Origin of the sequence: Pseudomonas sp. COW5 (genome assembly GCF_026240005.1) — a bacterium.
Classification (GTDB): domain Bacteria; phylum Pseudomonadota; class Gammaproteobacteria; order Pseudomonadales; family Pseudomonadaceae; genus Aquipseudomonas; species Aquipseudomonas kribbensis.
Map to the genome: position 1 here is coordinate 3,372,744 of NZ_JAPHVP010000001.1, position 54,955 is coordinate 3,427,698.

The following is a 54,955-nucleotide window of genomic DNA, read 5'->3' on the forward strand; positions in this document are numbered from 1 at the left end:
CGGGGTGAGTACTTCGCCCGTGAAACGGCCGGTCACCTGGGCAAGGTCGGGCGAGCCGTGGCGGTCTGGGTGCTGCTGGATTTCCTCTGCGAGCCGATGCTCAGCCTGTGGGTCACCCAGAGTGCGCCGGTCGGTGAGCGCTTGTTCACGCTGAGCATCACCGCTCCTTCGTTCGTCGCGTTGTTCCTGGCCGCGTGTATCGCGGTGATTGCGCGGATCCTGTCGCAAGCGAGCGAAGTGGATCTGGAAAACCGAACGTTTATATGAGGTCGACATGCCAATCGTGATTCAACTGGATGTGATGCTCGCGCTACGCAAGGTCAAATCCAAAGACCTTGCAGCGGCCATCGGCATTACCGAGGCCAACCTGTCGCTGCTAAAACAGGGCAAGGTCAAAGGGTTGCGACTGGCGACGCTGGATGCCATTTGCGAGTACCTCAACTGTCAGCCCGGGGATCTGCTGGTTCGGGTGGCGGATGAGGAGGGCGACGTCTGAGGGTTTCAGTTGTCGCTGAAATGGATTCATGGACATACAAAAAAGGCTTACCTCTCGGTAAGCCTTTTTCAGTTGGCTGGGAAATTCAGGGTAGGCAATACATGTTGAGGTGCCTGCATGGCTGTTTTTTCATCAGACTGATTTCATGGGCTTGATCAGGCTTTCCGCCGGAATACCGAACAACTCGTGAAGTTTCCAGATCATGGGAAGCGTCAGGGCGCGTTTGCCATTCAGCACCTCATAAACGCGATTTGTCCGGCCAATTGCAGGGGCGAGATCGGCTGCCGACAGCCCGGACTGCTCCATCCGAAACCTTATGGCATCAATCGGGTTGGGCAGGTCGAGCGGGAAGTGCCTTGCCTCATAGGCCTCGATAAGGGTGATCATGATGTCGAAGTAATCACCTTCAGGCGTGCCGGGTTCTGGCTCATTCTCGAAAAGAGCGGACACGTCTTTGAGTGCCGCACGGTAGTCTTCTTCGGTATGAATCGGACGTATGTTCATGGGTTACTCCATTTCGACGGTATCAGCGTCGATTGAGTCGTACTGTTTGTGAGAGCTCCGCAAGCACTCTATCTCGGACAGCATTTTTCCGATGTAGGAAAAGGCAATGTGATTTAGCCGAATCGGATTCAGGGACATACAAAAAAGGCTTACCTCTCGGTAAGCCTTTTTCAGTTGGCGGAAGGGGTTTCAGTCCCCCAACGCTACTCCTTCACGCCGAGGATCCGCCCCACCGGCCAACGTTGCCTTCCCCTGCGTATCCTTGACCCGCACGATGGCCTGGGTGCCGCTGGTCATGTCGATTTCGCTCACCGCATGGCCCTTGTCCTTGAGTGCCTGGATCAGAGCCGGAGTGAACTGACCCTGTTCCAGCTCCGTCGGGCCGTTGCGGCTGCCGAAGTTGGGCAGGCTGATGGCACTTTGCGGGTCGAGGTTCCAGTCGAGCAGGCCGACGGTGGTTTTGGCCACGTATTCGATGATCTGCGAGCCGCCCGGAGACCCGACGGTGGCGACGAACTCACCGCTGTTGCGATCGAAGATCAGGGTCGGTGCCATTGACGAGCGCGGGCGTTTGCCGGGCTCGACGCGGTTGGCGACTTTCTGTCCGTTTTCTTCGGGGATGAACGAGAAGTCGGTCATCTGGTTGTTGAGCAAAAAGCCCTGAACCATCAGGTGCGAGCCGAATGCCGCTTCGATGGTGGTGGTCATCGACACCGCGCCACCGAAGTCATCCACCGCCACCACCTGTGAAGTGGAGATGCGCAGCGGCGAGCGGTCCGGCGCGTAGGCAACCTGCACCCCCGGTGGTGTGCCCGGTTTGGCGGTGCCCATGCTGCGTTCGCCGATCAGGCTGGCGCGGCTGGCCAGATAACCCGGGTCGACCAGGCCTTTGACCGGCACCGGTACGACGTCGGTATCGGCCACGTATTGCGCGCGGTCGGCGTAGGCCAGGCGTTCGGCTTCGGCGATCAGGTGCACGGCTTGTGGCGCCGGTTCGAGGCCCGCCGGTTTATCGGTCTTCACGGGTTTGAGCGGTGTCAGGGACAGGCGTGGGTCGCGGGTTTCCAGCGCCTGCAAGGTGCCGAGAATCTGCGCCACCGCAATCCCGCCCGATGACGGCGGCGGCATCCCGCAAACCTGCCAGCGCTTGTAGTCGGTGCACAGTGGCGCGCGTTCCCTGGCCTGATAGTGCTGAAGGTCGTTCAGCGACAGGCTGCCGGGGTTGGCGTGACCCTGGACCTTGGCCACGATCTCTTCGGCGATCGGGCCTTTGTACAGCGCGTCTGCACCTTCGTTGGCGATGCGTTTGAGCACGGCGGCCAACGCCGGGTTTTGCAGGCGCGTACCAATGGCTTTGACGCTGCCGTCGCTGTTGAGGAAATACCTGGCCATGTCTGGTGAGCGGCGCACCACAGGGTCGGACTCCAGCAGTGAATGCAGTCGAGGCGAGATCGCAAAGCCCTGTTCGGCGAGTTTGATTGCCGGCTCGAACAACGTCGCCCACGGCAAGCGGCCGTGTTGTTTGTGCGCCAGTTCCAGCGCACGCATCACCCCCGGTGTGCCGACAGAGCGTCCGCCGATCTGCGCCTGCGGGAACGGCATCGGTTTTCCATCAGCCTGGAGGAACAGCTTCTCGGTGGCACCGGCCGGTGCTGTTTCACGACCGTCATAGGTACGCACCTGCTTGCCGTCCCACAGCACGATCATCGCGCCGCCGCCGATCCCTGAGGATTGCGGTTCGACCAGGGTCAGCACGGCTTGCATCGCAATGGCTGCATCGATGGCCGATCCACCTTTACGCAACATCTCGCGACCGGCTTCGGCAGCCAGTGGATTTGCGGCAGCAGCCATGTGTTTATCGGCGTGGCTGGCTTGCAGGCCTGTGCGGTAACCGGAGGCGGCTTCCGGTGCCAGCGGCAGGGTCGAGGAGGGCGGGGCGCTGCAGGCGGCGAGGGTGATGGCGCTGACGATCAACGTCAGGGCCGGCAGGCGAAAGCGTTTCAGGGGCTGGGCTGGAAACACGCGGGGCTCTCCGTCCGTGGGATAAAAGTCTGACGGACTGTATCGGCCGACCGTGCAGGACGCAAACCGTCGGTATGTTTGTCCTTCATGACTTGGCGAATTTTCTGTAGGGTCATGGGCAAACGTGAAGCCAGAACAATCAACAAGAGGCCACCATGCACAGCGAGTTTCCGACCCAGTCCAGCTACCGACAGCAGCGCGAACAGTTTCTTGCCGTCGCCACCGCCGCCGGTGCGACGCTCACCTCCTACGCCCATCCGCGTTGCGGACCGTTCGGCGAGCCGTTGAGCACCGATGTGGCGGTGCTGGGAGATCCGCAAGCCAAACGGCGTCTGGTGGCGCTCAGCGGCACCCACGGGGTGGAGGGCTATTACGGTTCGGAATGTCAGATCGACTGGCTGAAGCATTTCACGGCGGGTTCGCTGCCCAAGGACGTCGCGGTGGTGATGATTCACCTGATCAACCCGTGGGGCACGGCATGGCTGCGGCGGGTCAACGAAGACAACATTGACCTCAACCGCAATCATCTGGATTTCAACCAGCCTCTCCCGGACAACCAGGCCTACGCCGCGCTGCACGAAATCTACGCCTGCGCCGATTTGAACGGCCCCGAGCGCCAGCGTGCCGATGCCTCGCTCGATGCGCAAATCGCCGAGCACGGCTGGCCGGCGGTGATGTCGATTGTCGAGGGCGGTCAGCACAGCCATCCCGACGGACTGTTTTTCGGAGGCTTTGCCCCGAGCTGGTCGAATCGCACGCTGCATCAGATCATTGAGAATCATCTGGCCGGTGCTGAAACCGTGATGTGTTTCGACCTGCACACCGGCGCCGGCGAGTACGGCCATCCGATGCTGCTGACGATTACTCAGGCACCGTATCCGGCACTGGCCCAGGCGCAATCGATCTATGGCCCGTGGCTCTACACCTTGCACACGGGTGCCGAAACCCTGAGTGAAACCGGTGTCGCGGCGACGGCTACCGGTTACACCTCGCAGGCGCTGCTCAACGCGCTGCCGAAAGTGCAATTGATGCCGTTCGTGATCGAGTGCGGGACTTACCCAGGGCCGGACGTACATCGTTATCTGCGCGACGATCACTGGCTGCATCTGCACGGCGATCCGCTGGATGCGACAGGGCGGGCGATCAAGTTGAATCTGCTGGAGCAGTTCTATCCGGCGGATCCGGACTGGCGGGCGATGGTCGGTTTACGTACGCGGCAGATCTGGGCGAAAGGGCTCAGGGCTTTAGCGGGCGAGGGATAAACAAACGGCATACCTTTCGGTAAGCCGTTTTGACTGCCTGGTGATGCGCAGCGGTTTTGACTATGGGTGCCGGAGGGTTATTGCTTGAATCCTGGCAGCCCGTTTGCTTCACGCCATGTCGCGACTGTACGGACTATGCCAGAGGATGACGTGTCAGCACCTGGCTCAGGGTAGTAGATAAGGTCCATCTTGCTCGGATGCCCGACGATCTCGTTGAAGTGCAGCAATAGAATATCTGCACGGTCATCTGTCGGTGCTTTGTCTTCCTTTCTGATCTCGTCAATGAACTCGACGAAGTCTTGTTCGGTGTAATCAGAAAAGTTGTTTTTGATGAAAGGGTCGCTCATGCAGTTACCTCAATCCTGGTGTGCTTCGACGTGATTTTTTTGGGGGGGGACTCTGAGGTTGTCACCTGCGTCCATAAAATCGAGACAGGGAAGCTTTTCGATCAAGGTGCGCGGCGATCAAATCGACTTACCGGGATCCAGGTGCTTACTCGGACGAAAAACCCTCTTTGTATGCCTTTCGCATCCTGTTCGTACGGAGTCGGGTAGGGCCATCGAGTGAGGCCACTTTTCTTGATGCATAAAAAGGGCTGCCTTTCGATATGCCGTTTTCAATGCTTGGTGATCGACAGTCGTTTCGGTTATTGACTATGAATCTTCACTTCACTGCTCTTCCTTTCTGACCTCATCAATGACACGGCGTTGAGTCATTACTGGCCTTTGAACCCAGGCAGACCCTGTGCAGCTCGCCATTCTTTCACAATCTGCGTGACCCCCCGAGGGGAGCTATCCGCGCCTGTCTCCGGGTAATAGATCAGATCGGATCCGGCCGGGTGTTCGCTGATTTTCTCGAAGTGCAGCAGTAACAAATCAGCCCGACCATCGTCTTCGGCTTCTTCATCTTCTTTAACGAGTTCTTCCAACAACGCAACGAACTCGGTCTCTGTGTACTCCGAAATGCTGCTTTTCAGTAGATTGTCTTTCATGACTGGCCTATTCGTTCCGGTGGATATCGATGTGGTTTCGAGGTGTATTTACTCGTAGATTATCAACGTCGTAGACGTCGCCACCCTCGGATACTTTTTCGAGATGATGAAGCTCGTAAGATCTTCTGCCGCCGACACTATCGGCTTTGCGCACCCTGGGTGCTTTACCTTTACGCATACGGCCAACACTTTGTTTTATGAACTGATCCGCCACGGCAGACTCCGAAACGGCTTTCCAAAAAGCTCTTCGGAACGAATCGAAGCTTTGGAATTCGAGTCCCCTGAGTGAGTCTGCCACGTCTGTTGGAATTGGAACTCCCACCCCCGAGTTTGCTCCGGCGAGCCATATGCCCGACGAATCCTCTCCAACCCCCATCACCACCCCCGGCATCAACCTGGCCGGTTTCGAAAACACCACATACAACGACTTCAGCCCGGTCTCTGCCGGAAACACCAGAATGCAGTCTTCGGCGGTGATGTCTTCGCCGGGCAGGATTTCTATCTGGCTGTCGGTGTTCGCGGCGATCGGGTGGACGAGGATCGTGCTCAGTGGTTCGCCGTATTCCGGATAAACCAGCGGCGGCATCGCTCCCAGCGGCCCGCGTTGTGGCGTCCACAGAATGGTGATGCCGTTGAGTTTGGCCTCCATGGCGGTCTTGTCGCTGTTCCACCGGACTTTTACGGTACGTACCGAGTCGTCGCCCGAGACGCCGGTGTGGATACCGTAGACCTGCATGACGCCCTCGGCATCGCGTCGGAACTGAAAGCGCACGCGAGTGGTTGCGCGAGACAAGGTGCGTAGCTGATCGTCGGTGTAGAGCGTGCCGTCGCCCATTCGGGTCGGCAGCATCCCGAGGATGAACACACTGGCCGGGCCGCCGGCGCCGCGTATTGCCCAGTTGAGGCGTTGCTGCAGGATTCCGCCGCCAGCCATGCGACCCAGGGCCAGATCGGCGCCGATGGCCTTGGCTACGGCGGTACTGGCAGCGGGAAAGCGCATGGCGCCCGCGACCATGACTTTGCCGAAACTAGAGACGGGTTCGGGGGCTGTGCCGGCCTCCGTTCGGCACCAGTTATCCGGTGTGCAGGATTTGGCAAATACCAGATCGTCGCGGGGTTTCGGGGTCGGCCATTCGTCTGTCCGGATATAAACGGGTTCTGGTGGCGGGGGCGGAATCCATCCGCTCCATATAGCGTTTTCGCTCGGGCGTTCTCGACGCCACTCATCGTCGAATAGGAATTTGTTCAGGTCCATGAGCACTCCCTGTCTGTCCTGCAATCGAGACAGGGGAGCGTGTCGGTCAATCGGGATGGCGATCAAATCGACTGGCGCAGATGCAGGTGCCTGAGCGAACGAAAAATCCTCTTCGTACGCCTTTCGCACCCGGTTCCTACAGATTCATACCGATCCAGCGGGGAGGGCAATTTTCTCGAGGCATAAAAAAACGGCCTACCTTTCGGTAAGCCGTTTTTAGTACTTGGTGGCTACACAGGGACTTGAACCCCGGACCCCAGCATTATGAATGCTATGCTCTAACCAACTGAGCTATGTAGCCAAGTGGCGCGCATTATTCCCCTGAAATGGAAAAGCGTCAAGCGTAAATTTCAAAATTTTTTCTACGCTTTCAACCGTTTATCAAAATCAGGCGTTCAACAGTGGCGAAGGGCAGCGCTGGAACCAGCGACTGGCCTGCTCATATGCGTGCGCCAGTTGCAGAACGGCGAAGTCTGCCTGATGCCGGCCGATGATCTGCAACCCCATCGGCAACCCCCGTGCATTGAAGCCGGCCTGGACGTTCGCCACCGGGCAACCGGATAACGTGCCGGGAATCACCACCTCCATCCAGCGATGATAAGTGTCCATGTTCACGCCCTCGATCGCGGTCGGCCACGGTTGCATCTTGTCGAACGGGAAGACCTGCGCGCTGGGCAGCAGCAGATAGTCGTACTGTTCGAACAAGCGTGAGATCGCCCGGTACCAGTCACTGCGCACCACCGAGGCGGCGAACACTTCGCTGGCCGAGAGCTTCAGACCGTTTTCCACTTCCCAGCAGGCTTCCGGTTTCAGCAGCGCCCGTTTCTGCGGATCGGCGTAAGCTGCGCCCAGGGAGCCGGCGACCATCCAGTGGCGCAAGGTACGCCAGCTGCTCCACAGTTTCTCGGGGGCAAATTCCGGACGCACCGGCTCGATATGGCAACCCAGGCTTTCAAAGTCGGCAAAGGTCTTTTCACACAACGCGAGGATGCCGTTTTCCATGGGCAGATACCCGTTGAAGTCGCCGAGCCAGCCGATCCGGGTGCCGGTGAAGTCGCGCTCCAGCGGTGCGGTAAAGGCCTCTCCGGATTCACGGATCGACAACGGCGCCCGGGCATCGCCGCCGGCCTGCACCGACAGCAGCATCGCGGCATCACGCACACTGCGCGCCATGGGCCCTTCATAGCCGAGTTGATCGAAGAACAGATCGGCACTGTCGTCGAACGGTACGCGTCCCTGAGACGGGCGGAAGCCGAAGATGTTGTTGAACGCTGCCGGGTTGCGCAGCGAGCCCATCATGTCGCTGCCATCGGCCACCGGCACCAGATGCATCGCCAGCGCCGCCGCCGCGCCGCCACTGCTGCCGCCCGCGGTTTTGCTCGGGTCAAAGGCGCAGCCGGTGGCCCCGAACAACGGGTTGTAGCTCTGCGAACCGAGGCCGAATTCCGGGGTGTTGGTCTTGCCGATGATGATCGCGCCGGCAGCCTTGATCCGCTCGACCATGATGCCGTCACGCTCGGGAATGAAATTCTTGAACAGCGGTGAGCCCAACGTGGTGCGGATGCCGCAGGTCAGCGACAGATCCTTGATGGCGTGGGGCAGGCCGTGCATCCAGCCCCGGTATTGGCCCCGGCTCAGTTCGGCGTCCCGTGTGTCGGCCTGGGCCAGCAGATCTTCCGGCGCTTGCAGGCTGATGAGTGCGTTGACTGCCGGGTTGAACCGGTCGATGTGGGCAAGATAGGTCTGCATCACTTCGCGGCAGGAAACCTGGCGCAGGCGGATGCGTTCGGCGAGCTCGATGGCCGGCAACAGGACCAGTTCGCTGATGTTATTGGAGTTCATGACGACGGCGCCCTTCAGACGGCTGGAAAAACGCCCCGGCCTCGTGCCGGGGCGGTAGAAATCAACGCATCAGGTTGGTCCAAAGACGATCGGCCAGACGGATCGCGCCTTCACCGCAGGTCTTGCTGAACACCACGTGGGTGCCCTCGGGAATATGCAGTTCCGGTGCATCCTTGAGGTTTGCGTCGAGGAACGGTTCGACGCCTTTGATCGGGCTCTGATGCTTGAGGAAGTTCTGGGTCATCGCCGAGTTTTCCGGCTGGCTGAGAAATGCGATGAACGCCTTGGCATTCGCCGGGTTCTTGCTGCCGGCGGGGATGACCATGTTGTCGACCCAGGCCAGCACCCCTTCTTTCGGGTACAGGTATTTCAGGCTCGGTTTCATCTCGCGGGCGCGCATTGACGAACCGCCCCAGAACATCGACATATCGATTTCGCCCGAGGCGAGGTTCTCGCGGATCGAGCCGGCCTTGGAGCTGTAGGTTTTGACGAATGGCTTCTGCGCCTTGAGCAGCGTGAGGATTTGCTGCATCTGTTTCGGGTCCTCGCTGCACAGCGGGATGTTCAGGTACAGGCTGGCCATGTCGACCATATCGCTGACCGAATCGAACATGTTGATCCGCCCCTGCAACTCGGCCGGCGGCTCATAAAGCACCTTGTAGCTGTCGGCCGGGCCTTTGTAGCGGCCACTGTCGAGCACCACGCTGGTGGTGCCCCAGATGAACGGCACCGAATAGGCGCCTTCCGGATCCCAGCTCGGTTTCTTCAGGTTGTCGACCACGCTGGCGTAGTAGGGCTCCTTGACCGGATCGAAGCGCTCCAGCAGGTTTTCCTTGATCAGGATCGGAATGAACTGGTGCGAGGGAATCGCCACGTCGTAACCGGCGCCACCCTGTTTCAGTTTGGCCAGCAGCGTCTCGTTGGAGTCGTAGGAGTCAACGGTGACTTCGATGCCGGTCTGCTTCTGGAATTTGGCGAGAATCTCCGGTGAAAAGTAACCGCTCCAGCTCACCACGTTGAGTTTTTCGGCGGCCTGAACACTCCCGGCCATGACCAGCGGCACAGTCAGAAACAACGAAGTACCGACGCTTTTTATCCACTTGCTCATGCTATTTCCCCACGGTTCTTGGAAGGTTCAGGCGTTCTTTTTGCCCAGCAGGTAAGAGAGGCTGACAAACAGCACCGAGACGCCCAGGATCAGGGTCGACACGGCGTTGACGTCGGGTGTCACGCCCATGCGCAACAGGCCGAAGATGAAGATCGGTAGCGTTGTGGTGCCGGCCTGGGAGACCATCATCGAGATCACGAAGTTATCCAGCGAGACGATGAACGCCAGCATCAGTCCGGAGAAAATCCCCGGCATCAGCAACGGCAGGGTTACTTTGCGGAAGGTCCGCCACGGCCCGGCATACAGGTCGGCCGAGGCTTGTTCCAGCGACAGGTCCATGTCGTTCAGCCGGGCCCGGATCGGCAGATAGGCAAACGGAATGCAGAACACCGTATGGGCGATGATCAGATTGCCGTAGCCGAGCGACAGGCCGATGGTGGAGAACAGCGCGAGCGTGGCGACGCCAACGACGATTTCCGGCAGCACCAGCGGCAGCATGATCGCGCCCATCGACAGTTGCAGGCCCTTGAACTTCGCGCCCCGTGAGGTGCCGAGGGCCGCGAGGGTGGCAATCGCCGTGGCGACCATGCTGGCGCACACCGCGATCAGCAGACTGTTGCCGGCCGCCTGGCGCAGCGCCTGATTGGCGAACGCGGCGCGATACCAGTCGAGGCTGAAGCCGGTCCATACCGTGGCCGACTGGTTGGCGTTGAACGAGAACACCACCAGCACCACGATCGGCGCGTAGAGGTACAGGTAGAACAGGAAACTGAAACCGCCGAATCCGGGGAAATCCTGGACGCCCAGCCCCTTGCGTTTGAGCAGACCGATCATCACGCACCTCCTTTGGCGATGCGCTGACGTTCGGCGCGCAGGGCATAGACCGTCAGCACCAGCATCACCGCCGCCATCAGCACCAGCGACAACGCTGCGCCGAACGGCCAGTTACGGGCATCGCTGAACTGCCGGAAGATCAGGTTGCCGAGCATCATCCGCGTACCGCCGCCGAGCAGTTCCGGGGCGATCATCGCGCCCAGGCACGGCACGAAGGTGAGAATGGCGCCGGCGAGAATTCCCGGTCTGGCGATCGGCAGTACTACTTTGCGCAAGGTGCGCAGGCGTCCGGCATACAGGTCCTGAGCGGCCTCAAGCAGACGGATATCCATTTTTTCCAGCGTGGCGTAGATCGGCAGAACCACGAAGGGCGCATAGGTATAAACCAGCCCCAGCAGCACGGCACCGTCGGTGTACAGCAACTGCAGCGGCTCATGGATAACGCCCAGGCCCATCAGACTGTTATTGATCACCCCGGTGTTACGCAGCAACAGAATCCACGCGTAGGTGCGGATCAGCAGGTTGGCCCAGAACGGCACGGTGATCAGGAAGATCAGCAGCCCACGCCGATGCGCGGGCTGCATGGCCAGCCACACCGCCACCGGAAAGCCGATCAGCAGCGTGATGACGGTGGTCAGGCCGGCAATTCCGACCGAGCGCAGGGCGATGATCAGGTAGGAGTCGGCGAAGGCCAGGCTGTCGTCCATTTGCCGTTCGAACAGCAGGGAGGTGTAGGCGTCGCTGCTGAACACCTTGTTGACCCCGCCATAGGGGTTGGCTTCCATCAGCGAATAACCGATGACGATCAGGATCGGCACCACCAGAAACAGGGCGATGGCGATCAGCGCCGGGCTGACACCGAGGAAGCTCTGGAACGCCCTTCGGCGTTCAAGCGTGTTGGTTATCGGTAAGGCGTGCATGGCAACTCCTCGGACTCAATCGTGCAGGACGCTGGCGCTTCCCCGGTCGAACAGCAGACCGGCCTGACTGCCCACGGCAAAACGCAGGCTCTGATCGACGCAGTTGGGCGTGCGCACGGTGAGGCGCGAACCGTCGCCGAGGCTGACCTGGTATTGCAGGTCGGTGCCCAGATAAATTTGTGCTTCGACCCGGCACGGCAGCGCCGCCTCCGTGTTGACCTGCACCAGGTGCAGGCGCTCGGGGCGAACAGACAGGGTCACGCTGGCACCCGGTTGCACGTCGTTGCACGGTTGCGCCGGCAACGGATGTCCGGCCGGCCCGGCGAACCACGCCATGCCGTCCTCGACCCGAGTGACGCTGGCCTGAATGAAGTTGGTTTCGCCGATGAAGTCGGCCACGAAGCGATTGCGCGGCCGTTCGTAGATGTCCTCCGGGCGACCGACTTGCTGCACTTCGCCTTCGGACAGCACGGCGATGCGGTCGGACATGGTCAGCGCTTCTTCCTGGTCGTGGGTGACGAAGATGAAGGTGATGCCGGTCCTGGCCTGGATGCTTTTCAGCTCTTCGCGCATGGCCTGGCGTAGCTTGAGATCAAGTGCCGACAGCGGCTCGTCAAGCAACAGCACCTTGGGATGCGGCGCCAGAGCGCGGGCGAGGGCGACGCGCTGCTGCTGGCCACCGGAGAGCTGCGCCGGTTTGCGATGGGCGAAGCGTTCCATCTGCACCAGCGCGAGCATCTCGCGGACGCGCTCGGCGATCTGCGCCTTGTTCAGGACCTTGCCCATCGGGTGCGATTCAAGGCCGAAGGCCAGGTTTTCGGCGATGGTCATGTGCGGGAACAGTGCGTAGTGCTGGAACACCGTGTTGACCGGGCGCTGGAACGGCGGGCGCTCGGCGATGTTTTCGCCGTAGAGCAGGATCTCGCCCTGGGTCGGAAATTCGAACCCGGCAATCATCCGCAGCAGCGTGGTCTTGCCGCAGCCGGAGGGTCCGAGAAGGGTGAAGAATTCGTTGTCGCGGATATCCAGATCGATGTTTTTCAACACCACCGGACCGGTGGACGGATCGCCGTAGACCTTGCGCACCGAGCGGATCGACACCGCCAGCGTTTGCAGCGAATGCAGGGCATTCATGCGTTACCTCCGATTCCCCCATCGCCTGCGATTGCGCTGTCGGTCAGCGAATCTGTCGGGCCATGGATATTATTTTTCTGGGCAGGATCGAGATTGCGTACGGGGTGAAACCAGCTGTTTTGTTGTTCTGCTGTGGCTCGATTATCGGCGAGGGGTTGCGCGGGGCGAAACTTCAATTTAAACATGGCAGGTGTTAGTTAATTTAATACCGACAGGTGCCAGAAACATGCCCGACCACCGTTTGCCGCCACTCAATGCAGTGCGTGCGTTCGATGCCGCTGCCCGCCTGGGCAGCTATGTCGAGGCGTCGAAAGCCTTGCACGTGACTCAGCCGGCGATTGGCCGGCATGTGAAGCTGCTGGAGGACTGGCTGGGCATTCAGCTGTTCGAACGCACGTCGCGCGGCGTCAACCTGACGCCTGCCGGTGAGAAGTACCACCGCAAGATCGCGACTGCCCTGCAATTGATCATCGAGGCCGGCAAGGAGGCACGTCCCAAAGAGGCCGAGCGCTGGCTGCGGATCATGGTGGTGCCGGGTTTTGCCAAGCGCTGGCTGATGCCGCGCATCGAGGCCATGCGTCACCTGCGTCCGGGGTTGAAGTTTGCCATCGAACCGAACTCGACCTTCACCGAAGTGGATGGCAAAAGCGCCGATCTCGGTATCGTCTACGGCCTCGACGGGCAGTACGCGGACTCCCGTGAAGCGTTGATCTGCCCCCGTGTGTTTCCGATCTGCACCCCTCAATACCTGGCAAGCATCGAGCCGCTCGGCGGTCCGGCCGATCTGGTCCGGCACGAGTTGATCCACGTCGATGACGGCGAGTGGTGGAACCTGTGGTTCGCCGCCCATGACCTGGATATTCACCTCAATTCCGACATGCTCTACGTCAACAACGATCACGCGTTATCGGTGGCCGAGAGCGGGCAGGGCATCGCGTTGGCCAACGAGGTGCTGGTCCGCGAAGAACTCAGGTCCGGCAAACTGGTGCGCGCAGTGGACGCTCAGGTGAAGCTGGAAAGCTATCGGGTGCTGACGCCGTCCGCCGAGCTGTCGGCGGATGCGGCGTGGTTCATTCAATGGCTCAAGTCCGAACTGGAAAAGGACTTCCCCGAAGCGCTGATCAACTGAGCCGGAAGCGTGCGGTGTTGTCGCTCAAGGCCTTGCTGCCCTGGCTCAAGGTGTCTGCCGCCAGGTTGACGGCCCGCGCGCCGTCGAGCAGGCGAACCGCTGCCTGATCGACCTGCTGGATATTGCCGCTGACCTCATCGGCGGTGCTGGCCTGTTCTTCCACCGCCGTAGCGATCTGGGCGAGGGTGTCGGTGACACTCTGCACGGCGCTGGCAATTTCCCCCAGACGTTCGCCGAGCCCGGTGACGGCTTCGGCATCCGATTGCGCCTGACCGCAGGCCGCCTCCATCAGGCTCACCGCTTCATTGACCGTGTTGCGCAGGCTGTCGACCGTCCCGGCAATCTGCGCGGTGGAAGATTGCGTACGCTGCGAGAGGCTGCGCACCTCGTCGGCCACCACGGCAAAACCGCGACCCTGTTCACCGGCGCGAGCGGCTTCGATGGCGGCGTTCAGCGCCAGCAGGTTGGTCTGTTCGGCGACGCCGCGAATGGTGTCGACCACCAGTTGAATCTGCTGCCCTTGCTCGCTGACCCGGCCCAGCGCTGCCGCCGTTTCGTTCAGGCGCTGATTGAGCTGCTGAATGCTCGCCGTGGTGCGTTGACTGTCGCGGCTGCTGTCGGTGGCGATGCGCCGGGTCTGCTGGGCGCTGCCGGAGGCCTGTTCGCAACTCTGCGCCACACCCTGGGACGTGGCCGCCAATTGCGTGGCGGCGGCAGCGATCTGGCTGATCTGCAATTGCTGGGCTTCGACCTCGCTGAGAGCGCCGCTGGAGTGATCGTTGAGGCTGCGCACCGCGTGGCTCAGTTGCGAGGTTTCGTGGTCGACACCCAGCAAACTGGTGCGCAATTGCACCACGGCCACGTTGAGCGCGGTGCTGATCGAGGCCAGTTCATCGCGACCCACGACAGGCACTTGCAGGCTCAGATTACCGTCGCGCAACGCTTCGGCGAGCACCGTGATGCCGCTGGCGCTGCGACGGATCGAAGCCTGCAGGCAGACGAACAGGTATAGCGCCGCGAGCAACAGGCAACCGAACACCGCCGCGACCACGATGAACTGACGGATCGCCGAACCGTGGTAATCGTCCAGTCGCTGATCCAGCGCCACCAGTGATTGCTGACGCAGCGTGGCGAGATTGCCGAGCAGGGCATCGAGGCTGCGTTCGAAGTCTTCCGGTTTGAGATTGATGCTGCCGCCGAACACGCCGTCATCCAGCACCTTCAAACCGGTATCCAGTTGTTTGAGGCTGTCGTGGTACTGCCCGGCCCAGCCTTGCAGGTCGTTCGGCAGCCGCGCTTCCAGAAGGCTTGCCGTTTTAACAAGCTGCTCGCGGGCATCACCGATGCGGCTGCGCAGGTCCCGCAGTTGCAGGCGACTTTGCAGGGTGAACTGACCGGAGACTACGGATGCTTGCCCGACCGCCGCGAGTCGGCCGACCCGTTCGATCAGGTCCGGTGCGTGCTGGGTGGAAATCTGCGTCAGCAGATAGGTTTCCAGCCACGGCGCGAGGATCAGCCGATTGTCCATCGCAATTTGCTCACGCAATGCTTGCAGGGCGCTGAGGGCGTTGGTGAAGCGATCGTAACCGTCCGGCCACCAGCCGACGCCGGCCAGGCTCTTGGAGTCCAGACCGCCGAGCGCGGTTTGCAGGGCTTGATAACGGGCCAGGGTTTCACCTTCTGCAGCTTCGGCTTGCAAGGCATTGCCCAGATCCACTGTGGCCTGTGCGACGGCAGGTTGCACACCATCGAATGCAGCCATGGCGGCGAGGGTGGCGGGCGTCGGCTGGCGGTTGGTTTCCGTGGCACGCCAGCGAGCCGCACGGTCGCGCTGAGCAGCGAGCAGGTTGTCGAGCGCATCGAGGGCGAGCAACTGCCGCACGCCGGCACGTTCGCCGGAAATCAGGTTGAGCTTGACGCGATAGTCCTGGCCGATCATCAACAGGCTGCCGGCCAGCGGCAGGATGAACAGCAGAAACAACAACTGGAATTTACGCGCGAAGCCAAACCGCCCCAGCAATTTGATCCCCGGTAACAAGAAAGCCTGCATGCCCCATGACTCCTCTGGACACCACGCACCATTGGCGTGCGTCGCGCTCTTTGCGAGCGCGATCCGTGCCCTGCTAAAAGGCTTCGAAAGTCCACTCTCGCCCGCTCTGTAGGCAGGCTCTGTAGCAGAACTTCCCATTCTCGATCCCCTTTGTAAGGGGGCCGCGTTCAAGCCAAGAAGCAAGGCAAGAATCAGACCATGGCTTTGCGCTATCACTTTTGCTGCGATGAATGAATAGTTCGTTAGCTGGCTAAGGGGATGGCGCTGGCGCACCGAAAAATGGCACATTGACGCACCTGCCTGCGTGCACCCATCTGCTGTACGGAAACTCCCATGGCTATCAGCAACGTTCAGACCGCCGCTGCGACGGCGTCCGCTCCTCCCCAAAACAGTCCACTGGTGATGCGCATCATCGGCGCGGTGGCGCTGGCGCATTTGATCAACGACCTGATCCAGTCAGTGCTGCCGTCGATCTATCCGATGCTCAAGGCCAACTACGGCTTGAGCTTCACTCAGGTCGGCCTGATTACCCTGACCTTTCAATTGACCGCTTCGCTGTTACAGCCGTGGGTCGGTTATCACACTGACCGGCATCCGAAACCGTGGCTGTTGCCGGCCGGGTCCGTGTGCACGCTGGTTGGCATTGTGATGATGTCGATGGTCGGCAGTTTTCCGCTGATTCTGCTGGCGGCAGCGCTGATCGGTATCGGTTCTTCGACCTTTCACCCGGAAGCTTCTCGTATCGCCCGACTGGCGTCAGGCGGGCGCTTCGGTCTGGCGCAATCGACCTTCCAGGTCGGCGGTAACGCCGGTTCGGCATTCGGCCCGTTACTGGCGGCAGCGATCATCATTCCCTTCGGGCAGGGCAATGTGGCGTGGTTCGGGCTGTTCGCGGTGTTTGCGCTGTTCGTGCTGTATCGCATTAGTCGCTGGTACGCCCATCACCTGAACCTGTTCAAGCTCAAGGCCGGGCAAGCCGCCACTCATGGACTGTCGAAGGGCAGGGTGGTCAGCGCGCTGGTGGTGCTCGGGTTGCTGGTGTTCTCCAAGTATTTCTACATGGCCAGCCTGACCAGTTACTTCACCTTCTACCTGATCGAGAAATTCGACCTGTCGGTGGCCAGTTCCCAGTTGCACCTGTTCCTGTTCCTAGGCGCTGTGGCGGCGGGCACGTTCTTCGGCGGGCCGATTGGCGACAAGATCGGCCGTAAGGCAGTGATCTGGTTCTCGATCCTCGGGGTGGCGCCGTTCACCTTGCTGATGCCGCATGTCGACCTGTTCTGGACCAGCGTCCTGAGTGTGGTGATCGGCTTCATTCTGGCCTCGGCGTTCTCGGCCATCGTGGTGTACGCGCAGGAACTGGTGCCGGGCAATGTCGGGATGATTGCCGGGGTGTTCTTCGGGCTGATGTTCGGCTTTGGCGGGATTGGCGCGGCGTTGCTCGGGCATCTGGCGGACATTCACGGTATCGAATACGTGTACTTCCTGTGCTCGTTCCTGCCGTTGTTCGGGGTGTTGGCGATCTTTCTGCCAAAAACCAAAAAGGCCTGACGGGCTGAATTTCAGGCACAAAAAAGCCGCGTATCAAACGCGGCTTTTTCTTGGGGGCAGCTTTTACACGTTGAAGCGGAAGTGCATCACGTCGCCGTCCTTGACGATGTAATCCTTGCCTTCCAGACGCCATTTACCGGCTTCCTTGGTACCGGCTTCGCCCTTGTACTGGATGAAGTCGTTGTAGGCGATCACTTCGGCGCGGATGAAGCCTTTCTCGAAGTCGGTGTGGATCACGCCAGCGGCTTGTGGTGCGGTAGCACCGACGCGGACGGTCCAGGCGCGGACTTCTTCGACACCGGCGGTGAAGTAGGTCTGCAGGTGCAGCATTTCGTAGCCGGCGCGGATCACGCGGTTCAGACCAGGCTCTTCCAGGCCCAGGGCCTCGAGGAACATGTCTTTCTCTTCACCGTCGTCCAGCTCGGCGATTTCCGCTTCGATCTTGTTGCAGACCGGAACGACCATGGCGCCTTCTTCTTCGGCGATGGCCTTGACCACGTCCAGGTGCGGGTTGTTCTCGAAACCGTCTTCAGCGACGTTGGCGATGTACATGACCGGCTTGGTGGTCAGCAGGTGGAAGCCCTTGATGATCGCCTTCTCGTCGGCGCTCATGTTCTTCATCAGGCTGCGCGCAGGCTTGCCTTCGGTGAAGTGCGGGATCAATTGCTCCAGCAGGGCCTTCTGGGCCACTGCGTCCTTGTCACCGCCCTTGGCGTTGCGCGCGACTTTCTGCAGTTGCTTCTCGCAGCTGTCGAGGTCGGCGAAGATCAGTTCCAGGTCGATGATTTCGATGTCGCGCTTCGGGTCGACGCTGTTGGAAACGTGGATCACGTTCTCGTCTTCGAAGCAGCGCACGACGTGAGCGATGGCGTCGGTTTCGCGGATGTTGGCCAGGAACTTGTTGCCCAGGCCTTCACCTTTCGATGCGCCGGCAACGAGGCCTGCGATGTCGACGAATTCCATGGTGGTCGGCAGGATGCGCTTCGGATTGACGATTTCCGCCAGAGCATTCAGGCGTGGATCAGGCATCGGCACGATGCCGCTGTTCGGCTCGATGGTGCAGAAGGGGAAGTTCTCGGCCGCGATCCCGGATTTGGTCAGGGCGTTGAACAGGGTGGACTTGCCGACGTTAGGCAGGCCGACGATGCCGCAATTGAATCCCATGGTGTTTCCCCTCGGATTAGAGTCAGGCCTTCTGGCTGTGCAGGTTTTTCATCGCGCGGTTCCATTCACCGGCGAGGATATCCGGCAGCACGCCGAGGGCAAAGTCGATGCTGGCATCGAGTTTTTCCTGTTCGGCGCGTGGCGCACGACCCAGGACGAAATTTGAAACCATACTGGCGACGCCCGGGTGGCCGATGCCAAGCCGCAGGCGGTGGAACGTATTCTGATTACCCAATTGCGCAATGATGTCGCGCAACCCGTTGTGACCGCCATGGCCGCCGCCCACCTTGAGCTTGGCGACGCCCGGAGGCAGATCGAGTTCGTCGTGCGCCACCAGGATTTCTTCGGGCTTGATGCGGAAGAAACCGGCGAGTGCCGCCACGGCCTGGCCGCTGCGGTTCATGTAGGTGGTGGGAATCAGCAGACGAACGTCCTGACCCTGATGCGAAAAACGCCCGGTCAGGCCGAAATACTTGCGATCGGCCACGAGATTCACATTCTGTGCGTGGGCGATGCGCTCAACAAAAAGGGCCCCTGCGTTATGCCGGGTCTGTTCGTATTCGGCACCTGGATTTCCCAGGCCAACGATCAGTTTGATGGCAGTCACGATAGGGGCCCTTCCTTGGAGTGGTGGATAACATCGCCGCGATCGGGGAAGGCGGCGAAAGTGGACGAAAAATGCTCATTTACCATGGATGTAAACTCCGCGTTCCCGCCCGCTTTCTCGCTACGTTCCAGTCCGCGATGTTACCTGTTCACTCCGGCTTTACAGAGTGATTACTCTGCAGCGCCTTCGGCAGCTTCTGGAGCAACACGTGGAGCGTGGACGTTGGCAACAGCCTTGTCATCGCCGTGTGCCAGAGCAACGAACTCAACACCTTTAGGAGCTTTCAGGTCCGACAGGTGAATGATGGTGCCGATTTCGGCTTTGGCCAGGTCGACTTCGATGAACTCAGGCAGGTCTTTGGCTTCGCAGGAAACTTCGATTTCTGCAACAACGTGCGAGATCTCGCCGCCTTTCTTGACCGGAGCTTCTTCGTTGATGAAGTGCACTGGAACAACAGCAGTCAGTTTCTTGCCGGCAACAACGCGTACGAAGTCGGCGTGCATGATGAACTGCTTGGCCGGGTGACGCTGCATGGCTTTAACAACCACGTCTTGCTTGACGCCGCCGATGTTCAGTTGGATGACGTGGCTGAAAGCAGCCTCGTCTTCGAACAGCTTGGCTACTTCTTTAGCCAGCATCATGATGGACTCAGGAGCCTTGTCACCACCGTAGACAACGGCAGGAACCTGGCTGGCGAGACGACGCAGGCGGCGGCTCGCACCTTTCCCCAGGTCGGTACGCGCTTCGGCGTTCAGGATGAAATCAGTCATTTTGTATCTCCAAAATAGCCATGTCCGGGCGACGTCTGCGACCGACGTCAAAGCGGCATGGGCAAAAAAGCCCCGCCCCAACATGAGTGTTGGGGCGGGGCGCTTTTCGTCAACGAGACATTTCGAGAAGGGCAGGGCCCTTAGCGGAACATCGCGCTGATCGATTCTTCATTGCTGATGCGGCGAACCGCTTCGGCAACAACCGGTGCGATATCCAGTTGACGGATACGTGCACAGGCTTGTGCTGCTGCGGACAGCGGGATGGTGTTAGTGACCACCAGCTCGTCCAGCACGGAATTTTCGATATTCTCGATGGCCCGACCCGACAACACAGGGTGTGTGCAGTAGGCAAAGACCTTGGCTGCGCCATGCTCTTTCAGGGCCTTGGCCGCGTGGCACAGAGTGCCGGCGGTATCGACCATGTCATCGACCAGGATGCAGGTACGCCCTTCGACATCACCGATGATATGCATCACTTCAGAGTGATTGGCTTTCTCACGGCGTTTGTCGATGATCCCGAGATCCACGCCCAGGGATTTGGCAACGGCACGTGCACGCACGACGCCACCAATGTCCGGGGACACGATCATCAGGTTCTCGAAGCGCTGATCTTCGATGTCATCCACCAGAACCGGGGAGCCGTAGATGTTATCTACCGGAATATCGAAGAAACCCTGAATCTGGTCAGCATGCAGATCAACCGTGAGAACACGGTCGATGCCGACTACGGTAAGCATGTCAGCAACGACTTTCGCGCTGATAGCCACACGTGCGGAACGCGGACGGCGATCCTGACGGGCATAACCAAAATAAGGAATAACAGCAGTGATACGAGTAGCCGAGGAGCGGCGGAAGGCGTCAGCCATCACTACCAGTTCCATCAGGTTATCGTTGGTCGGAGCGCAAGTCGGCTGAATAATGAAAACGTCTTTACCGCGAACGTTTTCATTGATCTCGGCTGTAATTTCGCCGTCGGAGAATTTACCGACAGAGATGTCACCGAGAGGGATATGCAGCTGACGTACGACACGCCGAGCCAGATCGGGGTTAGCGTTCCCCGTAAAGACCATCATCTTGGACACGCGCAGTACCTAGAGGCTGAGGGTAACCTGGATGAGTATAGAAAATGGCAGGGGCGGCTGGATTCGAACCAACGCATGGCAGGATCAAAACCTGCTGCCTTACCGCTTGGCGACGCCCCTGTATCTGTTGCTTGCAAGTGCCGGGCACTTGGTTCCTTTAGAGCAGACTTTGCAGCTTGCGATGCAACATCGAAACGTTGCTTCCTTTTGCTACAAACCCTGTAAGGGTCTCTGTCAGAAGGGCCGAGACTTTATCAGCTTCAGCTTTGCTTGGGAAGCCCCCAAACACACAACTTCCAGTTCCGGTGAGTTTTGCTTCGGTAAAATTACCTAACAAATTCAATGCGTTACGTACTTCTGAATAACGCCTTGCTACCACCGGCAAGCAGTCATTTCGACTGTTTCCCTCGGGAACGGGGCGCACTTTAATGGGCGGCGTGTTACGTGTCAACAATGGATCTGAAAAAATTTCTGCCGTACTAACAGAGACTTGCGGTACGAGCACGACATACCACGGTTCGGCGGGCTCGACCGGGGTCAGTTTCTCGCCGACACCTTCGGCGAAAGCCGCGTGGCCACGGACGAACACCGGCACGTCGGCGCCCAGGCTCAGGCCCAGTGTTGCCAGCCAATCTTCATCCCAGCCCAACTGCCAAAGATGATTGAGTCCGAGCAGGGTGGTCGCCGCATTCGAGCTGCCGCCACCGATGCCGCCGCCCATCGGCAGGATCTTGTCGATCCAGATATCGATGCCGAGGGCGCAGCCGGATTGTTCCTGAAGTTTTTTCGCCGCACGCACGATCAGGTTGCTGTCGTGGGGCACGCCGTCGAATTCGGTGTGCAGGCGAATCACGCCATCGTCACGGACGGCGAAGGTGATTTCGTCGCCGTAGTCGAGGAACTGAAAAATCGTCTGCAACTCGTGATAGCCGTCTTCACGACGACCGAGAATGTGCAGCATCAGGTTGAGTTTGGCCGGAGAAGGCAACGTCAGGCGTGGAGCGGTCATGCTTATTGCCCCAGTTTGCGCGGTTGCCAGGTCTTGATGACCAGCGTCACGTCCAGATCGGTGCCGTGCAGTTTGATCCGCTCGGGCAGCCAGTAACCATTCTGTTCGGCATAACCGAGGTATTCGACCTGCCAGCCGTCCTGTTCCAGATTGGCCAGGCGACTGTCGGCATCGAGGGTCAGGCGGCTCTTGCTGGCCGGAGCCGGCAGACCACGCACCCACCAGGACAGATTCGACACCGGCAGTTTCCAGCCCAGCTGTTCTTCCAGCAGGACTTCCGGGGATTGCGCGTCATAGCGGCCCTGGTTGGCGACTTCCAGCGAAACCTTGCCCGGGCGACCGGTCAATCGCGCCGCGCCGCGACCCAGCGGGCCGGACAGGCGGATGTCGTAATAATCCTGGCGCTGCAGCCAGAACAGCGTGCCGCTGCCCGAGTCTTTCGGGGCGCGGATGCCGATCTTGCCGTCGATCTGCCAGCCGTCGAGGCCGGTCAGTTGCTGTTTGTTCGCGGCCCATTGTGCCGGGCTGCCATGGCCCTCGACGGATTCGCGGGCGCCAAAACCCGCGCAACCGGCGAGCAGGGCGATGAAACTGAAAACAATGACGTGGCGCAAAAACATGAGTTAAAGAGTCTCGGATCCGGTCAAGCGCTTGATGGTGCTGCGCAGGATGGTGCTGTCGGGCTGATCCTTGAGGAACTTGCCCCAGATTTGTTTGGCTTCGCGCTGGTTACCCTTGGTCCACAGGACTTCGCCCAGGTGAGCGGCGACTTCGTGATCGGGGAAGCGTTCCAGCGCCTGACGCAGATACTTCTCGGCGTCATCCAGGTTGCCCATGCGGAAATTCACCCAGCCGAGGCTGTCGAGAACCGCCGGGTCTTCCGGATTGATCTGGTGCGCCTGCTCGATCAGCGCCTTGGCTTCGGCGTAGCGCGTGGTGCGGTCGGACAGGGTGTAGCCGAGGGCATTGAGCGCCATGGCGTTGTCCGGGTCGCGCTTGATGATCAGGCGCAGGTCTTTTTCCATCTGCGCCAGGTCATTGCGTTTTTCCGCCTGCATGGCCCGGGTGTAGAGCAGGTTCAGGTCATCCGGGTATTGCAGCAACGCCTGTTGCAGGGTTTTCCAGGCCTTGTCGCCCTGATTGTTGGCGGACAGGGTCTCGGCCTCGATCAGGTACAGCTGGATCGCGTAATCCGGCTGCGCGTCACGTTCGGCGGCCAGTTTGCTCTGGGCTTCGGCGGTCTTGCCGTTGTTCATCAGGATGTCGGCCTGACGCAATTGCGCCGGCAGATAGTCGTTGCCCGGCCCGACCTGGGCGTACTCTATCAGCGCGCCTTGCGGGTCGTTGCGTTCTTCGGCGATGCGCCCCAGGTTCAGATGCGCGGAATCGACATGGCTTTCCCGGGCGATCAGGTCTTCCAGGTAACCCTTGGCCTCGTCCCAGGCCTTGGCTTCCAGGCACACCAGCGCCAGCGAATACCGCAGTTCGTCGTCTTCCGGATATTGCTGGACCAGCGTGGAGAACTCGACCTTGGCATCGTCCATCCGGTCCTGTTCCACCAGCATCCGCGCGTAAGTCAGGCGCAGGCGCTTGTCGTCCGGGTACTTCTTGATGTTCTTCTGCAGCAGGGGCAGGGCTTCGTCGCCACGGTTCAGCCCTTGCAGCAGGCGGGCACGCAGCAGGATCGGGGCGATTTCGCCATCGTCCGGCGGATTGTCTTCAAGCAGGGTCAGCGCACCTTTGGTGTCGCCGTCCTGCTGCATCAGCAGGGCCTTGCCGAAAATCAGCTGATTGTTGTGCGGGTGACGCTGCAGCAGACGGTCGAAACTCTTCATCAGACCGTTGCGGGTTTCCTGATCGGTGTCGGCGGCCGACAGCGCGAGGAAATCGAAATGGGTGTCGCCCTTGCCCTGCAGGACTTTCTCCATGTAGACCATCGAGTCGTCATAACGCCCGGCGCGTGCCAGCTGCACAGCGGCGGCGCGTTGCGCTTCGAGGTCATCCGGGGCGTTTTTCGCCCAGATCAGTGCGGTATCCAGCGCCGGTTGATCCGCGCCCAGGTACTCGGCGATACGGAACGCCCGCTCGGAAACACCCGGATCCTGGGTGTTGATGGCCTGGGTCACGTAGTTGTCCAGGGCAATGTCGAAACGATTGCGCTGGCCGGCGAGTTCGGCGCTCAGCAGGCTGAACACCGTTTCCTGGCTGAACGAGCTGTAAACCTTGGGCTTTTCAGGGGCTGGCGTGGTGTCTTCGACCGATGAGGCGCCATCGTGCGAAACGGGGGCCAAGGCCTGGCAGCCGCTGAGGAAGACAAAAGCAAGGAGCAACGCGGAAGATCTATTCATATAGGAAGAGGACGACTAACCTGCGGTCGGATCATCATGACACAAGCCTTCGGCCAAACATAACCGAGTCTCGATTGTGGCCATTATAGGGGCCGACAATTGGGACAATAGTCAGCGGTAGTTGTTCTGAATCTGACGAAGTAGGACAATTGCCGGCTTCACGTCACCATCAGCGACCTTGAATGGCCTTCCTTGCACTCGGTATCAACCACAAGACTGCTTCAGTAGACGTCCGCGAGCGCGTGGCCTTTACCCCTGAGCAGCTGGTGGAGGCCTTGCAGCAGCTCTGCCGACTCACCGACAGCCGCGAAGCTGCGATCCTTTCCACCTGCAATCGCAGTGAACTGTATATAGAACAGGATCAGCTTTCGGCCGATATTGTGCTGCGCTGGCTGGCCGACTATCACCATTTAAGCCTCGATGAGCTGCGCGCGAGTGCTTATGTGCATGAAGATGATGCGGCAGTTCGTCACATGATGCGCGTCGCCTCCGGGCTCGACTCGCTGGTGCTGGGCGAACCGCAGATCCTCGGCCAGATGAAATCGGCCTACGCCGTGGCCCGCGAGGCCGGCACCATCGGGCCGCTGCTGGGCCGCTTGTTTCAGGCGACTTTCAACGCCGCCAAGCAAGTGCGCACCGATACCGCCATTGGCGAGAACCCGGTGTCCGTGGCGTTTGCCGCGGTCAGCCTGGCCAAACAGATTTTCAGCGACCTGCAACGCAGCCAGGCCCTGCTGATCGGCGCCGGCGAGACCATCACCCTGGTCGCCCGCCATCTGCATGATCTGGGGGTCAAGCGTATCGTGGTGGCCAACCGCACGCTGGAGCGCGCCAGCCTGCTGGCCGAACAGTTCGGCGCCCACGCGGTATTGCTGTCGGACATTCCGGCCGAACTGGTGCGCAGCGACATCGTCATCAGTTCGACCGCCAGTCAGTTGCCGATCCTCGGCAAGGGCGCCGTTGAAAGCGCCTTGAAGCTGCGCAAGCACAAGCCGATCTTCATGGTCGACATCGCCGTTCCCCGGGATATCGAACCGGAAGTCGGCGAACTCGACGACGTTTACCTCTATAGCGTCGACGATCTGCACGAAGTGGTCGCCGAAAACCTCAAGAGCCGTCAGGGCGCAGCGCAAGCCGCCGAAGAGATGGTTTCGGTCGGCGCCGACGATTTCATGGTGCGCCTGCGCGAACTGGCGGCGGTCGACGTGCTCAAAGCCTATCGTCAACAGAGCGAACGCCTGCGCGACGAAGAACTGCAAAAGGCCCTGCGCCTGCTGGCCAATGGCGGTAACGCCGAAGACGTGCTGGGCCAGTTGGCCCGTGGCCTGACCAATAAACTCCTGCACGCCCCGAGCGTTCAGTTGAAAAAGCTTTCTGCCGAAGGCCGCCTCGATGCGCTGGCCATGGCCCAGGAACTCTTTGCCCTCGAGGGCTCACCGGATAGCTTTTCGGATAAAAAACCGCAATGAAAGCGTCACTGCTCAATAAGCTGGATATCCTCCAGGACCGTTTCGAGGAACTGACGGCGCTGCTCGGCGACGCCGAGGTCATTTCCGACCAGACCAAATTCCGCGCCTATTCCAAGGAGTACGCCGAAGTCGAACCGGTCGTCGAAGCCTATAAACAGCTGCTCAAGGCCCAGGCCGATCTGGAAGGCGCCCAGGCGCTGCTCAAGGACGGCGACCCGGACATGCGCGAAATGGCCGTGGAAGAAGTCCGCGAAACCAAAGAGCAACTCATCGAGCTGGAAGCCACCTTGCAGCGCATGCTGCTGCCCAAGGATCCCAACGACGGGCGCAACGTGTTCCTCGAAATCCGCGCCGGCACCGGTGGCGACGAGGCGGCGATCTTCTCCGGCGACCTGTTCCGCATGTACTCGCGCTACGCCGAGAAGCGCGGCTGGCGGGTGGAGATCCTTTCGGAGAACGAGGGCGAGCACGGCGGTTATAAAGAAGTCATCGCCCGGGTCGAAGGCGACAATGTCTACGGCAAGCTGAAATTCGAGTCCGGCGCCCACCGCGTACAGCGCGTGCCGGCCACCGAATCCCAAGGCCGCATCCACACCTCGGCTTGCACCGTGGCTGTGTTGCCGGAGCCCGACGAGCAGGAAGCGATCGAGATCAACCCGGCGGACTTGCGCGTCGACACGTACCGTTCCTCCGGGGCCGGTGGTCAGCACGTCAACAAGACCGACTCGGCGATCCGTATCACCCACTTGCCGACCGGCATCGTGGTCGAGTGCCAGGAAGAACGTTCCCAGCACAAGAACCGGGCGCGGGCGATGGCCTGGCTGTCGGCCAAGCTCAACGACCAGCAAACCACCGCAGCGGCCAACGCCATCGCCAGCGAACGTAAATTGCTGGTGGGTTCCGGTGACCGCTCCGAGCGGATCCGTACTTACAACTTTGCCCAGGGCCGGGTCACCGACCACCGCGTCAACCTGACCCTGTATTCCCTCGACGAGATCCTCGCCGGTGGCGTCGAAGCGGTGATCGAACCGTTGCTGGCCGAATACCAGGCCGACCAACTGGCAGCGATAGGTGAATAAATGACCATCATCGCCAGCCTGTTGCGCGCCGCCGAACTGCCGGACTCGCCCACCGCACGTCTGGATGCCGAGCTGCTCCTCGCCGCGGCGCTGGGCAAGTCCCGCAGTTTTCTCCACACCTGGCCCGAACGCATCGTGCCCAGCGAAGCCGTGCTGGTCTTCACCGAATACCTGCAACGCCGCCGCAGCGGCGAGCCGGTGGCCTACATTCTCGGCCAGCAGGGTTTCTGGAAACTCGATCTGGAAGTCGCGCCGCACACGCTGATTCCGCGCCCGGACACCGAACTGCTGGTAGAGGCCGCACTGGAGTTATTGCCGGCGACCCCGTCCAAGGTTCTCGACCTCGGCACCGGCAGCGGGGCGATTGCCCTGGCCCTGGCCAGCGAGCGTCCGGAGTGGAGCGTCACCGCTGTGGATCGCGTACTGGAAGCCGTGGCCCTGGCCGAGCGCAACCGTCAGCGTCTGCACCTGAACAACGCCACGGTGCTCAGCAGTCACTGGTTCAGTGCCCTCGAAGGCAAGCGTTTCGAGCTGATCATCAGCAACCCGCCGTACATCCGGTCCGCCGATCCGCACCTGGTCGAAGGCGATGTGCGTTTCGAGCCGGAAAGCGCCTTGGTGGCCGGCATCGACGGGCTCGACGATCTGCGTCTGATCATCGCCCAGGCGCCGGCGCATCTGGAGGCCGGTGGCTGGCTGATGCTCGAACACGGCTATGATCAAGCCGAAGCCGTGCGCGATCTGTTGCTGACGCAAGGTTTCGAAGAAGTCCACAGCCGCACCGATCTGGGCGGCCATCAACGGATCAGCCTGGGGCGCCTGCCGTGCTGAATGATCAGGAATTGTTGCGCTACAGTCGGCAGATCCTCCTGCAACACATCGACATCGATGGCCAGTTGAAGCTCAAGGACAGCCGCGTGCTGATCGTCGGCCTTGGCGGTCTCGGCGCTCCGGTTGCCTTGTATCTGGCGGCGGCGGGCGTCGGCGAACTGCATCTGGCGGATTTCGACACGGTCGACCTGACCAACCTGCAGCGCCAGATCATCCACGACACCGACAGTGTCGGCATGACCAAGGTCGACTCGGCGCTCAAGCGCCTGAGCGCAATCAATCCTGAAATCCGACTGGTGCCCCATCGTCAGGCACTCGACGAGGATTCCCTCGCCGCCGCCGTGGCAGCGGTGGATCTGGTGCTCGACTGCTCGGACAATTTCTCCACCCGCGAAGCGGTCAACGCCGCGTGTGTGGCAGTCTGCAAACCGCTGGTCAGCGGCGCGGCGATCCGCCTCGAAGGACAACTGTCGGTGTTCGACCCGCGTCGCGCCGAGAGCCCTTGCTATCACTGCCTGTACGGTCACGGCAGCGAAGCCGAACTGACTTGCAGTGAAGCCGGCGTGGTCGGTCCGCTGGTGGGGCTGGTCGGCAGCCTGCAAGCGCTGGAAGCCTTGAAGTTGCTGGCGGGGTTCGGCGAGCCACTGGTGGGGCGCCTGCTGTTGATCGATGCACTGGGCTCGCGATTCCGTGAGCTGCGGGTCAAGCGGGATCCGGGATGCAGCGTCTGTGGTTCGCACCATGCGTGAAGCGCCGATCGCCGTATTCGATTCCGGCGTCGGTGGCCTGTCGGTGCTGGCGGAAATCCAGCATCTATTGCCCCATGAATCGCTGCTGTACCTCGGCGATTGCGGCCACATTCCTTATGGCGAGAAAACCCCGGAGTTCATCCGTCAGCGTTGCAGCGTGATGGCCGGTTTTTTCCGCGAGCAGGGCGCCAAGGCGCTGGTGATCGCCTGCAACACTGCGACCGTGGCCGGCGTTGCCGATCTGCGGCGTGATTTTCCCGACTGGCCGATTGTCGGCATGGAGCCGGCGGTCAAACCGGCAGCTGCGGCGACACGCAGCGGCGTGGTCGGCGTCCTCGCCACCACCGGCACCTTGCAGAGCGCGAAGTTCGCGGCCTTGCTCGACCGTTTTGCCACCGATATCCGGGTCATCACCCAGCCGTGCCCGGGGCTGGTGGAGCTGATCGAAAGCGGCGACCTGCACAGCGAAGCGCTGCGTCAGTTGCTTCACCGCTATGTCGAACCGCTACTGGGCGCGGGTTGCGACACGATCATTCTTGGCTGTACCCATTACCCGTTTCTCAAGCCGCTGCTCAAGACGATGCTCCCCGCCGACATCAGTCTGATCGACACCGGCGCCGCCGTGGCCCGGCAACTTCAGCGCCTGCTGGCCGAACGCGATCTGCTCGCCGCCGGCCCGAATCGCCCCGCCAGATTCTGGACCAGCGCCGACCCGCAGTCCTTGAAAAACATCCTGCCGCTGTTGGGACAAACACCCGGCGATGTGCAAAGCTTCGCGATGTAAGAAAGTTGTGTCATAACTGAAAAATCAGCTGAACTTCTGTTCAAGCGCCGATTTCTATAAGCGTCAAGCACACTAAAAACCATACGACCGTTAGGAAAAGGATGTTTCAAGTGAAGCGACTATTCTGCTTGGCCGCGATTGCGGCCGCACTGATGGGGCAAAGTTTTACTGCACAGGCCGCTGGCGTGGAATTCGGGGTTGGAGCCACCAGCGATTCAACGATGACTTATCGCCTGGGAATGAATTTCGACTGGGACAAGAGCTGGTTGCAAAGCGACGTCGGTCGCCTGACCGGTTACTGGAGCGGCGCCTATACCTATTGGGAAGGCGACAAGGGCTCCAGCAACAACAGCCTGTCGTTCTCGCCGGTGTTCGTTTACGAGTTTTCCGGCGAGTCGATCAAGCCTTACGTCGAGGCGGGCATTGGCGCTGCGGTGTTCTCCAACACCGACTACGAAGGCAACAAGATCGGCCAGGCCTTCCAGTTCGAAGACCGCATCGGTTTCGGTCTGCGCTTCCATGGCGGGCACGAGGTGGGGATCCGTGCGACCCACTATTCCAACGCCGGCATGTCGAGCAACAACGACGGGGTAGAAAGCTACTCGCTGCACTACACAATGCCGTTGTAACACCCATGAAAAAAGGAGCGCCAAGCGCTCCTTTTTTTGTATTCAGCGATACGCCGTGGCAATCCCCTGGCGTTCGTCGATGCATTCCGGCGCGCCCATCTCGAATTCGCGGCAGATCAGCGGGCGTTTTTCGTAGATCGTGCACATCATCGTGTCGCGATCCAGCGCCGCACACCAGCCGTCGTCCAGACGCAGCATGACTTCCCCACCCCATTCATCGGTATCGATATAACGCTCGGGTACGCCAGTGTCGGTGATCAGCATGACTTCGAGCTGACAGCAGCAGGCCGCGCAAGTCGAACAGGTGACGGCGGGCTCGTCGATTGGCTGCAGGGGAATGGTTTTCATGGGCGCAGTGTACGGCAGTGACCCGCGCGCGTGTGAAAGCCCTGACGGACGATTACTGCACCAGCCGCCGCGACAAGAGGTGCAACAACGGAAACAGCAACGCCCACAACAGGCCGATGCCGATCAAAGTCGGTAACTCGCCATAGGGAAACTGCACCCCGGCCAGTCGCCCTCCGGCGCAGTACGACAACGCGCCACCGACAGCCCCGAGCACACTCGCCAGCCACCATGGCCGGGCACTCCATTGCAGGCAATGGCGCAATGTCGTGGCCAACAGTGCCCACAACAACATCAGCCACAGCGGAATCAGCGGCGACAGGTCCTTGAATTCAAAGACCCCGACACCGCGCAGGCCGCTGTCCACGGCGGTGCCCAGAATCACCACGCCGAGAATCAGCCGGCCCTCCGCCGCCCAGTTGCTGATCCAGCGCAGATGAATCACCAATACCGCTAGCGCCACCAGCAACCACAGGCTGTTGCCGCCGAGCACGCAGGCCAGCCAGCCGACCTGGAACAGTACCGCGTTGGCGATTCGCTCAAGCATCGAAGCGTCCGAGCAGTGGCGCCGGCATCGCCGCCGGTTTGGCCAGCAGCAATTGCGCGGTGCCGATGGTGCGTTCGAGGAAGCCGCCCTCGCAGTAACACAGGTAAAACTCCCACAGCCGCAGGAAATAATCGTCGTAGCCCAATTCGCTCAGGCGGCCGTGGGCGTGGCGAAAATTCTCGTGCCACAGGCGCAGGGTCCGGGCGTAGTGCAGGCCGAAGTCTTCCATGTGCAGCAAGTTCATGTCGGTGTCGCGGCTGACGATTTCGAGCATTTTCTGCACACAGGGCAGGGCGCCGCCGGGGAAGATATAGCGCTGAATGAAATCCACGCCGCGTTTTGCCTGCTCGTAGCGCTGGTCCCGGATGGTGATCGCTTGCAACAGCATCAGGCCGTTGCTCTTGAGCAGGTGCGCGCATTGCTTGAAGTAGGTCGGCAGGAAGCGATGACCGACCGCCTCGATCATCTCGATCGACACCAGTTTGTCGTACTGGCCGGTAAGGTCGCGGTAGTCCTTGAGCAACAGCGTCACCCGGTCCTGCAGGCCGAGGCTTTCGATGCGCCGGGCGGTGAACGCGTATTGCTCTTTGGACAGGGTGGTCGTGGTGACTTTGCAGCCATAGTGCTGCGCGGCATACAGCGCCATGCTGCCCCACCCGGTACCGATTTCCAGAAGGTGGTCGTCGGGCTCTAGTGCAAGTTTCTGGCAGATCCGCTCCAGTTTGTTCAGCTGTGCCTGTTCCAGGCTGTCGTCCGGGCTGAGGAACTGCGCCGCCGAATACATCATGGTCGGGTCGAGAAACTGCTCGAACAGATCGTTGCCGAGGTCGTAGTGCGCGGCGATGTTTTTCTGCGAGCCCTTGCGCGTGTTGCGATTGAGCCAGTGCAGACCGCGCACCAGCGGCCGGCCGATTTTCGCCAGTCCACCCTCCATGCCGTCGAGCACTTCGAGGTTGCTGACGAAGACGCGCACCACGGCGGTCAGATCCGGTGAACTCCAGTAGCCGTGAATGAAGGCTTCACCGGCGCCGATCGAGCCATTGCCTGCGACCATGCCCCACGCCGCCGCATCAAGGACATGAATCTCGCCCAGCAACGCACTGCCCGGCGTGCCGAAGACCTGGCGTTCGCCGTCCTCGATCACCACCAGTTGCCCATGTTTGAGCTGTGCGAGTTGACGCAGGACACCGCGACGCAGCAGCGAACCGGTGATGCCGTGGGTACTGAACGGGATGGCGGCTCTGGCCGAAACACTAGAGGATTTCATGGCGGTGCTCCTCGGGAGTCGCAGTGGCGGTTCGAAAGCTGTCGTCAGCCGTCCGATGGGGAAACAGCGGGGTACGCTTGAGCAGCAAGCGCAGGGCCTGCCAATAGATCGCGAGGGCGGTCTTCGCGGTCATCCACGGAAAGCGCCATAGATGCCGGTGCAGGTTGCGTCGATCAAGAGGTTCGCGTTTCAGGTTGAGCGTGGCGTCGAACAGTTTGCGTTCGCCCTGCCAGTCGGCCATGTGCACGCCCAGGGTTTGCGCGGCGGGGCTGAAGCTCATGCGGTATTCCAGATCCGGCGGCAGGAACGGTGACACGTGAAACGCCTTGGCCACGGCGAAGTGCTGGTGGAAGTCGCGCACGTTGGTCGGGGCTCGCGCCGGCAGCACATAGTGATAGCGCTCGCGCCACGGCGTGTTGCTGACCTCGCAGAGAATCGCCGCCAGTTGCCCGTCGGCTTCGTGGCAATAAAAGAAACTCACCGGGTTGAACGCCAGGCCCCAACTGCGCGGCTGGGTCAGCAGGCAGATCGAGCCCTGCGGCTCGTGACCGAGGGCCGCACCGACCTGCTGGCGCACTGCATCGATCAGTCGCACACCACGACTGGTGAAGGTCTTGAGGTAGTCGGTCTCGCGAAACGAGAACGGTGCAAAGCGGCTCGCACCGGCCAGTGGCGACAGGCTCAGCACGGCGTCCTGTTCGGCCAGGTCGAGATACAGCAGCCCGATCCGGTAACGGAACTCATGACGGCGCGGGGCGAATCGCCGGTGGGCGATCCAGCCACTGTAGAGCGCGCTGTTCACAGGCTTTCTCCGAACGCGGCGGCGACGCGTAAAGCGCTGACCACGCCGTCTTCATGAAAACCGTTGGCCCAGTAGGCGCCGCAATAATGGGTGTGCTGCGCTCCGTCGAGTTCGGCCCAGCGCTGTTGTGCCGCCACCGCTGCGAGGCTGAATTGCGGATGGCCGTAGGTGAAGCGGGCAAGCACTTTGGACGGGCTGATGCCGGCGCTTTGATTGAGGCTGACGCAGAACGTGGTGTCGCTCTGGATGCCTTGCAGGATATTCATGTCGTAGGTCACGGCCGCCTGGGTATGGCCGGCTCCACCGAGGCGATAGTTCCAGCTGGCCCAGGCCCGTTTGCGCATCGGCAGCAGACGGGTGTCGGTATGCAGCACCACTTCGTTGTCGGCGTAGGGCAGGGCACCGAGAATCTCCCGTTCGGCACGGCTCGGATTGGCCAGCAGACGCAATGCCTGATCGCTGTGGCAGGCCAGCACGACTTTGTCGAAATGTTCGATGCCGACGGGGCTGTGGATAACCACGCCGTGTTCGTTGCGTTCGATCCGGTTTACCGGACAGTTCACGCGGATCCGCTCTTTGAATGACGCGGTCAACGGGGCGAGGTAGGCACTGGAGCCACCCTCGATCACTCGCCATTGCGGACGATTGCTGACCGACAACAAGCCGTGGTTCTCGAAAAACCGCACAAAGAACTGCAGCGGAAAATTCAGCATCTCGGCCATCGGCATCGACCAGATCGCTGCGCCCATCGGCACGATGTAATGCAGGATGAAACGTTCGCCGTAGCCGCCGGCCTTGAGGTAGTCGTCCAGTGTGGTGTCGCTGGCGATCCGCTGTTCGACTAGGTCCCGCCGGGCTTCCTTGTTGAAGCGCAGGATGTCGCGCAGCATGCCCCAGAACCCCGGCGACAACAGATTGCTTCTCTGAGCAAACAGGCTGTCGAGGTTGTTGCCGTTGTATTCCAGGCCGGTGTCCGGATCGGTCACCGAGAAGCTCATTTCGGTGGCTTTGCTGCTCACACCCAATTGGTCGAGCAAACGGATGAAGTTCGGGTAGGTCCAGTCGTTGAACACGATGAACCCGGTGTCCACGGCATATTCGCGCCCCTCCACCGTGACTTGTACGGTGTGGGTATGGCCGCCGACCCAGGCGCCGGCCTCGAACACCGTGACGTCATGTCGGCGACCGAGCAGGTAGGCGCAGGTCAGGCCTGCGATCCCGCTGCCGACGATGGCAATGTTCACGTCGGATCCCGCAGCGGTGGACTGCTGCGCACCATGCGCTTGCCGATCGCCAGTTGTACTTGTGCGGGCATTTTAGACAGCGGCCAGAGCGCCGCCATGAACAGTGCCGGAAAGGCAATCTCCAGTGGCCGGTTCTTGAGCCTGCCGAAAATATGACTCGCCGCTTTTTCCGCAGGCCAGCTCAACGGCATCGGGAAGTCGTTTTTGGCCGTCAGAGGCGTTTCGACAAAGCCCGGACTGATGATCGTGATTTCAATGCCTTCGTCCGCCAGATCGATGCGCAATGACTCGAACAGATAACGCAGACCGGCCTTCGACGCACCGTACGCTTCGGCCCGGGGAAGCGGCACGTAGGTGACGGAGCTGGCCATACCCACCAGATGCGGCGCGATTCCTTTGCGCAGCAAGGGCAGGGCGGCTTCGATGCAATAGCTGCTGGCGAGCAGGTTGGTGCGTACCACGTGTTCGACGATCGTAGCGTCGAACTGTTTTGCATCGACGTATTCGCAGGTGCCGGCGTTGAGGATCACGCTGTCCAGCGATCCCCATTCCAGCGCGATCTGTTCACCGATTTCCCGCACGGTCTGGCTATTGGTGAGGTCCCCGGCCACGACCAGCACTTGCCCCGGATAGCGCTGTGACAATACTTTGAGCGTTGCGACATCGCGGGAACTGACCGCCAGGTGCGCACCGGTTTTCAGAATCTCTTCAGCCAATGCTGCACCGATGCCACTGCTGGCACCGGTCAGCCAATAACGGCGTGGCGTTGAACGGCTCATCCCAGTCTCCTTTTCAGCCAGGCGATTACCCGGCCCAATATGGGTAAATGTTCGTAAAGCAGCGCCCCGGCATCGAAGTAATCCCGGTGGCGATAAACTTTGTCACGCCAGAGCAGGTGCGAACAGCCCGTGACCCGTATCAGTCGTCCGCCGGCCAGGCGCGGGTGGCGGTAGCTCATGACCCAGCGCAGGTAGCCTTCGCAGTCGCCGATCTGGTCGAAGCCGTGGAAGTCGAACCGCAGCTCACTGACGTTGGCGTACAGCTCGCTGAAATAGTCGCGCAATTGCGTCAGCCCCTGCACCTCGTGCAACGGGTCGGTGAAATGAATGTCCTCGCTGTAGAGCGCGTCCAGGCTGTGCAGGTTGTCTTTGTTCAACTGCGCGAACTGGCGGGCGAAACGGCGCAGGAATTCACTCATGGCCTTCTCCGATAGACGCACGGGAGGGCAGGTTCTTGAACGCGGTCAGTGCCCGCTCCCGCGAGGTGCTCAGGTTGACGATCGGCGGCGGATAGTCCGCCACGCCGAACAGCCCGCCGGCACTCGCCGGGTTGTGCACGTCTTTCTTGTTCAGCCCGGCCAGTTCTGGCAGCCAGTGCTTGATGAACAGGCCTTCGCTGTCGAATTTTTCCGACTGGCTGACCGGGTTGAAGATCCGGAAATACGGCGCCGCATCGGTGCCGGTCGACGCGCTCCACTGCCAGCCGCCGTTGTTGGCCGCCAGATCGCCGTCGATCAGGTGGCGCATGAAAAAACGCTCGCCTTCGCGCCAGTCGATCAGCAGGTTCTTGGTCAGGAACATCGCCACCACCATCCGCAGGCGGTTGTGCATCCAGCCGGTTTCGAGCAATTGGCGCATGGCGGCGTCGATGATCGGCAGGCCGGTGCGTGCTTCCTGCCAGGCCGCCAGCTCCTGCGGCGCATCGCGCCAGGCCAGGGCTTCGGTTTCCGGGCGGAACGCGCGATGGCGGGAAACCCGTGGGTAGCCGACCAGAATGTGTTTGTAGAACTCGCGCCACAGCAGTTCGTTGATCCAGGTGACCGCGCCGACCTTGCCGCTTTCGAATTCACCCTGATTGCTTTGCAGCGCGGCATGCAGGCACTGGCGCGGCGAGATCACCCCGGCCGCGAGATAGGCCGAGAGCTGGCTGGTGCCGGGCTTGGCCGGGAAGTCGCGCTCGCTTTTGTAGTAGTCGATCTGCACGTCGGCGAAGGTGTCGAGACGTCGTTGGGCTTCGGCTTCGCCGGCGGGCCACAGGTTGCGCAGGGATTGGCCGGGTGTCGGGAATCCCTCGATGGAATCGGGTACCGAATCGCTGGCGATGTTCAGCGGGGCCTGTGCGAACGGCACCTTTATCAAGGACGGCATCGAACGATGCAGACGCTCATAGCAGACCTTGCGGAACTGACTGAACACCTGAAAGTAGGTACCGGTCTTGGTCAGCACGCCGCCGGGTTTAAACAGCAGCTGATCCAGATAACTGTGAAACGCGATGCCTTCGGCCTGCAATGCCCGGGCAACGGCCGCATCGCGGCGGCTTTCGTGGACGCCGTATTCTTCGTTGACGTGAACGGCTTCGACCTTTAACTGCCGACAGAGCTCAAGCAACACCGCCGGAGCCTTATCCCAGTGCGGGGCGCTGCGGATCAGCAACGGGATGTTCAGCTCGCCGAGACTCTTGCTCAATTCCCGCAGGTTGCGCAGCCAGAAATCGACCTTGCAGGGGGCGTCGTCATGTTCCTGCCATTGTTCGGGGCTCAACAGGTACACGGCCACGGTCGGGCCACGCTCGGCGGCGGCCGTCAGGGCGGTGTTGTCATGTTGGCGCAGGTCGCTGCGCAGCCAGATCAATTGCATGGTGTTCTCTGCACGAATCATTAAATCAATCCACGCTGAAGGAGTGCCCGATGTGCCGACAAGGGATCTTCGGCCAGGTACAGATCAGCGATCTCGGAGGTTCTTACGGACAACTCGGCGTGGTGGATGCACACCGTTGGTCCGGCAATCATTTTCGGGCAACTGATGCCATTCAACAGTTTCGGCAACTGCGCCAGGTTCATGGCCTTGCTGGAATACAGCAGTACGCCACGGGCTTGCAGGTGATCGACTGCCAGTGCCAGCTCCCCGGCCGGCAACGGCCAGTCGAACACCTGCACCGGGCAATCGGCGCTGCTGATCAGCCAGGCGCAGAGCCACAGGTGAGGCTCCAGCAATAAATCCGATTGGTTGACCAGCAGCAGCGGCGCTGTGCGCAACTGACGATTGTTATGGTAGATGCGTGCGCCGAATTTGCTACGCAGCCAGGCGTGAAAGAACACCCGTTCCATCTGCGCACCGAACTGGCCTTGCCAGCGCTGTTCGAGTTCCGCGAGCAACGGCATCAGCAATTGCTCACACAGGGTTCGCGGCGGGTACAGCGCCATTGCCTGGTTGACGCTGTCGTCGAGGCTGCGCTCGTTCAATTGCGTGACCGCCAGCAGCGCGGCCTGGTGCAAGGGCTGCCATTCGTTTTCCAGCGGCTCGTTGACGGTTTGTGGTGTGTCGAGCAGCGGTTTGACCAGACTGACCGCCACACCACGGTTGAGCCAGGTGAGAATGTGCTGGATGCGCTGTACATGGTCGGCCGAATACAGGCGATGCCCCTTGGGCGTGCGCTGGGGCACGATCAGCCCGTAACGGCGCTCCCAGGCTCGCAGGGTGATCGCATTGACGCCGGTCTGGCGCGCAACCTCGCGAATCGGCAGCCAGCCTTCGTCGAGGGCTTTCTTGAAGTCGGCGCCGAGGTCTTCACGGGCGCTGGTGTCGGGTGAGTCGTTCATCAAATGGCGTTTCGCAGGCTGAGGTTTTCCGGGTGCGGTTGCAGGTAAACCTGTTGCGCGATGTATGGATCGGGGTGTTGACGAAAGTGATGCTTGAGCAGCGTCAGCGGCACCACCAACGGCACGATGCCGTGGCGGTACTGGCCGATGACGTGCTGCATTTCCTGTTTGTCTTCAGCACTGATGGCCCGTTTCAGGTAACCGCTGATGTGCTGCAACACGTTACTGTGGGTGCGGCGTGTGGCGCAGGTGCTCAGCGCCGCCATCAACTGGCTGAAGTAGCGCGGGCCGAGTTCTACGGGATCGGTCTGGCCCATGTTGCCCAACAGATTGCCCAGCGCCTTGTATTGCACCGGGTTGTGGGCCATCAGCAGGTATTTGTAGCGCGAGTGGAAGTCGGTGAGGGCGCGGCGGCTCAGGCCTTGTTCGAGCACCTGTTGCCAGTCGCTGTAGGCGAACACCCGAGTGATGAAATTTTCCCGCAGGACCGGATCGTTCAATCGTCCGGCTTCCTCCACCGGTAGATCTGGGTGCCGGGCACAGAAGGCCTGGGCGTAGATCCCGCGCCCGCTGCCGATCGGCGCGCCGTTGTGGTGATAGACCTTGACCCGCTCCAGCCCACAGGACGGCGATTGCTGCATGAAGATGTAGCCGCAGATGTCATCGAGTTCGGTGGCCATTTTCTGGCCATAAGCGGACAGCGCATCGGTGACGTCGGTCTCGCGATGAACCGTCCCGAGAGCCTGTGGGTGATCCGGGTCGCCCACCAGACGAATCGGCTCGCGGGGAATGCCCAGGCCAATCGCGACTTCCGGACATACCGGGACGAAATCGAAATATTCAGTGAGTGTGTGGGTGCACAGCCGTGATGCCTTGTGCCCGCCGTTGTAGCGCACTTCGGCTCCCATCAGGCAGGCGCTGATGGCGATCTTGGGTGGGGACGGTTCGGACATGACGGCACCTCGAATCTGAATTTGTACAGAATATTTATTCTGTACAACATTCCTTCAGCATAGATTCAAAGGTGTACAAGTCAAATTATTTGTACAAGATTTTGGCGGGAGCTAGCGCCAGCCCATTTTCCAGTGTGCATCGTCCTGCAATGCATGCCAGTCCAGTTGCGTGGTACGCCTGGTCAGCACTGCCTGCATTTCGATCTCCAGCACCGTGCCGTCCTCGTCGCGGAACAGTTCGGTCACCAGAAAATGCTTTTCACGGTTTTGCGGGAGGGCTGCTGTCCATTTCGACAGCAGCAGTTTTTGCGGATTGATGCGGTTCACTGCAGGTGTTCGTGCAAGCGGCGTGCAGCTTCCTGGCCACTGAGCCACGCGCCTTCGACCCGGCCCGACAGGCACCAGTCGCCGCACGCATACAGACCCAGATCGGCATCCGCCAGCGTGCCCCACTCATGGCTGGTGGCCGGGCGGGCGTAGAGCCAGCGGTGGGCGAGGCTGAAAGTCGGTGCGGGCATGGCGCTGTGCAGCAACTCGGCAAAGGCGCCGTGCAACTGCTCGATCACGGCTTCCTTGGAGAGGTCGATGTGCTGCCGGCTCCAGGCGCTGGTGGCGTGCAGGACCCAGGTGTCGAGGGTGTTGTCGCGTCCGGGTTTACTGCGGTTGCGGGCCAGCCAGTCGAGCGGACTGTCCTGTACGAAGCAGCCTTCGATGGGGGTATCCAGCGGTGTATCGAAGGCGAGGGCGACGGCCCAGGTCGGGTCCATCTTCACTCCGGCGGCGGCACCGGCCAGTTTCGGCGCGGCGGCCAGCAACGCGGTGGCCTGTGGTGCAGGCGTGGCGATCACGACGTGGCTGAACGGGCCGTGAGTGAAGCCTTCTGCGTCTTGCAGGTGCCAATGTTCTTCGCCGCGATAGACCTCGGTGATCCGGCAGGCGAAATGCACTTCCAGACCATCGAGCAAGCCTCGGGTGATGGCGCTCATGCGCGGTGAGCCGACCCAGCGGGTCTGCTCGTCCGGCGACAGGTTCAGTTGTCCGCCATGAAAGGTATAGAGCTGCGGTGTCCACTCGGCGACCCAGCCGTTGCTTTGCCAGCGCTGGACTTCGGTGACGAAGCGTCGGTCGCGGGCCGTGAAATATTGCGCGCCCATGTCCAGGGAGCCGGCATCGCTGCGCTTGCTCGACATGCGCCCGCCGCTGCCGCGGCTTTTATCGAACAACTGGACGGTGTGCCCGGCCTCGGTCAGGGCCTGGGCGGCGGAGAGCCCGGCGATGCCGGTGCCAATGATTGCGATAGGTACAGTCATAGGGGCCTCGTTTACCTTTCTGTACAGACTACGCCGTGGATGAAACCTGTACAATTTTGTTTTCTGGTATAACTTCCAGCGTTTTCGTTCTGACAGCTTGGCCTATTGTTAAACAATAGAGCCTGTCCGATAGAAAAGATCCCTGCTTATAAAAATAGACTAGTGATCGAAGTAAAACGCCACGCGAGGAAGATGTCATGCACATATTGCTGACCGGCGGTACTGGATTGATCGGACGTCAGCTCTGCCGGCACTGGTCGGGTCAGGGCCACCGGTTGACCGTGTGGAGCCGTCGTGCGGAAAAGGTCGCGAAAATCTGCGGCGCTCAAGTGCGTGGCATCGCGCGTCTGGAAGACCTCGGCGATGAACCGGTCGATGTGATCGTCAACCTTGCCGGCGCGCCGATTGCCGACCGGCCGTGGACCCATCGGCGCAAGGCGTTGCTGTGGAGCAGTCGGATCACGCTCACCGAAACGTTGCTGGCGTGGCTGGAACATCGCGGGCAGAAACCGTCACTGCTGATTTCAGGCTCGGCGGTGGGTTGGTACGGAGACGGCGGCGAACGCGAATTGACCGAAGAGTCGCCACCGGTGGTCGACGATTTCGCCAGCCAGCTGTGCATTGCCTGGGAGGAAACCGCGCAACGGGCCGAAGCGATGGACATTCGCGTGGTGCTGGTGCGGACCGGGCTGGTGCTGTCGGCCGAGGGCGGTTTTTTGTCGCGCCTGTTGCTGCCGTTCAAACTCGGGCTGGGCGGGCCTTTGGGTAATGGTCGGCAGTGGATGCCGTGGATTCATATCGACGATCAAATCGCCCTGATTGATTTTCTTCTGCACCGCGATCAGGCGAGTGGTCCTTATAATGCGTGCGCGCCGAAGCCGGTGCGCAATCGCGAATTTGCCAAAACGCTGGGCAGCGTGTTGCACCGCCCGGCGTTCATGCCGATGCCGGCTCTGGCCCTGAAGGTCGGGCTCGGCGAGATGTCATTGCTGTTGCTGGGTGGTCAACGGGCCACGCCGGCACGCTTGCTGGAAGCCGGATTCAAGTTCCGGTTCACGGATTTACGCGCGGCCCTGGACGATCTCTCCAGCCGCCTCTGAAATAGGACGTTGCATGACCGATCACGCCTTGCTTCTGGTCAACCTGGGTTCGCCGGCCTCCACTTCGGTGGCCGACGTGCGCAGCTACCTCAATCAATTTCTGATGGACCCGTACGTGATCGACCTGCCGTGGCCGGTGCGGCGTCTGCTGGTGTCGCTGATCCTGATCAAGCGTCCCGAGCAGTCGGCCCACGCCTACGCCTCGATCTGGTGGGATGAAGGCTCGCCGCTGGTGGTGCTCAGCCGTCGCCTGCAGCAACAGATGACATCACAGTGGACCCACGGCCCGGTTGAGCTGGCCATGCGTTACGGGCAGCCGTCGATCGAGTCGGCGCTGCTCAAACTGGTGGCGGCAGGGCACAAACGCATCACCCTCGCGCCGCTTTATCCACAGTTCGCCGACAGCACCACGACCACCGTGATCGAAGAGGCCAAGCGGGTGGTGCGCGAGAAAAAACTCGATGTGCAACTGTCGGTGTTGCAGCCGTTCTACGATCAGCCGGAATACCTCGACGCCCTGGTGGCGAGCGCCCGGCCGCACTTGCAGCAGGATTACGATCATCTGTTGCTGAGCTTCCATGGTTTGCCGGAACGGCATCTGACCAAGCTCAATCCGGGCCATCGCTTCGACGGTCATGGCGATTGCTGCGCCGGTGCGCCGCCGGAAGTGGTTGCGACCTGCTATCGCGGCCAGTGCCTGCGTACGGCTGCCGAGTTTGCCAAGCGCATGGGCATCCCGGATGGCAAATGGTCGGTGTCGTTCCAGTCACGGCTGGGCAAGGCGAAATGGATCGAGCCGTACACCGAAGCGCGGCTGGATGAGTTGGCCAAAAGCGGCGTGAAGAAGATTCTGGTGATGTGCCCGGCGTTTGTCGCCGATTGCATCGAGACCCTGGAAGAGATCGGCGATCGCGGCAAGGAACAGTTTCGCGAAGCGGGAGGGGAGGAGTTGGTGCTGGTGCCGTGTCTGAACGATGACCTGCAATGGGCGAAGGCGTTGGCGACGTTGTGTGAGCGGGCGCCGTTGGCCCTCTGAAAGTCAAAAGCTTCGCGGGCAAGCCCGCTCCCACAGGAGATCAAATGTGGGAGCGGGCTTGCCCGCGAAGGCTATCTGACAGACAAGCTGATCTGACTGCTGGAATCAGAGCAGCGGCTCATCCGCCTTCTTGTGTTTCCAGCTGTCGTTGCCCGGCAGGATCAGGTTCAGCGCAATCGCCACCACCGCGCACAGCGCGATGCCTTTGAGGCCGAAATCGTCGGGACCTGTGCCGGTGCCGACCAGCACACCGCCGATCCCGAACACCAGGGTCACCGAAACGATCACCAGATTGCGCGCCTCGCCCAGATCGATCTTGTGACGGATCAGGGTGTTCATCCCCACCGCGGCGATCGAACCGAACAACAGGCACAGAATCCCGCCCATCACCGGCACCGGAATGCTTTGCAGCAGGGCGCCGAACTTGCCGATGAACGCCAGGCTGATGGCGAAGATCGCCGCCCAGGTCATGATTTTCGGGTTGTAGTTCTTGGTCAGCATCACCGCGCCAGTCACTTCGGCGTAGGTGGTGTTGGGCGGGCCGCCGAACAGGCCGGCTGCCGTGGTGGCGATACCGTCACCGAGCAGCGTGCGATGCAGGCCCGGCTTCTTCAGGTAGTCGCGACCGGTCACGCTGCCGACCGCAATCACGCCGCCGATGTGTTCGATGGCCGGAGCCAGCGCCACCGGGACGATGAACAGGATCGCCTGCCAGTTGAACTCCGGCGCGGTGAAATGAGGCAGTGCAAACCACGGGGCCGCCGCAATCTTCGCGGTGTCGACGACACCGAAATAGAACGACATGGCGAAACCCACCAGCACGCCGGAGATGATCGGCACCAGGCGGAAGATGCCTTTGCCGAACACCGCCACGATCAGCGTGGTGAGCAGCGCCGGCATCGAGATCATCATCGCGGTCTGATAGTGGATCAGTTCCGAGCCGTCACCGGCCTTGCCCATCGCCATGTTGGCGGCAATCGGCGCCATGGCCAGGCCAATGGAGATGATCACCGGGCCGATCACCACCGGTGGCAGCAGACGGTCGATGAACCCGGTGCCTTTGATCTTCACGGCCAGGCCGAGGAAGGTGTAGACGAAACCGGCCGCCATCACGCCGCCCATGGTCGCAGCGAGGCCGAACTGGCCCTTGGCGAGAATGATCGGGGTGATGAAGGCAAAGCTCGACGCGAGGAACACCGGCACCTGACGCCCGGTGACGATCTGGAACAGAATCGTGCCCAGACCTGCGGTGAACAGTGCCACGTTCGGGTCAAGGCCCGTGATCAGCGGCATCAGCACCAGGGCGCCGAAAGCCACGAACAGCATCTGCGCGCCGGACAGCACCGTGCGCCAGAGCGGATCGTTGAACTCATCCTGCATGGTCAAGCGTCCTTCTGCTTGGTGCCGAAGATCTTGTCACCGGCATCGCCAAGCCCAGGAATGATGTAACCGTGCTCGTTGAGTTTCTGATCGATGGACGCGGTGTAGATGATCACGTCCGGGTGAGCCTGCTCGACGGCGGCAATGCCTTCCGGCGCAGCAACCAGCACCATCGCGCGGATGTCCTTGCAGCCGGCCTTCTTCAGCAGGTCGATGGTCGCAACCATGGAGCTGCCGGTGGCGAGCATCGGGTCGATGATCATGGCCAGGCGTTCGTCGATTTCCGGAACCAGTTTTTCCAGATAGGTGTGGGCCTGCAGGGTTTCTTCGTTACGGGCAACGCCGACGGCGCTGACCTTGGCGCCCGGGATCAGGCTCAGCACGCCTTCGAGCATGCCGATGCCGGCACGCAGGATCGGCACGACGGTAATCTTCTTGCCGGCGATTTTCTCGACCGACACCGTGCCGCACCAACCTTCGATATCGTAGGTTTCCAGCGGCAAGTCTTTGGTAGCTTCATAGGTCAACAGGGCACCGACTTCCTGAGCGAGCTCGCGGAAATTCTTGGTGCTGATGTCTGCACGGCGCATAAGGCCAAGTTTGTGACGGATCAGCGGATGGCGGATCTCTTGGATGGACATGGGGAAAGGCTCCGGCGGCGGGCAAAAAAACCGGCCTAGATTAATCTATCCGAGGGTGATGTCCTATAGGACATACAGTACGTTAGTCCACAAATGCTTGATTCGGCCGTGCGGGATGCGTACCTTTGCCCGCTTTTCCGAAACAGACCCCCCTTGGAGAGCGCCATGTCCGCTGATCTCGAGCATATCCGTCAAATCATGCGAGAGGCTGACTGCCTGTACACCGAAGCTGAAGTCGAGGCTGCCATTGCCCGCGTCGGTGCACAAATCAACGAACAACTGGCCGAGAGCAACCCGGTGGTGTTCTGCGTGATGAACGGCGGGCTGATCTTCTCCGGCAAACTGCTGACCCATCTGCAGTTCCCGCTGGAAGCGTCCTACCTGCACGCGACCCGCTATCGCAACGAAACCAGCGGCGGCGACCTGTTCTGGAAAGCCAAGCCGGAAGTCTCGTTCATCGACCGTGACGTGCTGATCATCGACGACATCCTCGACGAAGGTCACACCCTGGGCGCGATCATCGACTTCTGCAAACACGCCGGTGCCCGTGCCGTGCACACCGCGGTGCTGATCGACAAGGACCACGACCGCAAGGCCCGTCCTGACCTGAAAGCCGATTTCGTCGGCCTGCCGTGCGTTGACCGTTACATCTTCGGTTACGGCATGGACTACAAAGGCTACTGGCGCAACGCCAACGGGATCTTCGCCGTCAAAGGCATGTAAGAGTCCCCTGAAAGATCGCAGCCCCAGGCTGCGATCTTTTGCTTTAAAGGCTGCTAAAGTGCTCGGCCCGCCCTCCGGAGCCTGTCATGAGCCTCTTGATCCGCAGCTGCGCCGCCCTGTTGCTGACCCTCAGCCTGCCCCTGGCCGCCGCCCCGATGCACAGCCAATTCCTGCCGCCCGACGACCTCACGCTGCGGGATGCCGAACCCGAGCAGCAGCAACTGTTGCAGGTCACCGATTATTCGGTCGTCGTGGGTGCCCAGCGTCAGTCCAATCAGCAGCCGATTCCGGTCACCTCGCCATTGATGATCCGCCTCAAGGGCAAGTCCCTGAACAAGGGCGCGACGATCAATCAGGTACTGGTCAGCTTCGATGGCGAAAGCAAAAGCCTGAAAAAACCGGTGTACGACGATCAGCGCAAGACCCTGACCCTGTTCTATCCGCTGGCCCAATACCGGGTGATCATCGATCTGCTGCGCAATGACACCGTGTATGTGCAATTTCTCAGCTACGCCAACGGCCACATCTGGGCCGATCTGCACACCGGCAGCACGCGTGCGCGTTGAGCCCTGTGCCCGGGCGGGGGTAAACTGCCCGCCCCGTGAAATGTCTGCGAGCTGGAGTCGGCAATGCGTAAAGATAAGAAGCAAGTGATTGGTGACGAGATCGGCGATGAGCAGATCAAGCTGTTCCTCGATTTTGAGCCGGTCGACGCCACTTCGCCGTCGCTGCATAAGCTGGTCAAGGCTTACCGTGGCCTGCGTATCGACGATTTCGAGCGTTTCCTGACGTTCTTCGTTGCAGCCGGTTATGACGTGGACGGCAAGGACGAGCACGGCAAGACCTTCGTCGACCAGATCCGCGATCAACGCAACGCCCCGGAATACATCGAGCTGATCGAGAAAGCGCGCGGCTGAAAGCCGAAGTTTTCCACAGGTATAAAAAAACGCCCCGCACTCAGTGAATGCGGGGCGTTTTTCATGGAGCCGAATCAGGCGTAGCTTTCGGTCTCGTTACTGGCTTCAACCAGTTCCAGCGCGACGTTGTTGTGCGCGTTGATCTTGCGATACAGCGCAGCGTCGGTTTCCAGGACCTTTTCACGGGCCGGGAAGATTTCCGCCAGTTTGGCCGCCCACTCACCCTTGGCCTTGGCCGGGAAGCACTTCTCGATCAGTTCCAGCATGATCGAAACGGTCACCGAAGCACCTGGCGAAGCACCGAGCAGGGCGGCGAGAGAGCCGTCTTTCGCCGCCACCAGTTCGGTACCGAACTGCAGAATGCCGCCTTTTTTCGGGTCTTTCTTGATGATCTGCACCCGTTGACCGGCCACTTCCAGGCGCCAGTCTTCGGCTTTCGCCTCCGGGTAGAAACGGCGCAGGGATTCCAGGCGCTGCTCCATCGACTGCATCACTTCGCTGACCAGGTATTTGGTCAGGTCCATGTTGTTCTTGGCCACGGCCAGCATCGGGCCGATGTTGCCGGCGCGAACCGACAGCGGCAGGTCCATGAAGGAGCCGTGCTTGAGGAACTTGGTGGTGAAACCGGCGTATGGCCCGAACAGCAGGGACTTCTTGCCATCGACCACGCGGGTGTCCAGGTGCGGCACGGACATCGGTGGCGAACCCACGGCGGCCTGGCTGTAAACCTTGGCCTGGTGGTGCTTGACCACTTCCGGGTTGTCGCAACGCAGCCACTGGCCGCTGATCGGGAAGCCGCCGAAGCCTTTGCTTTCTTCGATGCCCGACGCTTGCAGCAGCGGCAGGGCCGCGCCACCGGCACCGAGGAATACGAATTTGGCGTCGACTTCGCGGCTGCTGCCGCTGTTGACGTCCTTGATGCTGACAGTCCAGCCGTTGGCGTTACGCTTGAGGCCGGTCACGCGCTTGCAGTATTTGACCTGGGCATCCGGAGCGCTGGTCAGGTGCTTGAGCAACTGATTGGTCAGCGCGCCGAAGTTGACGTCGGTACCGTTCATCACGCGGGTGGCGGCGAGCACCTGGTCTTTCGGACGACCCGGCATCATCAATGGCATCCACTCGGCCATCTTCGCCTTGTCTTCGGTGTATTCCATGTCGGCGAAGGCGTGATGCTTGTGCAGCGTGTTGAAGCGTTCCTTGAGGAACGAAACGCCTTTTTCACCCTCGACGTAGCTCAGGTGCGGCACCGGGCTGATGAAGGACTTGCACGAGCCGAAGGTGCCTTTCTTGGTCAGGTACGACCAGAACTGCTTCGACACCTCGAACTGGGTGTTGATGTGTACGGCTTTCTTGATGTCGACGGTGCCGTCGGCATTCTGCGGCGTGTAGTTCAGCTCGCAGAGGCCGGCGTGGCCGGTACCGGCGTTGTTCCACGGGTTGGAACTTTCCGCGGCACCGGAATCCATCAGTTCGACGACTTCCAGCTTGATCGCCGGGTCGAGTTCCTTGAGCAGCACTGCAAGGGTGGCACTCATGATGCCGGCCCCAACCAGAACTACGTCGACTGCTTCGTTATGCGCCATTTAACGCGTCTCCAAAATCTGCAGCACCAAATTGTCGGCATGGCTGCCAGGTGTCCGGGGCAGGTCAGTTACGCCCCAGGTACCCATGGCCAGGTTTGCCATGTCCGAATCTTCGCAATTTTTCGCAACTTCGACGGATGCGTGCGGCCTGGCTTCAAGAGTCACATGAACTCATTTCAGCACGTGGCTGGCAATTCGACTTATGGTCGAGACATCCGTTTGTGCAACCAAATCCGTAGCGGACAGGCTTCAGGCTCCGGTATTCGAGGCGTACCCGTTCCTGTGTCGTTGGGCTGTTTCAGACGCTAATGGTGCATGTTCAGACGCAAAACTATTCATTTGCTCGCCACACTCTTGTGAAGTTGTGAAAACCCGTTTTTTTCACGCTCTTTTGAAGACGTGAACCTCAAAAAGGGCTGTCCGGGCCTGGCACCGTGCCCGGAAGGTTTGCCGCCACGCGATACATGGGCAGGCAAAACGGGCAAACAACTCAGTGACCGAGCGTCATGACAGCTCTGCAGATTCGCGAAAAGCGGGGATTTGCCAGGGAAACAGCAAGCACGCCAGCTTCACTCGATCTGTGTGGGCGGCTCTCTGTGGGCGATTTGGATGCCAATGCAAGCGCATTGACGCTGTTGCGGGGCCCGATCAGGAGACGTCCTTATAATCGGGGGGAGATTGTATCGAAGAAATGCGGGGAGTTGGTCGAGTTTAATGACTTTTATTAGGCATCCGGTCAGATGCTCAACATCGCCTGGGCACGTGCGCGAGGGCGCTGCTGTTCGACCCGGGCACTGGCCGGCAGAGGCTGGTGCAACCAGTTGAGGCGGATTTCCTCGATTTCGACCCAGCCGTCACCCATTGGCTGCAGGCTGCACTGCTTGAAAGCCTGGCAATGGCCGTTGCGGTCGAGCAGGGCGAAGCTGCGGTGCAGCGGGCGTGGAGCGAACAACGAGATCAGATAGCGCATGGTGTGTGTTCCTTCTTGAGATCTGTGACGAAGATTGTCAAAAGACCGTGAAGCGAACATGTATGGAGGGTGAACAATCTATGACAGGAACCGCGTGCAGTGGGGTTTGTCTGAGATTTCAGTGCTGGTGACCCGCAGTGGCCCACCGCTATACTGCGGGCCTGTCTGTGCCTGATTCTGGAGAGAAGAGCATGTTGCAACGCCTGTTGTTCGGTTTGATCACTGTGACCAGTTTGACCCTGGTTGGCTGCGCCCACAGCCCGCAACAACTGAGCCCGGAACCGAAGCTGACCACTCAGCTGGCACCGGTGGGCCATGGCCAGCCTGTCGTGGTTCGCGTGGTCGACGGTCGTCCGTCGCCAACCCTGGGCACCCGCGGTGGCCTGTACCCGGAAACCAGCGCCATCACCGTCCAGCGCGAGCAGATCGTGCCGAAGTTGCAGGCTCAGGCCGAAGCGGCCGTGCGTCTGCTGGGCTTCACCCCGTCCAACGGTGCGATGAATGCTCCGCAACTGACCGTGACCCTGACTGAACTGAAATACCAGTCGCCGAAAGAAGGCATGTACGTGACCGAAGCCACCATCGGCGCGACCTTCCGCTCCGACGTGCAGAGCGGCAACCGTCGCTACAGCGGCCGTTACGGTGCCTCGCTGGACCAGCGTTTCGGCATGGCGCCGAACCAGGAAACCAACACCAAACTGGTCAGCGACGTATTGAGCGATGCGCTGACCCGTCTGTTCAAGGATCCGAGCATCGGCCAGATCCTTGCCGAGTAACTGTTCGGTCGATGTGAAAAAGCCCGGGGGCAGTGATGGATTCGGGCTTTTTTGTGGGTGTCAGGGTTGGAATTTGTGTCGTTTGAACTATCGCCTCCCCCTCACCCCAGCCCTCTCCCCCAAGGGGGGCGAGGGGGAAAGGGAGCAGATTGGGGCTACTCAAATTTTGAGTTCGACTCGATAGTTCAGGTCGGTGTAGCTCAAATATTCACCTCGGTCGGTCCCCTCTCCCTCCGGGAGAGGGCTAGGGTGAGGGTGCTTTTGATTTAAAGCTTTTTCGTTCAAGCGGCTTGCGAATAGAAGTCGAGAACGCTGACACCGGTCAGCAGATCGGTCTCGGGCAAGTCCGCATGCTGGTGCCCGCCGAGGGCGCAATACACCAGCCAGTGACGGTCCTGAACATTGAAGGCCAGGCTGCCGACGAGGGTCTGTTGTTCGTCGGACGGGGAGATGAGGTACAGGCGATCCTGGTTTTCAGCGTGAAGCATGTCGCATTCCGTTTACGTTTCGAGGCGCGCAGGGTGGCCGAAACAAATGACGATGCCGTGACACAGGACAGCCATCGGTCGATTGATGGGTAATTTGTCGCAAAGGGTAGGGCAGTGGGGGAGGGTTTCGGTAGAATCCGCGCCGCGGTCGTCGGTCTGGCGTTCGCCATTCCGGTTTAGATTGAGGTCTGTGATGCACTTGATGACGCTGTTTACCGCCCATCCCGCCAAACTGATCAACCTGCTGGCCCTGCTGTTGGCCTTCCCGGGCAGTTGGCTGCTGCACGCGACCCGTCGGCGTGAGCAACGGGCGATGGCCAGTATCGCGGCCCAGCGCCAGAGCCAGCCTGACCAAGAGCCGGTGCTGGACTGGGCGACCCTGCGCATGAACCGGTTCTTCTATCGTTTCGGTTTCGCCTGTCTGGGACTGGCGTTGCTGATTTCCTGGATCAGTACCCGCTATTGAACGAAAAACGGCGCCCGAAGGCGCCGTTTTTGTATCCGCTCGAAACCGCTTACAGCGGCAGACCAGCCTTGACCCGGTACTGATTGCGCACCGGCGTCGCATATTGCAGCACCAGATACGGACGATGTTCCTCAGGGCAGGCGTCCAGACGGCTTTGCCATTCTTCCTGGGCCTTGGCCAGTTCTTCGGCACCGAACACCTCGGCAGCCTTCGGCACGTTCAGTTGCGGATCGGCATCCGCCCACTGCGCGTACGCCAGGTAATGCACCGGGAACAACCGGTAGCCGCCGAGAATCTGCTTGTCCATCTCGACCGCCAGTTGCTTGGTGTCTTCGAACAGTTCGGTGATCGGCGCGGCGAAATTCACGTGCACCCGGCCCTTGTAGCCGGTGATGCCCTTGGCGATGCTCACATCATCTTCGCCCGGCGCCTTGCTGTAGGTGCCGGTGGTGGCGCGGATGTACAGCTCGCGGGCCTTGGCCTGATCGCACGGGTCGTATTCGTAGCTGATCGATACCGGCGTCAGGTTCAGCGACTGGATGACCTCGCCGAACGGCTCGTCCTTGCGGCTCATGTGGAACATCTTGAGGATCGCCGACTCGGTGCGGTCGTCGCCGTCCTTGGCCCGGCCTTCGGCCTGGGCGATCCAGATCGAGGCGCAATCATTGCGGATCGAGTGGTTGATGTAGGCCGACAGCAACTGGTACGCGGCCATTTTCTCGCGGCGCCCGGTGATCGAGCGGTGCACGATGAAGCTCTTGTTCAGGCGCATCAGGTCGCTGACGAAAGGCTTTTGCAGCAGGTTGTCGCCAATCGCGATGCGCGGCGTCGGCAGGCCGGCGTGATACACGGCGTAGTTGACGAAGGCCGGGTCCATCACGATGTCGCGGTGGTTGGCGATGAACAGATAGGCGCTGCCGGACTTGAATTGCTCGACACCGGTGTAAGTCACGCCGTCGGTGGCGCGCTCGATGGTGTGGTCGACGTAGAACTCGACCTTGTCCTGCAACGTCGCCACCGATGTCACGTCGGCGAACTCACGACGCAGCCGATGGGCTATAAGTGGTTTGAGCATCCAGCCGAAGGCACCGGCGAAACGCGGGAAGCGGAAGTGGGTGAGGATATCTAGAAACGCCTTGTCGCCGAGCAGTCTTGCCAGTACCGCAGGTACTTCGCTGTCGTCGTAAGGTCGGATGGCATCGAATTCGCCCATCATGCTCTCTTGTTGGAAACGGCTAGGGTAAGTAAAGGTTTTGATCGAAAACCAACGGGGCACGGTCTGAAAAAGTAGCCAGACAAAAATAGCCCTGCAAATAGACCGGCGATTATACGCACAAGTCACCCGGGAGACCGCGATGCTGGAAAGCGCACTGTATGAATGTCCGTACTGTGGGGAGGAAGTCGAGACGACAGTGGATCTGTCGGCGGGTGATCAGACCTATATCGAAGACTGTCAGGTGTGTTGCCGGCCGATCACCTTTGTGTTGCAGGTCGATGGTCAGGACTGGTTTCTGGAAGTGTTCAGCGAAAACGAGTGAGGTGCGCCCATGCAGCGAATCTACGAGCCGGAAAACCTGATGGAAGGCGAAATGCTCAAGGGCATGCTCGCCAGTGAAGGCATCGAGGCGCATCTGGTGGGGCGCGATCTGCTCGGCGGCACCGGCGAGCTGCCGATCTTCGGTCTGCTGGGGCTTTCGGTCGAGAACGATCAGGCCGAATACGCCCGCGAACTGATCAGCGCGTACAATGCCGCGCTGCCGCTGCCCGGCGATGAGCCGGAGAGCTTCCCCGGTACGCTGGTCTGTTAGGCTGGCGTTCGTTTTATTCTTGAGTCGTGCTGCCCCATGTGTGGACGTTATGCCCTGTTTCGCTGGAACCGCGACTTCGCGGCGCTGCCAGGTTTTCCCGCCGATCAGCAGGCGCAGTGGAACATTTCCCCCAACGATTCGGTGTTGATGCTACGCGCCGAGCCTGATGGCCAGCGCACTTTGGCCCGCGCCCGCTGGGGCCTGACGCCGCCGTGGCTGACTGACCTGTCGCGTACCCCGGGCCACGCTAGGGCCGAAACCGTGGCCGAACAACCGATGTTTCGCGAAGCCCTGCGCCTGCGTCGTTGCCTGCTGCCGGCCAATGGTTTCTACGAATGGCGCGGCAATGTGCGCAAGCAGCCGTACTGGCTGACCCCGGGAGAGGGGGCTTCGCTGTTCTTTGCGGCGATCTGGGAGGCGTATCCGGTGCAGGAGCAGGTCTGGCTCAGTACCGCAGTGATTACCCAGCCGGCGGCCAGTCAGCGCCGCCCGTTGATTCTCGACGAGGCGGGGCAGGCGGCGTGGCTCGACCCCGAGACGCCGCTGCATGTCCTGCAAGGCTTGCTCGCCAGCGAACCCGCCGCCTTGCGCGAGCGGGTGCTGGCGAATCTGGTCAATGATCCGAAGCTCAATGGGCCGGAGTGTTTGACCCCGGCCTGATGCATCAAGATCAAAAGCCCCCTCACCCTAGCCCTCTCCCGGAGGGAGAGGGGACTGACCGAGTTGTATTGCGGTATACATCGACCTGAAAAAAACAGTCGATTATGGATTCAAAGCAGAGCGTGCAGGTCAGTGCATTCCTAAAGCATCCCCCAATCAGTCCCCTCTCCCTTTGGGAGAGGGTTAGGGTGAGGGGGCTTTTGACTTTTAGCCTTCGACGTCAGACCTTGAACTGATTGATCAACCGCCGCTGTTGCTCCGCCAGTTTGGTCAGGTCTGCACTCGCCGAACTCGACTCATCCGCACCACCCGCCACTTCATTCGCCACCTGACCGATGTTGATCACGTTGCGGTTGATGTCGTCGGCCACCGCGCTCTGTTCCTCGGCGGCGCTGGCGATCTGGGTGTTCATGTCGTTGATCACCGACACTGCCTGGGTAATGGTCTCCAACGCTTCGGCCGCCTTGGCCGCGTGTTGCACGCTTTCGTCGGTGCGGTTCTGGCTGTCTTCCATGACCCGCACCACATCGCGGGTGCCCTGTTGCAGTTGCTGGATCATGCTCTGGATTTCTTCGGTGGCCTTCTGGGTCTTCTGCGCCAGGTTGCGCACCTCGTCGGCCACCACGGCAAACCCGCGACCCTGCTCGCCGGCACGGGCCGCTTCGATGGCGGCGTTGAGGGCCAGCAGGTTGGTCTGTTCGGCGATCCCGCGAATGGCAATCAGGATGGCGGTGATGTTTTCGCTGTCCTTGGCCAGCGTCTGGACCACGTCCACCGCTTTGCCGATTTCCACGGCCAGCACGCCGATCGAATTCGACGTGTCGCGCACGATCTGCATGCCCTGGCTGGCAGCCTGATCGGCATGGCTGGCGGCTTGCGCGGCCTGAGTCGCGTTGCGCGCCACGTCCTGGGCAGTGGCGGTCATTTCCTGCACCGCGGTGGCGACCTGATCGATCTCGGCCATCTGCTTCTGTATGCCGATATTGGTACGGATCGCGATGTCTGCCGTGTGCTCCGAGGAATCGCTGACACTCTGCACCGACGACACCACCTGCGTGATCATCGCCTGCAGCTTGGCGAGGAAGGTATTGAAGCCTTTGGCGATTGAACCGAGTTCGTCTTTGCGGTCACTGCTCAAGCGACGAGTCAGGTCGCCTTCGCCCTGGGCGATGTCATCGAGCATGGTCACCATTTGCTTCAGCGGTCGGGCGATGCCGTGGCCCACCAGCCAGATCACCAGCAGGCCGAGGCCGGCAATGAGCAGGCCGACCATGGCCATGCCGAAAGTGTCGGATTTGCGCTGGGCGTCGAGGTCGCCTTGCAGCTTTTGCAGATCGGCCATCACCGCATTCAGTGGCAGTTGCAGCATCAGAGTCCAGCGCGCATCGGTCTGGCCGATGCCGAACGGCAGGTACAACTCAATCCGGCCCGACTCCTTGTTGACGGTATAGGTCACTTCGCCGCGCTTGAGATTGGCCATGTTGGCAATCTGCTGGGCGTCGAGGATGTCGCTGACTTTCTCGCCGAATTTGCTCGGGTCCTTGGTGTAGGCAACGATCCGGCCGTTGCCGCCGATCAGGGCCATTTGCCCGGCACCGCCGTACAGTTTCTGGTTCGCGCCCAGAAGCATTTCCTGGATGAAGTTCACCGACAGGTCGGCGCCGACGATGCCCTGGAAGGCGCCGTTGAGCATGATCGGTTCAATGAAGGAGGCGAGCATGACGATCTTGTCGCCGACCTTGTAGGGCGCCGGATCGATTACGCAGGATTTTTTGGTTTCCTTCGAGCACAGGTAGTACTCGCTGGCGCGCACGCCGGTGGACAGGACTTTCTGATCGTCGACGTCCACCAGTTTGTCCAGGCCCAGAGTGCCGTCGTCGTTGCGGAACCACCACGGCAGGAAGCGCCCGTTGGCGGCGTCGATGCCGACCACGCTGGTGCCGACGTAGGCCGCGTCATTGTGGTCCAGTGCGTTCTTTTCCCAGCCGATGTAGGTGCCGAGAATCTTCGGGTTCTTCTCGACGTTTTCCTTGATCAGGCTGATCAGTTGCTCGCGGCTGACGGTCAGTCGCGGCTGGCCATCGGCGCCCGGGGTGCCGAGCAGGGCGTTGACCCGTACCAGTCCGCCGGCAATCAGCAGCGGCGCTTCGAGCTCGCGCTGGATCTGGCTGACCTGGGTCTGCGCCAGCGAGGTCAGGCGCTGTTCGATGACTTGCTCGAACTGCTCCTGGGTCCGCTGTTGAACCATCTCTTGGGTGCGGGCGCCGGAGAACAGCGCATACAGCACCAGCGCAGCCACCACGCTGAGAACGATGGCGCCGGCCAGGGCGGCCACGGAAAACTGGATCGACTTGAATTTCATGGAAGCTCCGCACGCAAGAGGACGTCTGCGCTGCTGTATCGGCAGCCACTATTGCGCCATGAGGCGAAGTGCGCGCAATTGAAGGCGGATGTCGCAAATGGAGCAGTGCGCGACGCAGATGCGCAGGGCTTGTCGGCGGATGTGAATTTTTTCCTACAGGGCCGGCGGGCGCCTTCTGAAAGTGGGTGCAACACGTCCGTTGTATCTGGCGTCGATACAATTACCCGCCTAGGATACGCGGCATGTTTTCAGGGAGCTTTTGAATGAACAAGACATTGGTTGTAAGTGCACTGAGCGCAGCGCTGTTGCTGTCCGGTTGTCAGTCGGTCAACACCACCAGCGGCGGTGCCGTGGGCGTGG

The 54,955-nt window shown here is 60.7% G+C and carries 59 protein-coding genes and 2 tRNA genes (2 of these 61 only partly in view); 22 read left to right on the forward strand and 39 right to left on the reverse strand.

From position 1 onward, the window contains the following. Both OQ248_RS15410 and OQ248_RS15415 read left to right on the forward strand, forming a co-directional pair. Positions 1-267 carry the final stretch of a DUF2975 domain-containing protein gene (locus OQ248_RS15410; protein ID WP_265813241.1) on the forward strand. Its footprint begins 294 nt before the window's first position, so 267 of the gene's 561 nt are visible here — the last part of the coding sequence; its start codon lies beyond the left edge, outside the window; its stop codon occupies positions 265-267. Between the two features lie 7 nt (positions 268-274). Then, the gene (locus OQ248_RS15415; RefSeq protein WP_265813242.1) at positions 275-496 is read left to right on the forward strand and encodes a helix-turn-helix transcriptional regulator; all 222 of its coding nucleotides are present in this window, start codon (positions 275-277) and stop codon (positions 494-496) included. 132 nt (positions 497-628) lie between these two features. On the opposite strand, the gene OQ248_RS15420 is transcribed toward OQ248_RS15415, so the two are convergent. Together OQ248_RS15420 and ggt are read right to left on the reverse strand one after the other, a co-directional pair. Continuing rightward, positions 629-1,000 carry a helix-turn-helix domain-containing protein gene (locus OQ248_RS15420; RefSeq protein ID WP_074692315.1) on the reverse strand — a complete coding sequence of 124 codons (372 nt, stop codon included), beginning with the start codon at positions 998-1,000 and terminating at the stop codon, positions 629-631. Positions 1,001-1,189: 189 nt separating this feature from the next. After that, positions 1,190-3,022, reverse strand: coding sequence for a gamma-glutamyltransferase (gene ggt, locus OQ248_RS15425; RefSeq protein WP_265813243.1), 1,833 nt, complete (start codon positions 3,020-3,022; stop codon positions 1,190-1,192). 155 nt (positions 3,023-3,177) lie between these two features. Here ggt and OQ248_RS15430 point away from each other — a divergent pair, with 155 nt between their 5' ends. After that, positions 3,178-4,284 carry a M14 family metallopeptidase gene (locus tag OQ248_RS15430; RefSeq protein ID WP_265813244.1) on the forward strand — a complete coding sequence of 369 codons (1,107 nt, stop codon included), beginning with the start codon at positions 3,178-3,180 and terminating at the stop codon, positions 4,282-4,284. Positions 4,285-4,361: 77 nt separating this feature from the next. Here the strand turns inward: OQ248_RS15430 and OQ248_RS15435 are convergent, their stop codons facing one another. The 9 genes from OQ248_RS15435 to OQ248_RS15475 form a co-directional block, all read right to left on the reverse strand. Next, the gene (locus tag OQ248_RS15435; RefSeq protein ID WP_265813245.1) at positions 4,362-4,631 is read right to left on the reverse strand and encodes a bacteriocin immunity protein; all 270 of its coding nucleotides are present in this window, start codon (positions 4,629-4,631) and stop codon (positions 4,362-4,364) included. A gap of 368 nt (positions 4,632-4,999) precedes the next feature. Beyond that, a complete protein-coding gene (locus OQ248_RS15440; RefSeq protein ID WP_260521001.1) occupies positions 5,000-5,275 on the reverse strand; it encodes a bacteriocin immunity protein in 276 nt (91 codons plus the stop codon). A 7-nt stretch (positions 5,276-5,282) separates the two neighbouring features. Continuing rightward, positions 5,283-6,530, reverse strand: a complete 1,248-nt coding sequence (locus OQ248_RS15445; RefSeq protein ID WP_265813246.1) for an S-type pyocin domain-containing protein — start codon at positions 6,528-6,530, stop codon at positions 5,283-5,285. Positions 6,531-6,754: 224 nt separating this feature from the next. After that, a tRNA-Met gene (locus OQ248_RS15450) sits at positions 6,755-6,831 on the reverse strand. A gap of 86 nt (positions 6,832-6,917) precedes the next feature. Continuing rightward, positions 6,918-8,372 carry an amidase gene (locus OQ248_RS15455; protein WP_265813247.1) on the reverse strand — a complete coding sequence of 485 codons (1,455 nt, stop codon included), beginning with the start codon at positions 8,370-8,372 and terminating at the stop codon, positions 6,918-6,920. 61 nt (positions 8,373-8,433) lie between these two features. Then, the gene (locus OQ248_RS15460) at positions 8,434-9,480 is read right to left on the reverse strand and encodes an extracellular solute-binding protein (protein ID WP_085709282.1); all 1,047 of its coding nucleotides are present in this window, start codon (positions 9,478-9,480) and stop codon (positions 8,434-8,436) included. Positions 9,481-9,507: 27 nt separating this feature from the next. Then, a complete protein-coding gene (locus OQ248_RS15465) occupies positions 9,508-10,314 on the reverse strand; it encodes an ABC transporter permease (RefSeq protein WP_085701815.1) in 807 nt (268 codons plus the stop codon). Further along, entirely contained in the window at positions 10,314-11,234 is a 921-nt protein-coding gene (locus OQ248_RS15470; RefSeq protein WP_085709284.1) for an ABC transporter permease, read from the reverse strand. The genes OQ248_RS15465 and OQ248_RS15470 overlap by 1 nt, the downstream gene beginning before the upstream one ends. Positions 11,235-11,249: 15 nt before the next feature. Then, positions 11,250-12,368: an ABC transporter ATP-binding protein gene (locus OQ248_RS15475; protein ID WP_265813248.1), complete on the reverse strand. Its 1,119-nt coding sequence runs from the start codon at positions 12,366-12,368 to the stop codon at positions 11,250-11,252. Between the two features lie 226 nt (positions 12,369-12,594). Between OQ248_RS15475 and OQ248_RS15480 the strand changes: the two genes are divergently transcribed. After that, on the forward strand, positions 12,595-13,497 hold the full coding sequence (locus tag OQ248_RS15480) for a LysR substrate-binding domain-containing protein (RefSeq protein WP_248739384.1): 903 nt from the start codon (positions 12,595-12,597) through the stop codon (positions 13,495-13,497). Here the strand turns inward: OQ248_RS15480 and OQ248_RS15485 are convergent. Beyond that, positions 13,490-15,547, reverse strand: a complete 2,058-nt coding sequence (locus tag OQ248_RS15485) for a methyl-accepting chemotaxis protein (protein ID WP_265813249.1) — start codon at positions 15,545-15,547, stop codon at positions 13,490-13,492. The genes OQ248_RS15480 and OQ248_RS15485 overlap by 8 nt on opposite strands. A gap of 333 nt (positions 15,548-15,880) precedes the next feature. Between OQ248_RS15485 and OQ248_RS15490 the strand changes: the two genes are divergently transcribed. Further along, positions 15,881-17,098, forward strand: coding sequence for an MFS transporter (locus tag OQ248_RS15490; protein WP_265813250.1), 1,218 nt, complete (start codon positions 15,881-15,883; stop codon positions 17,096-17,098). Positions 17,099-17,161: 63 nt separating this feature from the next. Here OQ248_RS15490 and ychF read toward each other — a convergent pair whose 3' ends face one another. The 8 genes from ychF to OQ248_RS15530 form a co-directional block, all read right to left on the reverse strand. After that, complete coding sequence (gene ychF, locus OQ248_RS15495) at positions 17,162-18,262, reverse strand: redox-regulated ATPase YchF (RefSeq protein ID WP_085709288.1); 1,101 nt, start codon at positions 18,260-18,262, stop codon at positions 17,162-17,164. 22 nt (positions 18,263-18,284) lie between these two features. Then, positions 18,285-18,869 (reverse strand): aminoacyl-tRNA hydrolase, encoded by a 585-nt coding sequence (pth, locus tag OQ248_RS15500; protein WP_007951726.1) that lies wholly within the window; start codon positions 18,867-18,869, stop codon positions 18,285-18,287. 170 nt (positions 18,870-19,039) lie between these two features. Further along, positions 19,040-19,639 (reverse strand): 50S ribosomal protein L25/general stress protein Ctc, encoded by a 600-nt coding sequence (locus OQ248_RS15505; RefSeq protein WP_085709289.1) that lies wholly within the window; start codon positions 19,637-19,639, stop codon positions 19,040-19,042. Positions 19,640-19,779: 140 nt separating this feature from the next. Further along, positions 19,780-20,721: a ribose-phosphate pyrophosphokinase gene (locus OQ248_RS15510; protein ID WP_003171603.1), complete on the reverse strand. Its 942-nt coding sequence runs from the start codon at positions 20,719-20,721 to the stop codon at positions 19,780-19,782. A 45-nt stretch (positions 20,722-20,766) separates the two neighbouring features. Then, a tRNA-Gln gene (locus OQ248_RS15515) sits at positions 20,767-20,841 on the reverse strand. A gap of 37 nt (positions 20,842-20,878) precedes the next feature. Beyond that, entirely contained in the window at positions 20,879-21,730 is an 852-nt protein-coding gene (gene ispE / locus OQ248_RS15520) for a 4-(cytidine 5'-diphospho)-2-C-methyl-D-erythritol kinase (protein ID WP_265813251.1), read from the reverse strand. Between the two features lie 2 nt (positions 21,731-21,732). Beyond that, positions 21,733-22,350: a lipoprotein insertase outer membrane protein LolB gene (gene lolB / locus OQ248_RS15525; protein WP_085709291.1), complete on the reverse strand. Its 618-nt coding sequence runs from the start codon at positions 22,348-22,350 to the stop codon at positions 21,733-21,735. Between the two features lie 3 nt (positions 22,351-22,353). After that, positions 22,354-24,078, reverse strand: coding sequence for a tetratricopeptide repeat protein (locus tag OQ248_RS15530; protein WP_248739380.1), 1,725 nt, complete (start codon positions 24,076-24,078; stop codon positions 22,354-22,356). A gap of 182 nt (positions 24,079-24,260) precedes the next feature. Between OQ248_RS15530 and hemA the strand changes: the two genes are divergently transcribed. The 6 genes from hemA to OQ248_RS15560 all read left to right on the forward strand — a co-directional run bounded on the left by hemA (position 24,261) and on the right by OQ248_RS15560 (position 29,619). Then, positions 24,261-25,547 carry a glutamyl-tRNA reductase gene (gene hemA, locus OQ248_RS15535; RefSeq protein WP_085700892.1) on the forward strand — a complete coding sequence of 429 codons (1,287 nt, stop codon included), beginning with the start codon at positions 24,261-24,263 and terminating at the stop codon, positions 25,545-25,547. Then, positions 25,544-26,626, forward strand: coding sequence for a peptide chain release factor 1 (prfA, locus tag OQ248_RS15540; RefSeq protein WP_114885501.1), 1,083 nt, complete (start codon positions 25,544-25,546; stop codon positions 26,624-26,626). The genes hemA and prfA overlap by 4 nt, the downstream gene beginning before the upstream one ends. Continuing rightward, positions 26,627-27,457 carry a peptide chain release factor N(5)-glutamine methyltransferase gene (gene prmC, locus OQ248_RS15545; RefSeq protein ID WP_265813252.1) on the forward strand — a complete coding sequence of 277 codons (831 nt, stop codon included), beginning with the start codon at positions 26,627-26,629 and terminating at the stop codon, positions 27,455-27,457. Next, on the forward strand, positions 27,451-28,206 hold the full coding sequence (locus OQ248_RS15550; RefSeq protein WP_265813253.1) for a molybdopterin-synthase adenylyltransferase MoeB: 756 nt from the start codon (positions 27,451-27,453) through the stop codon (positions 28,204-28,206). Before prmC ends, OQ248_RS15550 begins: the two co-directional genes overlap by 7 nt. After that, a complete protein-coding gene (murI, locus tag OQ248_RS15555; RefSeq protein WP_265813254.1) occupies positions 28,199-28,990 on the forward strand; it encodes a glutamate racemase in 792 nt (263 codons plus the stop codon). Before OQ248_RS15550 ends, murI begins: the two co-directional genes overlap by 8 nt. Before the next feature lie 110 nt (positions 28,991-29,100). After that, positions 29,101-29,619 carry an acyloxyacyl hydrolase gene (locus OQ248_RS15560; protein WP_134828084.1) on the forward strand — a complete coding sequence of 173 codons (519 nt, stop codon included), beginning with the start codon at positions 29,101-29,103 and terminating at the stop codon, positions 29,617-29,619. Positions 29,620-29,661: 42 nt separating this feature from the next. On the opposite strand, the gene OQ248_RS15565 is transcribed toward OQ248_RS15560, so the two are convergent. From OQ248_RS15565 to OQ248_RS15620, 12 genes are all read right to left on the reverse strand, one after another. After that, a complete protein-coding gene (locus tag OQ248_RS15565; RefSeq protein ID WP_114885496.1) occupies positions 29,662-29,967 on the reverse strand; it encodes a YkgJ family cysteine cluster protein in 306 nt (101 codons plus the stop codon). Positions 29,968-30,019: 52 nt separating this feature from the next. Continuing rightward, complete coding sequence (locus OQ248_RS15570) at positions 30,020-30,511, reverse strand: DUF2878 domain-containing protein (protein ID WP_265813255.1); 492 nt, start codon at positions 30,509-30,511, stop codon at positions 30,020-30,022. Next, positions 30,504-31,778, reverse strand: coding sequence for a cyclopropane-fatty-acyl-phospholipid synthase family protein (locus OQ248_RS15575; RefSeq protein ID WP_265813256.1), 1,275 nt, complete (start codon positions 31,776-31,778; stop codon positions 30,504-30,506). Before OQ248_RS15575 ends, OQ248_RS15570 begins: the two co-directional genes overlap by 8 nt. Further along, positions 31,765-32,580: a DUF1365 domain-containing protein gene (locus OQ248_RS15580; RefSeq protein WP_265813257.1), complete on the reverse strand. Its 816-nt coding sequence runs from the start codon at positions 32,578-32,580 to the stop codon at positions 31,765-31,767. The genes OQ248_RS15575 and OQ248_RS15580 overlap by 14 nt, the downstream gene beginning before the upstream one ends. Further along, complete coding sequence (locus tag OQ248_RS15585; RefSeq protein WP_265813258.1) at positions 32,577-33,824, reverse strand: FAD-dependent oxidoreductase; 1,248 nt, start codon at positions 33,822-33,824, stop codon at positions 32,577-32,579. Before OQ248_RS15585 ends, OQ248_RS15580 begins: the two co-directional genes overlap by 4 nt. Further along, on the reverse strand, positions 33,821-34,603 hold the full coding sequence (locus OQ248_RS15590; protein WP_265813259.1) for an SDR family NAD(P)-dependent oxidoreductase: 783 nt from the start codon (positions 34,601-34,603) through the stop codon (positions 33,821-33,823). The genes OQ248_RS15585 and OQ248_RS15590 overlap by 4 nt, the downstream gene beginning before the upstream one ends. Beyond that, positions 34,600-35,022 carry a nuclear transport factor 2 family protein gene (locus OQ248_RS15595; RefSeq protein WP_085709303.1) on the reverse strand — a complete coding sequence of 141 codons (423 nt, stop codon included), beginning with the start codon at positions 35,020-35,022 and terminating at the stop codon, positions 34,600-34,602. Before OQ248_RS15595 ends, OQ248_RS15590 begins: the two co-directional genes overlap by 4 nt. Continuing rightward, positions 35,015-36,460, reverse strand: coding sequence for a deoxyribodipyrimidine photo-lyase (gene phrB / locus OQ248_RS15600; protein WP_265813260.1), 1,446 nt, complete (start codon positions 36,458-36,460; stop codon positions 35,015-35,017). The genes OQ248_RS15595 and phrB overlap by 8 nt, the downstream gene beginning before the upstream one ends. A 20-nt stretch (positions 36,461-36,480) precedes the next feature. After that, positions 36,481-37,422, reverse strand: a complete 942-nt coding sequence (locus OQ248_RS15605) for a MerR family transcriptional regulator (RefSeq protein WP_265813261.1) — start codon at positions 37,420-37,422, stop codon at positions 36,481-36,483. Further along, a complete protein-coding gene (locus tag OQ248_RS15610; protein WP_265813262.1) occupies positions 37,422-38,375 on the reverse strand; it encodes a DUF523 and DUF1722 domain-containing protein in 954 nt (317 codons plus the stop codon). The genes OQ248_RS15605 and OQ248_RS15610 overlap by 1 nt, the downstream gene beginning before the upstream one ends. A 111-nt stretch (positions 38,376-38,486) precedes the next feature. Further along, positions 38,487-38,702, reverse strand: a complete 216-nt coding sequence (locus tag OQ248_RS15615; protein WP_248742720.1) for a TIGR02450 family Trp-rich protein — start codon at positions 38,700-38,702, stop codon at positions 38,487-38,489. After that, positions 38,699-39,685, reverse strand: coding sequence for an FAD-dependent oxidoreductase (locus OQ248_RS15620; protein WP_265813263.1), 987 nt, complete (start codon positions 39,683-39,685; stop codon positions 38,699-38,701). The genes OQ248_RS15615 and OQ248_RS15620 overlap by 4 nt, the downstream gene beginning before the upstream one ends. Positions 39,686-39,882: 197 nt before the next feature. Between OQ248_RS15620 and OQ248_RS15625 the strand changes: the two genes are divergently transcribed. Together OQ248_RS15625 and hemH are read left to right on the forward strand one after the other, a co-directional pair. Further along, entirely contained in the window at positions 39,883-40,785 is a 903-nt protein-coding gene (locus OQ248_RS15625) for a TIGR01777 family oxidoreductase (protein WP_265813264.1), read from the forward strand. A 13-nt stretch (positions 40,786-40,798) separates the two neighbouring features. Further along, on the forward strand, positions 40,799-41,821 hold the full coding sequence (hemH, locus tag OQ248_RS15630) for a ferrochelatase (protein ID WP_265813265.1): 1,023 nt from the start codon (positions 40,799-40,801) through the stop codon (positions 41,819-41,821). A 105-nt stretch (positions 41,822-41,926) separates the two neighbouring features. On the opposite strand, the gene OQ248_RS15635 is transcribed toward hemH, so the two are convergent. Further along, a complete protein-coding gene (locus OQ248_RS15635) occupies positions 41,927-43,201 on the reverse strand; it encodes a uracil-xanthine permease family protein (protein ID WP_265813266.1) in 1,275 nt (424 codons plus the stop codon). 2 nt (positions 43,202-43,203) lie between these two features. Next, positions 43,204-43,842, reverse strand: coding sequence for a uracil phosphoribosyltransferase (upp, locus tag OQ248_RS15640; protein ID WP_011335903.1), 639 nt, complete (start codon positions 43,840-43,842; stop codon positions 43,204-43,206). 165 nt (positions 43,843-44,007) lie between these two features. On the opposite strand from upp, the gene OQ248_RS15645 reads away from it, so the two are divergent. The 3 genes from OQ248_RS15645 to OQ248_RS15655 all read left to right on the forward strand — a co-directional run bounded on the left by OQ248_RS15645 (position 44,008) and on the right by OQ248_RS15655 (position 45,482). Then, the gene (locus OQ248_RS15645; RefSeq protein WP_085709312.1) at positions 44,008-44,565 is read left to right on the forward strand and encodes a hypoxanthine-guanine phosphoribosyltransferase; all 558 of its coding nucleotides are present in this window, start codon (positions 44,008-44,010) and stop codon (positions 44,563-44,565) included. A gap of 86 nt (positions 44,566-44,651) precedes the next feature. After that, the gene (locus tag OQ248_RS15650) at positions 44,652-45,131 is read left to right on the forward strand and encodes a hypothetical protein (protein WP_085709313.1); all 480 of its coding nucleotides are present in this window, start codon (positions 44,652-44,654) and stop codon (positions 45,129-45,131) included. A 63-nt stretch (positions 45,132-45,194) separates the two neighbouring features. Then, on the forward strand, positions 45,195-45,482 hold the full coding sequence (locus OQ248_RS15655; RefSeq protein ID WP_007951679.1) for a PA4642 family protein: 288 nt from the start codon (positions 45,195-45,197) through the stop codon (positions 45,480-45,482). Between the two features lie 74 nt (positions 45,483-45,556). Here the strand turns inward: OQ248_RS15655 and mqo are convergent, their stop codons facing one another. Then, positions 45,557-47,065, reverse strand: a complete 1,509-nt coding sequence (gene mqo, locus OQ248_RS15660; RefSeq protein WP_114885473.1) for a malate dehydrogenase (quinone) — start codon at positions 47,063-47,065, stop codon at positions 45,557-45,559. Positions 47,066-47,801: 736 nt separating this feature from the next. Then, a complete protein-coding gene (locus OQ248_RS15665) occupies positions 47,802-48,035 on the reverse strand; it encodes a hypothetical protein (RefSeq protein ID WP_039766297.1) in 234 nt (77 codons plus the stop codon). A 191-nt stretch (positions 48,036-48,226) separates the two neighbouring features. Between OQ248_RS15665 and OQ248_RS15670 the strand changes: the two genes are divergently transcribed. After that, positions 48,227-48,811 (forward strand): YajG family lipoprotein, encoded by a 585-nt coding sequence (locus OQ248_RS15670; protein WP_085709315.1) that lies wholly within the window; start codon positions 48,227-48,229, stop codon positions 48,809-48,811. 281 nt (positions 48,812-49,092) lie between these two features. Here the strand turns inward: OQ248_RS15670 and OQ248_RS15675 are convergent, their stop codons facing one another. Then, positions 49,093-49,299 carry a hypothetical protein gene (locus tag OQ248_RS15675; protein WP_039766399.1) on the reverse strand — a complete coding sequence of 69 codons (207 nt, stop codon included), beginning with the start codon at positions 49,297-49,299 and terminating at the stop codon, positions 49,093-49,095. 193 nt (positions 49,300-49,492) lie between these two features. Here OQ248_RS15675 and OQ248_RS15680 point away from each other — a divergent pair, with 193 nt between their 5' ends. Beyond that, positions 49,493-49,765 carry a hypothetical protein gene (locus OQ248_RS15680; RefSeq protein ID WP_114885469.1) on the forward strand — a complete coding sequence of 91 codons (273 nt, stop codon included), beginning with the start codon at positions 49,493-49,495 and terminating at the stop codon, positions 49,763-49,765. Positions 49,766-49,814: 49 nt separating this feature from the next. Here OQ248_RS15680 and OQ248_RS15685 read toward each other — a convergent pair whose 3' ends face one another. Then, entirely contained in the window at positions 49,815-50,978 is a 1,164-nt protein-coding gene (locus OQ248_RS15685) for a 1-acyl-sn-glycerol-3-phosphate acyltransferase (RefSeq protein WP_265813267.1), read from the reverse strand. A 142-nt stretch (positions 50,979-51,120) separates the two neighbouring features. Here OQ248_RS15685 and OQ248_RS15690 point away from each other — a divergent pair, with 142 nt between their 5' ends. Genes OQ248_RS15690 through OQ248_RS15700 form a run of 3 tightly spaced genes read left to right on the forward strand, consistent with a single transcriptional unit; the run spans position 51,121 to position 52,233 of the window. Then, a complete protein-coding gene (locus OQ248_RS15690; protein ID WP_085709318.1) occupies positions 51,121-51,303 on the forward strand; it encodes a CPXCG motif-containing cysteine-rich protein in 183 nt (60 codons plus the stop codon). A gap of 9 nt (positions 51,304-51,312) precedes the next feature. Beyond that, on the forward strand, positions 51,313-51,573 hold the full coding sequence (locus OQ248_RS15695; RefSeq protein WP_085709319.1) for a DUF2007 domain-containing protein: 261 nt from the start codon (positions 51,313-51,315) through the stop codon (positions 51,571-51,573). Between the two features lie 36 nt (positions 51,574-51,609). Further along, positions 51,610-52,233 carry an SOS response-associated peptidase gene (locus OQ248_RS15700; protein ID WP_265813268.1) on the forward strand — a complete coding sequence of 208 codons (624 nt, stop codon included), beginning with the start codon at positions 51,610-51,612 and terminating at the stop codon, positions 52,231-52,233. A gap of 220 nt (positions 52,234-52,453) precedes the next feature. Here OQ248_RS15700 and OQ248_RS15705 read toward each other — a convergent pair whose 3' ends face one another. Further along, complete coding sequence (locus OQ248_RS15705; protein ID WP_265813269.1) at positions 52,454-54,595, reverse strand: methyl-accepting chemotaxis protein; 2,142 nt, start codon at positions 54,593-54,595, stop codon at positions 52,454-52,456. 263 nt (positions 54,596-54,858) lie between these two features. On the opposite strand from OQ248_RS15705, the gene OQ248_RS15710 reads away from it, so the two are divergent. Continuing rightward, positions 54,859-54,955: the beginning of a M48 family metallopeptidase gene (locus OQ248_RS15710; RefSeq protein ID WP_119426448.1), read on the forward strand. It continues 722 nt past the right edge of the window; the window shows 97 of its 819 coding nt (coding positions 1-97); its start codon is at positions 54,859-54,861; the stop codon falls past the right edge of the window.

Bases quoted from the DNA above. Each gene is read 5' to 3' on its own strand.
- OQ248_RS15415 (WP_265813242.1), top strand. From the start codon at position 275: ATGCCAATCGTGATTCAACTGGATGTGATGCTCGCGCTACGCAAGGTC.
- OQ248_RS15420 (WP_074692315.1), bottom strand. From the start codon at position 1,000: ATGAACATACGTCCGATTCATACCGAAGAAGACTACCGTGCGGCACTC.
- OQ248_RS15430 (WP_265813244.1), top strand. From the start codon at position 3,178: ATGCACAGCGAGTTTCCGACCCAGTCCAGCTACCGACAGCAGCGCGAA.
- OQ248_RS15435 (WP_265813245.1), bottom strand. From the start codon at position 4,631: ATGAGCGACCCTTTCATCAAAAACAACTTTTCTGATTACACCGAACAA.
- OQ248_RS15440 (WP_260521001.1), bottom strand. From the start codon at position 5,275: ATGAAAGACAATCTACTGAAAAGCAGCATTTCGGAGTACACAGAGACC.
- OQ248_RS15445 (WP_265813246.1), bottom strand. From the start codon at position 6,530: ATGGACCTGAACAAATTCCTATTCGACGATGAGTGGCGTCGAGAACGC.
- OQ248_RS15455 (WP_265813247.1), bottom strand. From the start codon at position 8,372: ATGAACTCCAATAACATCAGCGAACTGGTCCTGTTGCCGGCCATCGAG.
- OQ248_RS15460 (WP_085709282.1), bottom strand. From the start codon at position 9,480: ATGAGCAAGTGGATAAAAAGCGTCGGTACTTCGTTGTTTCTGACTGTG.
- OQ248_RS15465 (WP_085701815.1), bottom strand. From the start codon at position 10,314: ATGATCGGTCTGCTCAAACGCAAGGGGCTGGGCGTCCAGGATTTCCCC.
- OQ248_RS15470 (WP_085709284.1), bottom strand. From the start codon at position 11,234: ATGCACGCCTTACCGATAACCAACACGCTTGAACGCCGAAGGGCGTTC.
- OQ248_RS15475 (WP_265813248.1), bottom strand. From the start codon at position 12,368: ATGAATGCCCTGCATTCGCTGCAAACGCTGGCGGTGTCGATCCGCTCG.
- OQ248_RS15480 (WP_248739384.1), top strand. From the start codon at position 12,595: ATGCCCGACCACCGTTTGCCGCCACTCAATGCAGTGCGTGCGTTCGAT.
- OQ248_RS15485 (WP_265813249.1), bottom strand. From the start codon at position 15,547: ATGCAGGCTTTCTTGTTACCGGGGATCAAATTGCTGGGGCGGTTTGGC.
- OQ248_RS15490 (WP_265813250.1), top strand. From the start codon at position 15,881: ATGGCTATCAGCAACGTTCAGACCGCCGCTGCGACGGCGTCCGCTCCT.
- ychF (WP_085709288.1), bottom strand. From the start codon at position 18,262: ATGGGATTCAATTGCGGCATCGTCGGCCTGCCTAACGTCGGCAAGTCC.
- OQ248_RS15505 (WP_085709289.1), bottom strand. From the start codon at position 19,639: ATGACTGATTTCATCCTGAACGCCGAAGCGCGTACCGACCTGGGGAAA.
- ispE (WP_265813251.1), bottom strand. From the start codon at position 21,730: ATGACCGCTCCACGCCTGACGTTGCCTTCTCCGGCCAAACTCAACCTG.
- lolB (WP_085709291.1), bottom strand. From the start codon at position 22,350: ATGTTTTTGCGCCACGTCATTGTTTTCAGTTTCATCGCCCTGCTCGCC.
- OQ248_RS15530 (WP_248739380.1), bottom strand. From the start codon at position 24,078: ATGAATAGATCTTCCGCGTTGCTCCTTGCTTTTGTCTTCCTCAGCGGC.
- hemA (WP_085700892.1), top strand. From the start codon at position 24,261: ATGGCCTTCCTTGCACTCGGTATCAACCACAAGACTGCTTCAGTAGAC.
- prfA (WP_114885501.1), top strand. From the start codon at position 25,544: ATGAAAGCGTCACTGCTCAATAAGCTGGATATCCTCCAGGACCGTTTC.
- prmC (WP_265813252.1), top strand. From the start codon at position 26,627: ATGACCATCATCGCCAGCCTGTTGCGCGCCGCCGAACTGCCGGACTCG.
- murI (WP_265813254.1), top strand. From the start codon at position 28,199: ATGCGTGAAGCGCCGATCGCCGTATTCGATTCCGGCGTCGGTGGCCTG.
- OQ248_RS15565 (WP_114885496.1), bottom strand. From the start codon at position 29,967: ATGAAAACCATTCCCCTGCAGCCAATCGACGAGCCCGCCGTCACCTGT.
- OQ248_RS15570 (WP_265813255.1), bottom strand. From the start codon at position 30,511: ATGCTTGAGCGAATCGCCAACGCGGTACTGTTCCAGGTCGGCTGGCTG.
- OQ248_RS15575 (WP_265813256.1), bottom strand. From the start codon at position 31,778: ATGAAATCCTCTAGTGTTTCGGCCAGAGCCGCCATCCCGTTCAGTACC.
- OQ248_RS15590 (WP_265813259.1), bottom strand. From the start codon at position 34,603: ATGAGCCGTTCAACGCCACGCCGTTATTGGCTGACCGGTGCCAGCAGT.
- OQ248_RS15595 (WP_085709303.1), bottom strand. From the start codon at position 35,022: ATGAGTGAATTCCTGCGCCGTTTCGCCCGCCAGTTCGCGCAGTTGAAC.
- phrB (WP_265813260.1), bottom strand. From the start codon at position 36,460: ATGCAATTGATCTGGCTGCGCAGCGACCTGCGCCAACATGACAACACC.
- OQ248_RS15605 (WP_265813261.1), bottom strand. From the start codon at position 37,422: ATGAACGACTCACCCGACACCAGCGCCCGTGAAGACCTCGGCGCCGAC.
- OQ248_RS15610 (WP_265813262.1), bottom strand. From the start codon at position 38,375: ATGTCCGAACCGTCCCCACCCAAGATCGCCATCAGCGCCTGCCTGATG.
- OQ248_RS15620 (WP_265813263.1), bottom strand. From the start codon at position 39,685: ATGACTGTACCTATCGCAATCATTGGCACCGGCATCGCCGGGCTCTCC.
- OQ248_RS15625 (WP_265813264.1), top strand. From the start codon at position 39,883: ATGCACATATTGCTGACCGGCGGTACTGGATTGATCGGACGTCAGCTC.
- hemH (WP_265813265.1), top strand. From the start codon at position 40,799: ATGACCGATCACGCCTTGCTTCTGGTCAACCTGGGTTCGCCGGCCTCC.
- OQ248_RS15635 (WP_265813266.1), bottom strand. From the start codon at position 43,201: ATGCAGGATGAGTTCAACGATCCGCTCTGGCGCACGGTGCTGTCCGGC.
- upp (WP_011335903.1), bottom strand. From the start codon at position 43,842: ATGTCCATCCAAGAGATCCGCCATCCGCTGATCCGTCACAAACTTGGC.
- OQ248_RS15645 (WP_085709312.1), top strand. From the start codon at position 44,008: ATGTCCGCTGATCTCGAGCATATCCGTCAAATCATGCGAGAGGCTGAC.
- OQ248_RS15650 (WP_085709313.1), top strand. From the start codon at position 44,652: ATGAGCCTCTTGATCCGCAGCTGCGCCGCCCTGTTGCTGACCCTCAGC.
- OQ248_RS15655 (WP_007951679.1), top strand. From the start codon at position 45,195: ATGCGTAAAGATAAGAAGCAAGTGATTGGTGACGAGATCGGCGATGAG.
- mqo (WP_114885473.1), bottom strand. From the start codon at position 47,065: ATGGCGCATAACGAAGCAGTCGACGTAGTTCTGGTTGGGGCCGGCATC.
- OQ248_RS15665 (WP_039766297.1), bottom strand. From the start codon at position 48,035: ATGCGCTATCTGATCTCGTTGTTCGCTCCACGCCCGCTGCACCGCAGC.
- OQ248_RS15670 (WP_085709315.1), top strand. From the start codon at position 48,227: ATGTTGCAACGCCTGTTGTTCGGTTTGATCACTGTGACCAGTTTGACC.
- OQ248_RS15675 (WP_039766399.1), bottom strand. From the start codon at position 49,299: ATGCTTCACGCTGAAAACCAGGATCGCCTGTACCTCATCTCCCCGTCC.
- OQ248_RS15680 (WP_114885469.1), top strand. From the start codon at position 49,493: ATGCACTTGATGACGCTGTTTACCGCCCATCCCGCCAAACTGATCAAC.
- OQ248_RS15685 (WP_265813267.1), bottom strand. From the start codon at position 50,978: ATGGGCGAATTCGATGCCATCCGACCTTACGACGACAGCGAAGTACCT.
- OQ248_RS15690 (WP_085709318.1), top strand. From the start codon at position 51,121: ATGCTGGAAAGCGCACTGTATGAATGTCCGTACTGTGGGGAGGAAGTC.
- OQ248_RS15695 (WP_085709319.1), top strand. From the start codon at position 51,313: ATGCAGCGAATCTACGAGCCGGAAAACCTGATGGAAGGCGAAATGCTC.
- OQ248_RS15700 (WP_265813268.1), top strand. From the start codon at position 51,610: ATGTGTGGACGTTATGCCCTGTTTCGCTGGAACCGCGACTTCGCGGCG.
- OQ248_RS15705 (WP_265813269.1), bottom strand. From the start codon at position 54,595: ATGAAATTCAAGTCGATCCAGTTTTCCGTGGCCGCCCTGGCCGGCGCC.